Annotated in this window: 50 protein-coding genes and 1 pseudogene (1 of these 51 running past the window's edge); 35 read left to right on the top strand and 16 right to left on the bottom strand. The window is 62.2% G+C overall.

All coding sequences use genetic code 11. From position 1 onward, the window contains the following. The 6 genes from GGR40_RS18960 to GGR40_RS18935 form a co-directional block, all read left to right on the top strand. Positions 1-500 carry the 3' portion of a gluconate 2-dehydrogenase subunit 3 family protein gene (locus GGR40_RS18960; protein WP_429277855.1) on the top strand. It extends 70 nt beyond the left edge of the window, so 500 of the gene's 570 nt are visible here — the last part of the coding sequence; the start codon falls outside the window, past its left edge; its stop codon occupies positions 498-500. Continuing rightward, the gene (locus GGR40_RS18955) at positions 497-1,342 is read left to right on the top strand and encodes a sugar phosphate isomerase/epimerase family protein (RefSeq protein WP_429277814.1); all 846 of its coding nucleotides are present in this window, start codon (positions 497-499) and stop codon (positions 1,340-1,342) included. The genes GGR40_RS18960 and GGR40_RS18955 overlap by 4 nt, the downstream gene beginning before the upstream one ends. A gap of 36 nt (positions 1,343-1,378) precedes the next feature. Continuing rightward, the gene (locus GGR40_RS18950; RefSeq protein ID WP_429277813.1) at positions 1,379-3,061 is read left to right on the top strand and encodes a GMC oxidoreductase; all 1,683 of its coding nucleotides are present in this window, start codon (positions 1,379-1,381) and stop codon (positions 3,059-3,061) included. A gap of 81 nt (positions 3,062-3,142) precedes the next feature. Beyond that, positions 3,143-4,180 (top strand): LacI family DNA-binding transcriptional regulator, encoded by a 1,038-nt coding sequence (locus GGR40_RS18945; protein WP_429277812.1) that lies wholly within the window; start codon positions 3,143-3,145, stop codon positions 4,178-4,180. Between the two features lie 44 nt (positions 4,181-4,224). After that, positions 4,225-4,641 (top strand): Dabb family protein, encoded by a 417-nt coding sequence (locus tag GGR40_RS18940; RefSeq protein ID WP_429277811.1) that lies wholly within the window; start codon positions 4,225-4,227, stop codon positions 4,639-4,641. Between the two features lie 181 nt (positions 4,642-4,822). Beyond that, positions 4,823-5,239: a peptidase M16 family protein gene (locus GGR40_RS18935; RefSeq protein WP_429277810.1), complete on the top strand. Its 417-nt coding sequence runs from the start codon at positions 4,823-4,825 to the stop codon at positions 5,237-5,239. A gap of 290 nt (positions 5,240-5,529) precedes the next feature. On the opposite strand, the gene GGR40_RS18930 is transcribed toward GGR40_RS18935, so the two are convergent. Further along, positions 5,530-5,910 carry a winged helix-turn-helix transcriptional regulator gene (locus tag GGR40_RS18930; protein WP_429277809.1) on the bottom strand — a complete coding sequence of 127 codons (381 nt, stop codon included), beginning with the start codon at positions 5,908-5,910 and terminating at the stop codon, positions 5,530-5,532. 104 nt (positions 5,911-6,014) lie between these two features. Here GGR40_RS18930 and GGR40_RS18925 point away from each other — a divergent pair, with 104 nt between their 5' ends. The 6 genes from GGR40_RS18925 to GGR40_RS18900 all read left to right on the top strand — a co-directional run bounded on the left by GGR40_RS18925 (position 6,015) and on the right by GGR40_RS18900 (position 13,920). Continuing rightward, positions 6,015-7,076, top strand: coding sequence for an SDR family oxidoreductase (locus tag GGR40_RS18925; RefSeq protein WP_429277854.1), 1,062 nt, complete (start codon positions 6,015-6,017; stop codon positions 7,074-7,076). A 1,154-nt stretch (positions 7,077-8,230) separates the two neighbouring features. Beyond that, the gene (locus tag GGR40_RS18920) at positions 8,231-8,731 is read left to right on the top strand and encodes a sigma-70 family RNA polymerase sigma factor (RefSeq protein WP_429277808.1); all 501 of its coding nucleotides are present in this window, start codon (positions 8,231-8,233) and stop codon (positions 8,729-8,731) included. A gap of 35 nt (positions 8,732-8,766) precedes the next feature. After that, a complete protein-coding gene (locus tag GGR40_RS18915) occupies positions 8,767-9,702 on the top strand; it encodes a FecR family protein (protein WP_429277807.1) in 936 nt (311 codons plus the stop codon). A gap of 78 nt (positions 9,703-9,780) precedes the next feature. Then, positions 9,781-12,156 carry a TonB-dependent receptor gene (locus tag GGR40_RS18910; protein WP_429277806.1) on the top strand — a complete coding sequence of 792 codons (2,376 nt, stop codon included), beginning with the start codon at positions 9,781-9,783 and terminating at the stop codon, positions 12,154-12,156. Positions 12,157-12,395: 239 nt separating this feature from the next. Further along, a complete protein-coding gene (locus GGR40_RS18905; RefSeq protein WP_429277805.1) occupies positions 12,396-12,815 on the top strand; it encodes a hypothetical protein in 420 nt (139 codons plus the stop codon). Between the two features lie 352 nt (positions 12,816-13,167). Beyond that, positions 13,168-13,920, top strand: coding sequence for a DJ-1/PfpI family protein (locus tag GGR40_RS18900; RefSeq protein ID WP_429277804.1), 753 nt, complete (start codon positions 13,168-13,170; stop codon positions 13,918-13,920). Between the two features lie 55 nt (positions 13,921-13,975). Here the strand turns inward: GGR40_RS18900 and hmpA are convergent, their stop codons facing one another. Together hmpA and GGR40_RS18890 are read right to left on the bottom strand one after the other, a co-directional pair. After that, entirely contained in the window at positions 13,976-15,190 is a 1,215-nt protein-coding gene (gene hmpA, locus GGR40_RS18895) for an NO-inducible flavohemoprotein (protein ID WP_429277803.1), read from the bottom strand. Beyond that, positions 15,187-15,582 carry a group III truncated hemoglobin gene (locus GGR40_RS18890; RefSeq protein ID WP_429277802.1) on the bottom strand — a complete coding sequence of 132 codons (396 nt, stop codon included), beginning with the start codon at positions 15,580-15,582 and terminating at the stop codon, positions 15,187-15,189. Before GGR40_RS18890 ends, hmpA begins: the two co-directional genes overlap by 4 nt. 157 nt (positions 15,583-15,739) lie before the next feature. On the opposite strand from GGR40_RS18890, the gene GGR40_RS18885 reads away from it, so the two are divergent. Next, a complete protein-coding gene (locus tag GGR40_RS18885) occupies positions 15,740-16,222 on the top strand; it encodes an Rrf2 family transcriptional regulator (protein WP_429277801.1) in 483 nt (160 codons plus the stop codon). Between the two features lie 21 nt (positions 16,223-16,243). Here GGR40_RS18885 and GGR40_RS18880 read toward each other — a convergent pair whose 3' ends face one another. The 3 genes from GGR40_RS18880 to GGR40_RS18870 form a co-directional block, all read right to left on the bottom strand. Further along, positions 16,244-17,272, bottom strand: a complete 1,029-nt coding sequence (locus GGR40_RS18880; protein WP_429277800.1) for a hypothetical protein — start codon at positions 17,270-17,272, stop codon at positions 16,244-16,246. A gap of 70 nt (positions 17,273-17,342) precedes the next feature. Beyond that, positions 17,343-17,792 (bottom strand): DoxX family protein, encoded by a 450-nt coding sequence (locus tag GGR40_RS18875; protein ID WP_429277799.1) that lies wholly within the window; start codon positions 17,790-17,792, stop codon positions 17,343-17,345. Positions 17,793-17,986: 194 nt separating this feature from the next. Continuing rightward, complete coding sequence (locus GGR40_RS18870) at positions 17,987-18,436, bottom strand: carboxymuconolactone decarboxylase family protein (protein WP_429277798.1); 450 nt, start codon at positions 18,434-18,436, stop codon at positions 17,987-17,989. 98 nt (positions 18,437-18,534) lie between these two features. Between GGR40_RS18870 and pdxR the strand changes: the two genes are divergently transcribed. The 5 genes from pdxR (at position 18,535) to GGR40_RS18845 (ending at position 23,358) form a co-directional block, all read left to right on the top strand. Beyond that, positions 18,535-19,938, top strand: coding sequence for a MocR-like pyridoxine biosynthesis transcription factor PdxR (pdxR, locus tag GGR40_RS18865; RefSeq protein ID WP_429277797.1), 1,404 nt, complete (start codon positions 18,535-18,537; stop codon positions 19,936-19,938). 28 nt (positions 19,939-19,966) lie between these two features. After that, a complete protein-coding gene (locus tag GGR40_RS18860; RefSeq protein WP_429277796.1) occupies positions 19,967-20,689 on the top strand; it encodes an RrF2 family transcriptional regulator in 723 nt (240 codons plus the stop codon). An 85-nt stretch (positions 20,690-20,774) separates the two neighbouring features. Then, on the top strand, positions 20,775-21,983 hold the full coding sequence (locus tag GGR40_RS18855) for an NAD(P)/FAD-dependent oxidoreductase (protein WP_429277795.1): 1,209 nt from the start codon (positions 20,775-20,777) through the stop codon (positions 21,981-21,983). 69 nt (positions 21,984-22,052) lie between these two features. Continuing rightward, on the top strand, positions 22,053-22,484 hold the full coding sequence (locus tag GGR40_RS18850) for a hypothetical protein (protein ID WP_429277794.1): 432 nt from the start codon (positions 22,053-22,055) through the stop codon (positions 22,482-22,484). A 169-nt stretch (positions 22,485-22,653) separates the two neighbouring features. Next, entirely contained in the window at positions 22,654-23,358 is a 705-nt protein-coding gene (locus tag GGR40_RS18845; RefSeq protein WP_429277793.1) for an FMN-dependent NADH-azoreductase, read from the top strand. A 564-nt stretch (positions 23,359-23,922) separates the two neighbouring features. On the opposite strand, the gene GGR40_RS18840 is transcribed toward GGR40_RS18845, so the two are convergent. Further along, entirely contained in the window at positions 23,923-24,669 is a 747-nt protein-coding gene (locus tag GGR40_RS18840; protein ID WP_429277792.1) for an SDR family oxidoreductase, read from the bottom strand. A 136-nt stretch (positions 24,670-24,805) separates the two neighbouring features. Between GGR40_RS18840 and GGR40_RS18835 the strand changes: the two genes are divergently transcribed. The 3 genes and pseudogenes from GGR40_RS18835 to GGR40_RS18825 form a co-directional block, all read left to right on the top strand. Further along, on the top strand, positions 24,806-27,010 hold the full coding sequence (locus GGR40_RS18835; protein WP_429277791.1) for a hypothetical protein: 2,205 nt from the start codon (positions 24,806-24,808) through the stop codon (positions 27,008-27,010). After that, positions 27,007-28,059 (top strand): zinc-dependent alcohol dehydrogenase, encoded by a 1,053-nt coding sequence (locus GGR40_RS18830; protein ID WP_429277790.1) that lies wholly within the window; start codon positions 27,007-27,009, stop codon positions 28,057-28,059. Before GGR40_RS18835 ends, GGR40_RS18830 begins: the two co-directional genes overlap by 4 nt. A gap of 46 nt (positions 28,060-28,105) precedes the next feature. Beyond that, positions 28,106-28,235, top strand: a pseudogene (locus tag GGR40_RS18825) (IS630 family transposase); the annotation flags it as partial. Between the two features lie 65 nt (positions 28,236-28,300). Here GGR40_RS18825 and GGR40_RS18820 read toward each other — a convergent pair. Continuing rightward, positions 28,301-31,099, bottom strand: coding sequence for a glycosyl hydrolase 115 family protein (locus GGR40_RS18820; protein ID WP_429277789.1), 2,799 nt, complete (start codon positions 31,097-31,099; stop codon positions 28,301-28,303). Positions 31,100-31,418: 319 nt separating this feature from the next. Next, positions 31,419-32,150: an SDR family oxidoreductase gene (locus GGR40_RS18815; RefSeq protein ID WP_429277788.1), complete on the bottom strand. Its 732-nt coding sequence runs from the start codon at positions 32,148-32,150 to the stop codon at positions 31,419-31,421. A gap of 190 nt (positions 32,151-32,340) precedes the next feature. Between GGR40_RS18815 and GGR40_RS18810 the strand changes: the two genes are divergently transcribed. Continuing rightward, a complete protein-coding gene (locus GGR40_RS18810; RefSeq protein ID WP_429277787.1) occupies positions 32,341-33,237 on the top strand; it encodes an AraC family transcriptional regulator in 897 nt (298 codons plus the stop codon). Positions 33,238-33,617: 380 nt separating this feature from the next. Here GGR40_RS18810 and GGR40_RS18805 read toward each other — a convergent pair whose 3' ends face one another. Together GGR40_RS18805 and GGR40_RS18800 are read right to left on the bottom strand one after the other, a co-directional pair. Next, positions 33,618-33,815, bottom strand: a complete 198-nt coding sequence (locus tag GGR40_RS18805) for a hypothetical protein (RefSeq protein WP_429277786.1) — start codon at positions 33,813-33,815, stop codon at positions 33,618-33,620. 177 nt (positions 33,816-33,992) lie between these two features. Beyond that, positions 33,993-34,187 (bottom strand): ComEA family DNA-binding protein, encoded by a 195-nt coding sequence (locus GGR40_RS18800; RefSeq protein WP_429277785.1) that lies wholly within the window; start codon positions 34,185-34,187, stop codon positions 33,993-33,995. Positions 34,188-34,564: 377 nt separating this feature from the next. Here GGR40_RS18800 and GGR40_RS18795 point away from each other — a divergent pair, with 377 nt between their 5' ends. Then, positions 34,565-35,302 (top strand): dienelactone hydrolase family protein, encoded by a 738-nt coding sequence (locus GGR40_RS18795; protein ID WP_429277784.1) that lies wholly within the window; start codon positions 34,565-34,567, stop codon positions 35,300-35,302. A gap of 70 nt (positions 35,303-35,372) precedes the next feature. Here the strand turns inward: GGR40_RS18795 and GGR40_RS18790 are convergent, their stop codons facing one another. Further along, positions 35,373-36,506: a glycoside hydrolase family 130 protein gene (locus GGR40_RS18790; RefSeq protein ID WP_429277783.1), complete on the bottom strand. Its 1,134-nt coding sequence runs from the start codon at positions 36,504-36,506 to the stop codon at positions 35,373-35,375. Next, a complete protein-coding gene (locus GGR40_RS18785) occupies positions 36,503-37,261 on the bottom strand; it encodes an SDR family oxidoreductase (protein ID WP_429277782.1) in 759 nt (252 codons plus the stop codon). Before GGR40_RS18785 ends, GGR40_RS18790 begins: the two co-directional genes overlap by 4 nt. 172 nt (positions 37,262-37,433) lie before the next feature. Here GGR40_RS18785 and GGR40_RS18780 point away from each other — a divergent pair, with 172 nt between their 5' ends. The 8 genes from GGR40_RS18780 (at position 37,434) to GGR40_RS18745 (ending at position 50,140) form a co-directional block, all read left to right on the top strand. Next, positions 37,434-38,720, top strand: a complete 1,287-nt coding sequence (locus GGR40_RS18780) for a sulfotransferase family protein (RefSeq protein ID WP_429277781.1) — start codon at positions 37,434-37,436, stop codon at positions 38,718-38,720. Positions 38,721-39,931: 1,211 nt separating this feature from the next. Next, positions 39,932-40,381: a lytic transglycosylase domain-containing protein gene (locus tag GGR40_RS18775; RefSeq protein WP_429277780.1), complete on the top strand. Its 450-nt coding sequence runs from the start codon at positions 39,932-39,934 to the stop codon at positions 40,379-40,381. Between the two features lie 401 nt (positions 40,382-40,782). Then, the gene (locus tag GGR40_RS18770) at positions 40,783-41,721 is read left to right on the top strand and encodes a DUF7146 domain-containing protein (protein WP_429277779.1); all 939 of its coding nucleotides are present in this window, start codon (positions 40,783-40,785) and stop codon (positions 41,719-41,721) included. Next, positions 41,669-45,886 (top strand): strawberry notch-like NTP hydrolase domain-containing protein, encoded by a 4,218-nt coding sequence (locus GGR40_RS18765; protein WP_429277778.1) that lies wholly within the window; start codon positions 41,669-41,671, stop codon positions 45,884-45,886. The genes GGR40_RS18770 and GGR40_RS18765 overlap by 53 nt, the downstream gene beginning before the upstream one ends. 67 nt (positions 45,887-45,953) lie before the next feature. Continuing rightward, a complete protein-coding gene (locus GGR40_RS18760) occupies positions 45,954-48,170 on the top strand; it encodes a ParB/RepB/Spo0J family partition protein (protein WP_429277777.1) in 2,217 nt (738 codons plus the stop codon). Positions 48,171-48,213: 43 nt separating this feature from the next. After that, positions 48,214-49,185 carry an ArdC family protein gene (locus tag GGR40_RS18755; protein WP_429277776.1) on the top strand — a complete coding sequence of 324 codons (972 nt, stop codon included), beginning with the start codon at positions 48,214-48,216 and terminating at the stop codon, positions 49,183-49,185. Positions 49,186-49,306: 121 nt separating this feature from the next. Then, positions 49,307-49,924: a DUF6927 domain-containing protein gene (locus tag GGR40_RS18750; RefSeq protein ID WP_429277775.1), complete on the top strand. Its 618-nt coding sequence runs from the start codon at positions 49,307-49,309 to the stop codon at positions 49,922-49,924. A gap of 3 nt (positions 49,925-49,927) precedes the next feature. Further along, a complete protein-coding gene (locus GGR40_RS18745; RefSeq protein WP_429277774.1) occupies positions 49,928-50,140 on the top strand; it encodes a hypothetical protein in 213 nt (70 codons plus the stop codon). A gap of 17 nt (positions 50,141-50,157) precedes the next feature. On the opposite strand, the gene GGR40_RS18740 is transcribed toward GGR40_RS18745, so the two are convergent. After that, positions 50,158-50,655 (bottom strand): hypothetical protein, encoded by a 498-nt coding sequence (locus GGR40_RS18740; RefSeq protein WP_429277773.1) that lies wholly within the window; start codon positions 50,653-50,655, stop codon positions 50,158-50,160. A gap of 64 nt (positions 50,656-50,719) precedes the next feature. Here GGR40_RS18740 and GGR40_RS18735 point away from each other — a divergent pair, with 64 nt between their 5' ends. Further along, positions 50,720-52,012 carry a hypothetical protein gene (locus tag GGR40_RS18735; protein ID WP_429277772.1) on the top strand — a complete coding sequence of 431 codons (1,293 nt, stop codon included), beginning with the start codon at positions 50,720-50,722 and terminating at the stop codon, positions 52,010-52,012. 1,121 nt (positions 52,013-53,133) lie between these two features. Here GGR40_RS18735 and GGR40_RS18730 read toward each other — a convergent pair. After that, complete coding sequence (locus tag GGR40_RS18730) at positions 53,134-53,388, bottom strand: thermonuclease family protein (protein ID WP_429277853.1); 255 nt, start codon at positions 53,386-53,388, stop codon at positions 53,134-53,136. Further along, entirely contained in the window at positions 53,298-53,663 is a 366-nt protein-coding gene (locus tag GGR40_RS18725) for a hypothetical protein (protein WP_429277856.1), read from the bottom strand. The genes GGR40_RS18730 and GGR40_RS18725 overlap by 91 nt, the downstream gene beginning before the upstream one ends. A 374-nt stretch (positions 53,664-54,037) precedes the next feature. Here GGR40_RS18725 and GGR40_RS18720 point away from each other — a divergent pair, with 374 nt between their 5' ends. From GGR40_RS18720 to GGR40_RS18710, 3 genes are read left to right on the top strand one after another with little or no spacing between them, the layout of a single operon-like run. Further along, positions 54,038-55,747, top strand: coding sequence for a thiamine pyrophosphate-dependent enzyme (locus tag GGR40_RS18720; RefSeq protein ID WP_429277771.1), 1,710 nt, complete (start codon positions 54,038-54,040; stop codon positions 55,745-55,747). After that, entirely contained in the window at positions 55,744-57,384 is a 1,641-nt protein-coding gene (locus tag GGR40_RS18715) for an FMN-binding glutamate synthase family protein (RefSeq protein WP_429277770.1), read from the top strand. Before GGR40_RS18720 ends, GGR40_RS18715 begins: the two co-directional genes overlap by 4 nt. A gap of 2 nt (positions 57,385-57,386) precedes the next feature. After that, positions 57,387-57,563 carry a hypothetical protein gene (locus GGR40_RS18710; RefSeq protein WP_429277769.1) on the top strand — a complete coding sequence of 59 codons (177 nt, stop codon included), beginning with the start codon at positions 57,387-57,389 and terminating at the stop codon, positions 57,561-57,563. The last annotated feature ends 108 nt before the right edge of the window (positions 57,564-57,671 follow it).

Here is a 57,671-nt window from a genome sequence, read left to right as displayed (position 1 = left end):
CCCGTGCCGCGGGGCTCGCACCCGCAGCCGCCATCCCGGTGATCGACCAGGGCGTTCCCAGCCTCCAGGTCTTCACGCCCTACCAACGCGCGCTGATGACGGTGCTGTGCGAGAGGATCATCCCGACCACCGAGACCCCCGGCGCGATCGCGGCGGGCGTGCCGATGTATATCGAAAAGCTGCTTGCCGACTGGGCCGTGGCCGAAGATCGCGAGCCGATCCTGTCCGGTCTGGCGGAAATCGATGCGCGCAGCTGGCAGGACTATCGACTTCCGGCTGTAAAGGCCAAGCCCGAGCAGCAGGACGCCCTGCTGACCCTGGCGATGAACGACGAACTTCCTGATGGAGAGGAGTTCTTCAAGGCGTTCCGGCAGATGGTCGTGGTGGGGTACTACACCTCGGAGATCGGCATCACGCAGGAGCGCGAATACTTGCCCGTCCCAGGCGAATACAACGGCGCCTTTCCCTATTCCCAAGTCAACAAGGTTTATTCGGCATGATCGTAAATCGTCGTTCCCTGATGTTGGGCGCTGGCGGCGTCGCAGCGCTGGCGTCGCAGCCTTTCCTCGCCGGTATCGCCCGTGCCGCGCAGATCCGCAGCATCGGCCTGCAACTCTATACGGTGCGTGAACTGTTCTCGGCCGATCCGGTAGCGACGCTCGAAAAGGTCGCGAAAGTCGGCTACCGGGAAGTCGAATTCGGCGGCGGCGGCTACGATACCATGGACCATGCCCTGCTGCGCAAGACGATGGACCGGTTGGGCCTGAAGGCGCCATCCATCCATGTCGGCTACGACGCGCTGCTGGACAAGTTCGACGCCAGCGTCGCCATGGCCAAGACGCTGGGCGCGGAGACGGTCGTGCTGCCCTATATGGTGGACAAGTATCGCAGCGCGGCGGCATGGGATGCCGCACTCGTCAATATCAACCGCGTCGCAGGGCAGTTGAAGACAGCGGGACTGGGCTTCGCCTACCATAACCACGACTTCGAATTCACGGTTAAGCCGGACGGCGTCAGCCTGTTCGACAGCCTGGTGAAGGCCTGCAACCCTGCGCTCGTGAAGATCGAACTCGATCTCTACTGGGCGATCCATGCCGGGCAGGATCCCCAGGCCCTGATCCGCAGCCTGGCCGGGCGCATCTACGCCTATCACGTCAAGGACATGAAAGCCGATCGCAGTATGACGTCCGTGGGCGCCGGGACGATCGATTTCGCCTCCATCTTCAAGCTCAACGGTCTGGCCGGGGCGCGGCACTTCTATGTCGAGAACGACCAGTCGCCCGCACCATACCTGCCCGACATCACCAAGAGCTTCGAAACGCTCAGCGCCCTCAGGTTCTGAGCGCACTTCAGACCATAGATCGGGGAGAGGATCACGATGGCTACTACGGACAGGTTCGATGCGATCGTCATCGGCTCGGGCATCAGCGGAGGCTGGGCCGCCAAGGAACTGACCGAAAAGGGTCTGCGCGTGCTGATGCTCGATCGCGGGCACATGGTCGAGCATGGCGAGGGATACACCTATGACGGCAAGCCCGCCTACGAAGTGCCCGCCCGCAACATAATGCCGGACGGCCTGAAGGAAAGCGACTACTTCATCGCCCAGCACGGCTATGTCGCGCCAAGCAACCAGGCCTTTTACAACAACGACCGGTTGAACCCCTACGATTACGAGGGTGGCAGCAAGTTCTACTGGATCCGTCCGGCGGCTGTCGGCGGCAAGTCGCTGATCTGGGGACGGTGGAGCTTCCGCTGGAGCGCGGCGGATTTCGAAGCGAACAAGCGCGAGGGCATCGGCGGCGAGTGGCCTATCGGCTATGACGATCTGGTACCCTGGTACAGCTATGTAGAGAAGTATATCGGCGTATCGGGATCGCGCGAAAACCTCGACTATCTGCCGGACAGCGAATTCCAGCCGCCGATGCCGATGAACATCGCCGAGGAATGGATGAAGGGGAAGCTGGAAACCGCGTTCCCCGGTCGCAAGATGATCAATGCCCGCCTGTCCAACATGACCGAGGACAAGCCCGAGCAGAACCGCTCGAAGTGCCAGGTGCGCAACCAGTGCGGCAATGGGTGCTCGTTCGGGGCCTATTTCTCGACCCAGGCGGTCACTTTGCCGGCAGCCCGCGCGACGGGACGCCTGGTGCTGCGGAGCGACGCCGTCGTCACCAACCTCGAATACGATCCGGCTACGAAGAAGGTGACCGGCGTCCGCTTCATCGATGCCAGGACCGGGCAGGCGGAAGTCGTACACGCCCGGGTCGTCTTCCTGAATGCCTCCACGCTTGGCTCGGTGCAGATCCTGATGAACTCGCGTGCCGAGGGCAGCGAGCGAAGCCACTTCGATACCAGCGGCACGCTGGGCCGTTATGTGATGGACCATATCTTCCGCGTCGGCGTGAAGGGCGATATTCCCGGCATGGAGGAATTCATCGAATATGGCCGACGCCCCGGCGGTATCTACGTTCCGCGCTTTCGCAACAACGGCAAGGACGAAGATCTCGGTTTCCGGCGCGGCTATGGGTATCAGGGCGGCGCCTATCGCGAGCCTTCGAAGCCGGTTGGCTTTGGCGCATCGATGAAGGAGGGCATGCGTCGTTACAGTGGCTGGAAATTCCAGATGGGCGCGTTCGGCGAATGCCTGCCTTACGAGGATAATCGCGTTTCCCTGAACCCGGACAAGGCGGACCGTTTCGGCCTTCCGCTGATGCGGTTCGATGTCACCTTCCGCGACAACGAACTGCGCATGATGGCGGATGCCCGTGAGCAGGGTGAAAAGATGCTGCGCGCGGCCGGGCTCACGAACGTCGAGAGCAAGGTGAGGGAGCATGTGCCGGGCGACGCCATCCACGAGATGGGCGGCGCGCGGATGGGCGACGATCCCCGCGCGTCCGTGCTCAACAAATGGAGCCAGGCCCATGACGCCTCCAACCTTTTCGTCACCGACGGTGCCCAGATGGCATCGATTTCCTGCGTCAATCCGTCGCTGACATTCATGGCGCTGACGGCGCGCGCCGTCGATCACGCCGTGAAAGGGCTCAAGGCTGGAACCATCTGACGAGGACACAGGCCAGCCGGGATTTCAGCGCTGCGAAGGGGCTGAAAACACGCTATCGGAGGATATGGAGACAAGGATCTGATGGCGAGGCGAAGCGAAGCAGGGGTGACGATCCGAGCCGTGGCACAGCGCGCGGGCGTATCCGCGATGACCGTGTCGAACGTGATCAACGGTGCCGGACGTGCCAGCGCCGCTACGGTGGCAACTGTCCGCGCCGCTATTGCGGAGCTGGGCTATGTACCCAATCTGGCCGCCCGGCAGTTGTCGAAGGCGCGGGCGACCACGGTCGGACTGCTCTATAGCGACCGGCGGACGCCCTTCCTCGATGCCGTACTCGTGGGAGCCTTGCGCGCCACCAATGCCCACGGGCTGCAACTGATCCTGCGCGAGGGCGAGGGCGTCAGCCGCGACGAGGCTGAGCGCATGGCGGGAGAACTCGTGCGCTCGGGTGCCGACGCCTTGTTGGTCATCCCGCCTTTCGCCGAGCAGCTCAGTGGATCGCGCAGAATAACAGAGTTGGGCGTTCCCATGGCGGCAATCGCCACCGGCACTGCCATGCCCGGTGTCACGACGGTGCGGATCGACAATCGCGCCGCGATGCTCTCGATCACGCAGCAGGTCATCGCCAGTGGCCACCGGCGCATTGCCTATGTCGCGGGGCCAGATCGTTACAGCGTGGTCGCTGCCCGGCTCGACGGCTTCAGGGCCGCACTGCACGAGGCGGGAATTCCCGAGGATGCGGAGCTGGTCGTGCGGCATGGCGAGTTCGATTACGATGCGGGCAAGCTCGCCGCGCAGACGCTGTTTCGCCAACCGAACCGGCCGACGGCGGTCCTGTGCAGCAGCGACGATCTTGCGGCGGGAGTCGTGGCCCAGGCGCATCATGCCGGGCTGCAATTGCCCCAGGATCTGACCGTCACCGGCTTCGACGACACCATTCTGGCATCACGCATCTGGCCGCCGCTGACGGTCGTGCGGCAACCTGTCGAGGAGATGGCGTTCCGCGCGGCGCAATGCCTGATAACGGCACTGGCCAGATCGCAGCCCGAGATCAGCGACGAAGTTTTTGATCACGCAATCATCAAGCGCAATTCCATCGCCTTTCCCACCGCGAGATAACGTTTTTGCAGGTGGGCGAGCGGTCAACTACGGAGAATCGCATCATGGAAACGAGCAGAAGGGAACTTGCGGCGATGATCGCTTTGGGAAGTACGGGGATCGCCCTTTCATCCACGTCTTCGCCGGCGCAGACGGGCACGACGCTGGCGTCACCCGCACTTGTGCATCACGTGTTCTTCTGGCTGAAGCGCCCCGGATCGCAAAAGGATCGCGAACAACTTATCGCAGGCCTGCGGACCTTGCGGAATATTCCGGTTATTCGAAGGCTGGAAATTGGCGTTCCCGCCGGTACCGAAAGCCGTGATGTCGTGGATGCCAGTTACGATGTTTCGGAGCTGATGTTTTTTGATAACGTGCAAGACCAGAAGACCTACCAGGAGCATCCGGTCCATCAACAGTTCGTCAAGTCCTGCGAACACCTTTGGGCCAAAGTCGTGGTCTATGACATGGCGACCGTGTGAGTGGCGCGTGCATTCGTCATTCGAGCGCGCTAGGTCGGCCTGGGCGCCCTTTGGGTACCATCGTCGCTGCTCTGGTCGACGGTCTAGAAGACCGAGCGGCCATCCTCCGCAGCCCCGCAGAGCGTGGATGTGATTGCGTGGGCGCTCGCTGTCGGCAGATCGGTGGTACTGCCGATCGTGATTGACGCTTTCCAGGGTCTGCCATGTCTGGAAGGACTACGGGTATTTTCAGGTCAACGCGTTGATCGAGGCCACTGACATTTCGGAAACCCGCCATGCGATCGAAGCCGTGGTGGCGCGTCTGCGTGCAGACGCGGTCAATCCAGATGTCCTTCAGCGCGCCCGTGAGCCGATGCTGCAGCGGCTCGCCAATGCACTCAAGAGCAATGGCGCATGGCTGAGCCTGGTGTCGCGGTCACAATCGCAGCGTGACCGCGTCGCCCGGTTCACGGTGGCGGCGGATCGCCTGCGCGCGGTCACCGCTGTCGATCTGCAGGTCGTTATCTTCGCGCCGGTCATTGCATGGAGGTATTGTCGATTGCAGAGGGTTCTGACGCATCAGCCGCAGGCGTGTAAGGCTAGTCGCGTCGCGGTATGATCTGCGGCCATCAGAGGCGTACGGCTTCACTAACAGGATTCCGCGAAGAAAGTTCAGCGCATCGCGGGGCACGCAAGAATGCGCACAAGCATGAGCGAACTTTGTTCCGAGAGGGCCCGGTCTTGCACCTGAGGATCAGATTCTGGCCGCCGTGGGTCCTGAAAGGGTCGCAGCGATGGCCACGGGTTCGCACAGCAAAGGTGGTGGCGCGAAACTCGACCATCCGTACCGCGATGATTTCCGATTTGTGGCCATGATTAGCGACCTTGCTCAATCTGCGACTGAAGGTGTCAGTTTCGTCTGCTCGTTGGTCTGGTGCCGAGCTGATCGAGGGCATCGGGATTGTCGCGCCCCCATTCATAGAGCAGTTCCACCGGTTCCACGAACCGTGTCCCCAAGGCCGTTAGGCGGTATTCGACCGCCGGCGGGATTTCGCTTAGGACATGACGGCTGATCAAGCCGACATCTTCCATGTCGCGTAGCGTCTGCGTCAGCATTTTCTTCGAAATGCCGGGAAGGCTGCGCTGCAAGGCACCAGTGCGGCAAGCGCCACCATGCCGCGCATGCAAAGTGTGCAGCACCATGCTGGTCCATTTGGTCGCGAAGAGTGACAGCACCCGGCGTGGAGCGCAGTCTTCGCGCCATTCTTCTTCAGGGGTTCCGGGTAGCATGACTGGTTACCTTTTGGTGCCTAGTGACCTATTTGGTGCCGTCTAGAACGAAATGCGCATCGTGCCTAGTTGAGTTGCTCTTGAACGAGACGAAGGTGATGATCATGGCGAAGGTCGCGTTGGTAGTTGGCGCTAGCGGCATAGTGGGAAGTGCGACGGCTGCATTGCTGGTCGAGCAGGGCTGGGCTGTTTACGGTCTGTCCCGGCGCCCGGTCGAGCAGCACGGTGTACTTCCCATCCCCACCGACCTGCAGGATGCGCAGGCTACCTCTGCGGCACTCGCGCAGATCGACCCTGAGGCGGTTTTCATCACCACGTGGTTGCGTCAGGACAGCGAGGCGGAAAACATCCGGGTGAATGCTGCCATGGTTCGAAACCTGCTCGCCGGCTTGCCGAAAGCATCAAGCTCCCGCCACGTCGCGCTGGTCACCGGGCTCAAACATTACCTGGGCCCGTTTGAGGCATACGGGAAGGGGACCTTGCCTCAAACACCCTTCCGCGAGGAGCAAGGTCGGCTCGATGTCGAGAACTTCTACTATGCTCAGGAAGATGAACTGTTCGCAGCGGCGCAGCGCGATGGTTTTACCTGGAGCGTACATCGTCCCCATACAGTCATCGGCAAGGCGGTGGGCAACGCCATGAACATGGGAACCACCCTGGCGGTCTATGCTTCCCTGTGCCGAGATACGGGTCGGCCGTTCGTCTTCCCCGGGTCTACCGCACAGTGGAACGGCCTGACCGACATGACCGACGCCGGGCAACTGGCGCGGCATCTGCTATGGGCAACGGAGACCAAAGCTGCCCACAACGAGGACTTCAACGTGGTCAACGGCGATGTATTTCGCTGGCAGTGGATGTGGAGCCGGATAGCAGACTGGTTCGGCCTCGAGGCAGAGCCTTTTGATGGAGCCGTCCGACCACTGGAAGAGCAGATGGCAGATGACGCTGATATCTGGCGGGCGATGGCGGAGCGTGCTGGTCTGGCCGAACCGAATTTGTGGCGTCTAGCATCTCCCTGGCACACCGATGCCGATCTTGGCCGCCCTATTGAAGTGGTTACGGATATGTCAAAGAGCCGGCGGCTCGGCTTTACGGCATATCAGTCGACCGACGAGGCCTTTTACGCGTTATTCGAGCAGCTTCGCGCGGATCGTCTTATACCGTGACGCTGTACACGCGGGAAAGATGAGCGGACGATCCGCACCTCAGGAACCAAAATCACTGGCTGAGCGGCTACAGAGGGTCGGTTTACAGCTATCGCGAATGTCGTATTATCCAGAGGCACGGCCTGTTTAACCCTGCCACTTGGATGACAATTACGGAACAATCGCTTTGACCGGTTCCGTCATATCCTGGGGGAGCCGTGAATGACTATCGCTACCCGGCTTGAGCACAGCGCCAATGACGGGCATTGGTGGGTCATGGCAACGCAAACGACCGGAGCTGACATCTCGACCAGTCACTTTGAACCCGAGGACAGAAAACGTAACGTGCGTGACGCGCTTCTCAACGCGACCTTGCAACTTGCGTCTGCCGAGGGATTAGAGGCAATCAGTCTTCGGTCGGTCTCCGCGGGGATCGGCAAGAGCACCAACTGTCGTAAAAGCCATAGGTGCTGCTGCGGGAAGCGCCCGCGAACGAGAACAGCACGTCTGGCAGGCGGGTGACACCGCGCAGTTTGAGTGATTAGCGGTGACGATCGAAATGGCCTGCGGCAGTTCGATCAGTGGAATGCCAGCCCTCCCGCTATTTACGTCTTCACGCAAATGCTTCCCTGTGACCAGGATGCGCGCCTCCGGCTGTTCGTTGGCCGGGGCGCCAGTTTCCTCAGCGCGGGATGCGCTTGATAATCCGGCCAAGGCGATTGTGGCGCAACCTGACGCCATTCTCAAAAAATGCCCCATGTCCGCTCCCTCCAATTTCCGGCTAATTAAACCTATTGCGACGCGTTAGCAATGATTCACAAGCAAGTTGTTATTGAAGCTCTTAAGATCGCAGCCAAATGCCAGCCTATAGGAACCCGCTTCGAGGTTTGTGGAAATCGAGATGTCGCGGGCGGCCCCCGTGCTGGGGCCAGTGCTCCGCAGCAATCGGGCCGCCATTATCAGCTTTATCCCCCAGCCTGTAAAGTCTCAGCCGACCGGACGATCACGGGCTTGAGGCGCCGCCTGCGAGCAAGGCCAAGCACTGTCCCATTCCTATTGGCAGACCTTGCGAAACCGAATGCGGAGCGTCCATCCTGCCAATCAATTGCTATTCAGTCGCATTTGCGGCAATACGGAATCATGAACTGTGTCCCGCCTCTTTTTCCGTGACTTCAATGATCGCGAGATCCGCGATCGGCAGCGTTTACGCCGACCACGGATCGTGGTTGCAGCGTTGGCTGTCTAGTCGCACCCGCTGCCCGCACAGTGCCGCGGATCTGGCGCAGGACACGTTCTGCCGCTTGCTGGAAACAGGTTTGCCCACGCCGTTGCGCGATGTGCGCAATTACCTGTCAGTAGTTGCGCGGCGCCTTTTGATCGACGACATACGTCGCCGCGATATCGAACGGGCGTATCTCCAGGCAGTTTCCGTAACAACCGGCCATTGTGACGAACTGACGCCTGAGCGGATCGTGGCCGCAGTCGCGCTGCTCGATGGGCTGGTACAGTTGCTTGACGGATTGACCGGGCCGGTACGTGAAGCGTTCCTGCTGCGCCGCATCGATGGGCTTACGCACGAGCAGATCGCCGATCGGCTCAGTGTTTCCGACCGCACGGTCAAGCGTTACATCGCGCAGGCTTATGCTGTCTGCTACGACTTCGCCTACCCCGACTGATGCTTGACCCTGCCTCGCCCCGCCCGACCCGCGATATGGTTCGCCGCGCAGCGCAGTGGGCGGCGGAAATCGACGGCGGGATCACGCCCGAGCGTGCATTTGCCTGCGAAGCATGGTGCGATGCGGACGCTCGCCACCGTCTCGCCCTAGAGCGCATGCGTGGGGTCGAGACGCACCTCGCCCAGCTTGATGCGGCCGGGCAACACGTTCTTTCCCGTTCGTCTAGGCGGGCAAGCAGTGCCGCGCGTGCTTCCGTTCTTGGAAGCGGGGTGCTCGCGATTACCTTTGCTGGTTGGTTGGGCATGTCGAGCCTGACACTGCGTCAGTACTGGCCCGAACAGCGAAGCGGAACAGGCATGATCCGAAGCCTGAACCTTGAAGACGGCTCGGTGCTTGATCTCGATACCGCCACGAGCATCGACACGCGCACGACCACCTCGCAGCGCCGCATCGGCCTGTTTCACGGACAGGTCATGGCGCATGTCGCCAAGGATCCGGACAGGCCTTTCGTAGTGGAGACGCGCGAGGGCAGGGTGATTGCGCTGGGTACTGTATTCTCTGTACGACGCGACCAAGCGGGAACCGTGGTTACCGTAATTGAATCGCGCGTGCGGGTCTGCGCCCGCCGGTTAATCTTCAAGGAACAGTGCTTGCAATTGCGACCGGGGCAACGCGCACGTATCGCAAGCGGGACCATCACCCGGCTTGACCCTGTCAGTCCCGATCAGGCGGCGGCATGGACAAAGGGCTGGCTGGAAGCCGACGACATGCCTGTCGGCGAGGTTCTTCTCGAACTGAACCGTTACCGCGTCGACCCAGTCAGATTCGATTCCCGCGCGCTCGCAGGTTTGCGTATAACCGGCAGCTTCCCGCTCGCTGATCCCGATCGCGCGCTATCCGCATTGGCGGCCGCTTCCGGACTCACCCTTGGACAGACGGGGGCCAGCCCGCGCGTTTCAAGGTTTCGCTGATTTTTCCTGAGCCTGCTGTCCCATTTCGCTGCGCTCATCCGTCCCCTGCGTTGAAACCTGATTTCAGAAGGGGGAACCATGAAGACTTTTTACGCGGCAACATCCGCCGTTGCGTTGGGGCTGACCGCAGCCGGTGCTTGCATTCCTGCCGTCTCGCAGGCTCAGACGGCGACCAGTGTCCATAGCTTCAACATCCCGTCCGGCCCTCTCGGAGCAGCGCTGGCCCGCCTCGGGAGGCAGGCCAGGACGGTGGTGACGGTCGATCCGGCGCTTGTCCAGGACAAGCGCACCGCCGGTCTGTCAGGCCGCCATTCTGTTGCTGACGCGTTGGCCCGGCTCCTCGCACCCGCCGGCCTGCAAGCCATGCCGGACGGTCGTGGCGGCTATCACGTGGGGCGCAGGACTGGCACTGGGCCGGTCTCTTCACGTCCCGTCGTGCCGCCGCGCCCACTTGCCTCGCCCGCCAGTCTGGCCGCCCAGCGCCAGGATGATGCCGGGCAGGCACAGGACCAGATCGTCGTAGTGGGCGCACTCACCGATCATGAGATCACCGAGGACCAGATCGAGTTCCGACAGTCCAACAGCCTGGGCGATCTGTTCCGTTCCACGCCTTCGGTCACGGTTGGCGGTTCGATCGGGATCGCCCAAAAAATCTACGTACGCGGGCTCGAGGACAGCATGCTCAACGTCACCGTGGATGGTGCCCCCCAGCGGGGCACGCTGTTCCATCATATCGGCCGTGTGTCGATAGAGCCTGAACTGCTCAAGACGGTGGATGTGAAGGCCGGCGCCGGCGAGGCCACGTCCGGTTTCGGCGCGATCGGCGGTTCCATCCGCTTCCGTACGCGCGATGCGGACGACCTTCTGGCACCTGGCCAGATGATCGGTGCAATGGCCAAGGCAGGCTGGTTCTCCAACGATGGCTACAAGCTGAGCGGAACCGTCTACGGCAGGCTCTACGGCGATATCGGCGTCGTCGGTTCCTACACCCATGTCGAGCGCGAGAACATGAGGGACGGCGGCGGTGAGGAGTTGCTGGGAACCTCCGCTAAGCAGAAGCTCGCCTTCTTCAAAGTGGGCGGTGCTCTTGGCGGTGGGCACCGGCTGTCCGCCAGCTACGAACAGCGCGATGAGGAAGCGGCGTTCGGCCAGCGCCCCAACTGGCCGGTGCTGACCGGCGATCCGCTATTCCCCGCCAAGGGCAAACGTCAGACAGTGACTTTGAATTACGGTCTGTCCGCCAGCGACCAGGTGGATATCGAGGCCACCGGGTACTGGACCCGCTCGCGCTTCACTCAGGATCGCTACGATCGCTGGGGGCTTTACGATGCGGCGATCCGGTCGATGGGGTTCGACCTGCGCGGGCGTTTCCGCGGCGCAGGACATGACCTTGTGGTGGGCGGCGAGTATCGCGATGACCGCGTCTCCAGCGAATACCTTGCAGATGTCAGCGTGTGGGGACCCTGGGCCTGGGATGCCACGATCGGCCGTTTCGAGGAGAAAGGGACCGTGTTCGGGCTCTACGCTCAGGATCACTGGACGATCGCAGATCCTCTGACGCTCAGCTTCGGCCTGCGCTACGACGCCTATGACATGACCCAGATCACGTATCGCGACGGCACGGACAGCGACGGGGTGAGCTGGAACGCGGGCGCGCGCTATGAGCCTTTCAACGGATTCAGCCTGAATGCCAGCTTCGCTCAGGCATTTCGCGGCAAGGAGATCGGCGATGCGTTCACGCTGGAGAGGCGCCCGGGGCGCATCTCGCTCGCACCTGACCTTCGCCCGGAAACGGTCGACAACTCTGAAGTGGGCGCCACATTCCAACGCGGTGGGTTGCGGCTCTCAGCGGTCTATTACGATATGCGGATCGATGACGTGATCCTCGACCAGATTGGCAACGGCCCGGCCCCGCAGGCGCCGAATTATTACGAGAATGTCGGCCGTTTCAAAGCGGACGGGGTGGAACTGCGCGCGGGTTACAGCGCCGGCGCTTTCTCCATCGACGGATATTTCAACCATTACCGTTCGCGTATCAACGGCGCGCCGGTGGAGGGGTACGAGCACATCGGGCTGGGCACGTCCGTCGGTGACAACTGGAACGTCACCGCCGGCTACCAGCCCACACCCGCGCTGGGCGTTCAGATCAGCGTGACGCGTTACAACGATCTCAACGACATCGAAGTCCTGCAACGCAATGTGGAGATCGGCTGGGCGGAAACTACGCAGTTTGTCGATAAGCCGGGTTACACCGTGGTCGACGTCTTCGGTCGCTGGCAGCCGTTTGACACCGAACGCTTTACCCTGCTCGCGGGCGTCTACAATTTGTTCGACAAGCGGTATCGCGCACATGCCAGCGTGGCCGACTATACCGCAATCCCCGATTTCGAAGGGGTTGTCGGCGTGCGCGAACCGGGGCGCGACATCAGGCTTACAGCCGCCGTGCGGTTCTGATACGCCATCGTTGGCAGCGGCCTTTGTGGCTCTGGCACCATTGCTTCTGCACCGGTGCCAGAGCTGTGACTGCGCGGCGCGGGCATGAAGGAGCGGCGCCAGACGGTGTTGGGGTTGTACTTTGCCGCCGCTTCGTTAAGCGTTCCGGGCAAAGACCAGAATAGGGATAACTGATTGTACCACGCCTTGGGACGGAATGCCCAAGTGACAATCCCGATCGGTCCGCATAGGGCAATGATGTGCAAGCCGTCCGGCGCCTTATCCTGGCCCGCAGCCAGCTCGCCGCGCTGATCTGCATCGCGGCTCTCGCACTGCGTGTGCTGATCCCCGCCGGCTACATGATTTCCGATGACGCCCGAAAGTCGCAGATTACACTGTGCTCCGGGATCGTCCAACAACAGCAGGAAATGGCGACGGGGGAGCCCGACACGGATCACACCATGCCGGAGCATGATAAGTCCAAGGAGCACGGCAAAGCAGAGATGCCATGCGCCTTCTCCAGCCTCGCAACGCAAGCACTTGGCGGGGCCGGTGCGATCCTGTTGGACGCAGCCCTCGCCGTTGTTGCGGGGAGGGCACTGCACGCTTCGCCGCCCACCGCCATTTTCCCGGCACCTTACCTGCGCCCGCCCTTGCGCGGACCGCCGCTGCTCCGCTGATCCGGGTACGATGACTGTTCGACGGCGTCGGGCAGCGCATTGCTGACGATCTGCGCCCATTCCACCGGTGCAGCTTCCGCTCCAGTCGTGCGAGCCGTCCAGTCCATCTTTTGAAACCTCAACCTGCGGGCGCGGCTGGAAGATCGGAACTTTGATCGAGGAATGGTGTCGTCTCGCTCCAGAAGCACGGATGAACTACCCTATCTTTCGGTGCTTGTCGCCGTACTTGTCGGGCCTGCAACATTGCAGGATCCTTCGAAGCGCCGTCGCAAAAAGGTTCGCCGTCCAATCCTGAACACGCCCCACCAACCGTCGGCACTTACCTTGCCGGTATCGATGAAGGGACTTTCTCATGTACAGATTCAAGTTCAGCCTGGCGATTGCCGCCTTGATTGTTGGCACAGCAAGTGCCAGCGAGCACCCTGCCTTCGGCCAGCAAGCCGCACCCATCGCCGCCAAGGGCGGGGCATCTTCCGGGCAGATGACGCGTCCTGTGCGCAACCCCACAAAACGCATCGGTATAGTCATTTTCGACCGGTACGAGACGCTCGATGTCTTCGGTCCGGTCCAGATGTGGGGACGGCTCCCGGACTACCAGATCGTCATGATTTCACAGACTGGCGCGCCCGTCACATCGTCGCAAGGGGTGTCGACCAACGTCGCCTACTCGTTCGCAAACGCGCCCCAGATGGAGATCATCATGGTACCCGGCGGCGGCGGCACCCGCAGCGAAGTGAATAATCCGGCGATGCTCGACTTTCTCCGGCGGCAGGACCGTTGGACCGAGTGGACCACTTCTGTTTGCACCGGAGCCGCCGTGCTGGCCAAGGCCGGCGTCCTCGACGCACGGCGCGCAACCACCAACAAGCGGGCTTATCCGTGGGCGACGAGCCAATCGGCCAAGGTTCAATGGCAGGGCCGCGCAAGGTGGGTCGTCGACGGCAAATACGTGACGTCGTCGGGTGTTTCCGCCGGCACCGACATGGCTTTGGCGCTGGTCGAAAAGCTCTACGACCGTAAGATGGCCGAGCGGATCGCCGATGGTGCGGAATATACGTGGAACCACGATCCGCAGAATGATCCGTTCGCGATCGCCGGGCAGTAATGATAAAGTCGCGCGTGGCATCCCTCGCCCGATCAGCGAGGGATGCCACGCCGGCTCAGGCCGCAATCACCTCGTCTGCCGGACCGAAGAGTTCGTAGTGAATGCGATCGGATCGGACACCTGCCAGGCCGAGCCCGCCGATCAGTGACCGGAGGAACGGCTTGGGGCCGCAGAGGAACACATCGGCATCGTGGAGCGGGGTGTTCGCCGCAAGCCAATCGACGGGGATAAACCCTTCGGCATCATGGGAGCTTCCGAGAACATCCGAGGGCGCGGGTTCGCTGTAAAAGGTCGTGACCCGCATGTTCGGGTGAGAACTCGCCACGGATCTGACATGCCGGTCCATGGCGTGCGTTTCGCCGCAGATGGTGCCGTGCACGTAATGCGCGGCAAGCCCCGGGTGATCGCGCGCGATCGTCTCCGCCATGCTCACCATTGGTGTCAGCCCCACGCCGCCCGACAACAGGATGACGGGTCGCTGCGGGCTTTCAGACAGGTAGAAGTCACCTGCCGGAGGGGTGCTTTCTAGAACGTCGCCGACATGGACGTGATCGTGTAGGAAGCGCGATCCGCCTTGCCCGGAATCTTCGCGCTTGACCGAAATGCGGTAGAATTCACCGTTGGCAGCGCACGAAATCGAATAGTTGCGCTTGAGCTCGGGAGAGCCAGCCGGCTTCAACCGGAAGGTCAGGTACTGGCCAGGCTTGTGCCGAAGGACCGGACCGCCGTCCTGCGGCCGCAGGACGAACGATGTGATATGGTGGCTTTCGCGGATTTTCTCGGCGACGACGAACGAACGCCATCCTTCCCAGCCGCCTTCTGCCGCAAGGATCTCGCTGCGGAGCACCGCCTCGCGCGCCTTGAGGATATTGGCTAGGAACCAGTAAGCCTCACCCCAGGCGGCAAGCACCTCGTCCGACGCCGCCGCCCCCAGCACCTCGCGGATCGCGGCGAGCAAGGCATTCGCCACGAAGGGATAATGCTCGGGCAGGATGTGATAGCCGACATGCTTGTAGGCGATCCGCTCAACGACGGGGACAAGCCCCGATAGGTTCTCGATATTTTGTGCATAGGCCAGGATCGCGGCGGCGAGGGCATGGACCTGTGCGCCGCTCTCGCCCTGGTTGGCGTGATTGAACAGCGCCCGGATGTGATCGTCCTCGAAAAGGCGGGCGTACATCGCCGTCGTGATCGCGGTGCCGTGCTCGGCTATCGCGGGCACCGTCGCCTTGACGATCGCGATAGTCGCCGGGGTGAGTGGCTGGGTCATTCGTGTCCTCCCTTGGTTGAAAACGGGTCCGCCGCACCGCGACGGAAGCGTATGGCGAGTTGCAGGCTCTCTGCGATCCGCGCGGCCTTGGCCTGCACGGCTGCAGCAGCCTGCGGTGACAACATCTCCTCGCTGGTCTCGCGCCAGATAGTGAGCCAGCGATCGAAGCGTTCGGGCGTCAGGCCCTGTGCGTGCATCATGTGGAGTGCGACCGGATTTCCCTTGTAGCGCCCACTGCCGAGCATCACGGACGACCAGAAATCCGTCAGGCGTCGGTGGTGATCCGGCCAGTCGTGCACGATCGCATCGAACACGGGTCCAAGATCGGCGTCGGCGCGTACGCGAGCATAGAAGCGCTCCACGAGCGGTCGGATGTCGGCTTCGACAATCATATCCGAAAACCATCCTTCTAAAGGTGCGATTCGTATGCACCTTTATCTGTGCAATAAAGGTGCGTGTCAAGCGCACCTTATTGTTGCGTGTACAGGGCCAGAAGCTGTAGGATCGACTGCTGCAGTCTGGGGCTCGCCCGGGCTTTGGAGCAATGCGATGCAGCTGACCCGTTATACCGACTATGCTATTCGCGTGCTGCTGCACGTCGGAGCGCGCGACGAGCATACGCGGTCGTCGGTTACGCAGATCGCGCAGGTCTACGGTATTTCGAAGGATCATCTGAAGAAGGTCGTACAGAATCTCAGCCAGGCCGGTCTGCTGGAGGCCGTGCGCGGACGGGGCGGCGGCCTGCAGCTCGGCCGTCCGGCCGACGAGATTACCATCGGCGAGATTGTCAGGCAGACCGAGTCCGGCTTCGATCTGGTCGATTGCAGCTCCTGCATCGTAGCCCCCGCCTGCACGCTGCCCCGCATCCTGCGCGAAGCATTGCAGGCATTCATGGCGGTGCTGGATCGTTACACGCTCGCCGACATCCTCAGCCGGAAAGTCGATATGCAAAGCCTGTTTGGGGGCGCGCAAACTTTGGGAACGACGATCAAGCGGGTCACACAGACCCAATGCGCCGATCCGGGTCGGTAGGACGGGTCGCGGTCGCGGTTCTCAGAGTCTCAAACCGTACATTCCCGCTATGATTGCCGCCGCAATTCCAGCGCAGAGGACGGTTGACAGCCACCAGACCCGGTTAGCAAGCCGTACGCTGCAGCCATGAGCGATTGCTACCACTCGGGCTCCGGAGGCCAAGTGGCTCAGGACGAAGAAGACACCCAGTAGGTAGTGCGGCACCAACCTGATATTCCACGGATCAAGCAACAGCCCGGTCGGCGCGCCGGTGGCGAACGCCCAATCGGTAGGGATGCCCAGTACGGTCCGCGCGTAAACAAAAACCGAGTTCATGTGGCCGAGGATGAAAACCGACAGATAGGCACCCGATGCAATCTGGAACGTTTTGTAGAAGTGATGCCGCGTCCCGCTCCAGCGCCAGGCGAGGTATAGGCCGCTCGTCACCTGACAAAGCATCAGGCCCAACAGCATGGGTTCCACCACGCTGCTGCGATAGATGACCCTGCCTGCATCCATAACGGCGGCATGGGCCGCTGGGCCGCGCAGGCCGGCAAGGTGATTGCCGACGTGGAACAGCACAAAAAGACACAGAACCGCAGCGCTGATCCCGTGCAGGACCCGCCAACGCCCTGTTCGTGGACGAACAGGATATCGATCCTGATCCGGCTGCGATGCGTATGCGACCGCAGAAAGCGTCAGCCACAGCAGGCACCAGACAATCGTGTCCGGCACGGTGATACCCAGAAGCGCCTGGCCGACGCCTATCAGACCATAAAGCGTGGGGGCGATTACCGTCGCGTAGGCGAGACGGCGGGTAGCCGGATACAGCCCGGGCCCCATGGCAGCCCAGAAACCCACTACAGGCACGAGCATGGCGCACGTAATGACAATGCCCGCGACAATGACCGACATCGTGTCGGACGCAGCCCCGTTTCCTGCTACCCGGTGATGAAACAGCTGGAGGAGGAACGGGTAGGCCATTGCGGCCCCGACTGCAGCGAGCGGCATCGCGCTGGCTGCCTTCAACCGCCTGGCTGACGTTCCGTAAACCGCCGCAGCATCGTTCATGTTTGGGACTTTCCTGTCCATAGTCGTGGCCCGGGCGAGGGAAGGCCGCAGAAGACCTATGACGACGCCGTCAGTTCGTAGCAGGCTGGCGCCGCCCGAGCGGCCGTGGAGCGAGGATGGCGACCACCATCAGGCCGCCGATAAGCGATATGTGCTCCAGCACCGTGAAGAACGATATTGATCGCTGAGGTTCCTGAAGCGCCCAGAACGGGTGGGCGATCGGAATGGTGAGGGCGAGAAATACCCCGAGCGCGCCTGCGCCGAGCCACACGTACCGATTGAGGATGATGAGCAGCGATCCTCCAAGCTGCACTGCCGTGACGGCAACAGCGAAAGCTTCCGCTGGCACCAGCCCGAACGACCGCATCTCACCGACTTTCAGCGGAAAGTCGAATATGCCGACCAGACCTGCTATCCAGAGGACCGAAGTCAACACGACGCGGCTGAAGATCTGGAACCAGACGCTCGCCAGCAATCGAGACAGTATCCTTGGTTCAGCTTGAAAAGCGCTATGGTCCATCGTCTGTCCACCCAACTTCACAAATCGAAGAGCTAAGCTGGCGTCTTTAGCGCAACAGCTTCATTGCCATGCAAGGCCCAGGTCTGCTCGATCTGAGTGCACCACGCACGAACTTCGCAGGCGACGCTTTTTCCGCAGGGATGTCCCCATCTGGCGCCACCCCACCTTTTTTGCAGATGCCTTCGCCCCCTGCATCAGTGTGCGCTGGGTGCGTCGGGCGGCCGGCGCATTGCGATCGCGACACGATTGAAAGTGTTCATCAGCCCGATAGCAATTGTCAGGTCTGCAACCTCCTTTTCCGAGAACACTGCCGACACGGCGGCGAAGTCCTCGTCCGGGATGCCGGTCTCGGCGACGCGCGTGACGCTCTCTGCCCATTGCAACGCTGCACGCTCGACATCGTCGAACAGGTTTCCGGCCTCTCGCCATGCCTGTACCAGCGCCAGCTTGCTGTATGGCACACCCCTGCGGGTAAGGTCGCAGGTGTGCAGATTGATGCAATAGGCACAACCATTGATCTGGGACACCCGCAGATAGGCAAGCTCGACCAGGACCTCGTCCAGACCGGATTGCATGACGTAGCCGTAGACGCCGCCCAGCGCCTTCACTCCGACCGGAGCCACCTTGGTATAGTCGATTCGCATAGTGATTAGCGGTCCTTGCTCTGTGTGCCTCGTTCCTGCGGCGTCGCAAGGTCAAACAAAAGTACCAGTACTGATGGTTTATAGTGTACCACGGGTGCATGCCTTCGATACTTGAGCTTCATGTCGATCGATCGACAGCGACACCACTGGCCGAGCAAATCCGATCAGGGATCGCCCAGGCCATAGTCACCGGCGTTCTCCTGCCGGGCGCGCGCCTGCCTTCCTGGCGGGACTTGTCCGCACAGCTGGGCGTCGCGCGTGGTACCGTGCGTTCGGCCTATGAGCGCCTGCTGGACGCACAGATGATCGTGTCCTCCCGCTCGGGCGGCACCCGCGTTGCGGAGCGCCCGATGACCGTACAAACGCCTGTGGCGATCGAAGCGCCGGGAAGCCAGTTCGCGCAGATGTATCGGCAATTTTCGTCCGGCAACGGCATCTTCCAGATGGGCGTACCGTCGCAGGATTGCTTTCCGGCCAAGTTGTTCGCCCAGATTCGGACGAGGACGGCACGTGCCGAGCTTTCCTCGTTGAGCTATCCCGACCCTTGTGGCGAGCCGGAACTGCGCCGCGAGATTGCCGCGCATCTCGCTATTTCCCGATCGATAGAGTGTTCCCCCTCACAGGTCATCATCACTGCCGGGTTCAATGCGGGTCTCGGGCTGGTCCTGCGTGCCCTTGGGCTCGAAGGATGCTCGGCGTGGATCGAGAACCCCGGTTTTCCGCTTACCCGCAATGCACTGCGATTGGCCGGCATGCAGACAGTACCTGTCCCCGTCGATGCTAGCGGCATCGATGTCCCATTTGGCCGGGAACATGCGCCGGATGCCGCCTTGGCGGTGGTGACTCCAGGGCAGCAGGCGCCTATGGGGCCTACGCTTTCCCTCCAGCGAAGGCTTGCCTTGCTGGAATGGGCAGCGCAGGCGGATGCGTGGATCATCGAGGACGACTATCTCGGTGAACTGCAGCTATCGGGGCGGGCGGCGCCTGCGCTCGCCTCGCTGGATCGCGCGGGCAAGGTGATCCACATCGGCTCTTTCAGCAAGACGATCAGCCCAACCCTGCGGCTCGGGTTCGTCGTTGCGCCGCTACGGTTGGTGCCGCGCATCGTTGACGTCGCCACATGTCTGGCACCAGCCCCGGGGCCCGCCGTGCAACTCGCGACAGCCGAGTTCATGCGCGATGGGCACTTCCTGCGGCATCTGCGTCGCTCCAAGCGCGCCTACACGGCGCGGCGGGATGCGCTCGTGGCGGAGCTTGAACGGTTGGGGCTCACAGGTGAAACCGCAGGGCTCGCCATCCTGCTAGGGCTTCCTGAAGACAGTGATGATGTGGCGATCGCGCGCCAGGCAATGGCTTTCGGGCTTGCGCCCGCGCCGCTGTCCTTGTGGTTCGACGAACAGGGTTCTGCCCCGCCTGGCCTTTTGCTGGGCGTGACCACTACGCCCGACCGCCGGCTTGAAGACGCTGTCTCCCGCTTGAAGGGTCTTATCGAACGCAAGTGAGGTTTCCCTTGAGCGACTTCGACCTGGTTTGAATGATCGCTCCCACCGCCGTGGTCCACTCGCTTCCTCAAGTTCTGGTCCTTACCGGCATTTAACACGGGACGATATTGGTCGGGTTATGAACTCGACCGTAAACACCTTCACGTCGAAGCGCCCCGATCCTGTGACGGGAGAGGCTGGCGAGCAAAATCAGAGAGGCGTGAGCCTCTACGGCGTGCAGGTTGAGTATGGCCTGCACTGCGTGCTGTGGCTGACGGCGCACGATGTCGAGCGCGCAAGCAGTCGTGATCTGGCAGACCTGCAGGGCGTTCCTCCCGCAACGATGGCCAAGATCATGCCGAAACTGGAAAAGGCAGGCATCGTCGATTCAAGGGACGGCATTGCCGGCGGCTATGCACTTGCAAGGCCAGCATCCGACATCACCGTTCTCGACGTTGTCGACGCGATCGAGGGCGGCAAGCGGCTGTTCGACTGCAAGGAGGTCCGACGCGGCTGCGTCCTGTTCGGCGGCCAGCCGCCGGCATGGTCGGCGAAAGGTGTCTGCGGGATCCATGCAGTAATGCGTCGCGCGGAGAACCGGACGCGGGCGGAGCTCGTCCGCACCTCGCTTGCCGATCTGGCCGAAGGCGTTCGCTGGCCACCGCAGTTCGAAGCGCTTTTCGCATCCTGGATCAAGGACCGGGCCGCATCGAGAAATGCCTCTCGCGTCGCAGCAGTGACGAAAGCGCGCACGCGCCCGCGCGAGACATAGTTCGACAACGAGGCGAGCGCTCCTGCGCGGCTGTCATTCTGCGGCCGAAGTTCTTCGCCCCCTTCAGCATGAAAAGGAGAATAGCGTGCAAAAGAAGATCGTGATCGTCGGTGCCGGCTTTTCCGGTACAATGTCCGCACTCAGTGCTGCCCGAGTGCGTGCAGAGGCTGGCGCAGAGGCAGAGCTCGATATCGTCGTGGTCGCTCCAGAACCGGTTCTTACCATCCGTCCGCGGCTCTACGAGGACAATCCCGCGCTGATGGGTGCACCGCTGGAGGAGTTGTTCGAGGTGACCGGCATCCGTTTCATCGACGGTTTCGTCCGGGCAATCGGCACCGAGTTCCCGGAGCTCACAATCGAACGTCGGAGCGGTGAGTTCGAAACGCTTATCTATGACCGGCTGGTCCTCGCAGCGGGGAGCCGCGTCGTACATCCACCGATACCTGGGCTGGCGGACTACGCCTTCAGCGTCGATCAGCGCCGCGAGGCCGAGGTGCTCTGGGAGCATGTGCACGCGCTGGCCCGGTTGCCGCAGTCCCTCGAACGCGACACCGTGGTGATCGCCGGCGGTGGCTTTACCGGTATCGAGACTGCGGCCGAGATGCCTGCGCGGCTCCGCTCCATCCTAGGCGATGATGCTGCTGTTCGGGTGGTCATCGTGGAACGGGCTCCGGAGATCGGACCCGACCTGGGCGTCGGGCCCCGTCCGGTGATCGAGGAGGCGCTTGGCGCGATGGGCGTCGAGCTTGTGCTGGGCAAGGCGGTGACCTGCGTCGATCCTTCAGGCGTGACGCTGGAAGACGGAACCCGCATTCCAAGCAACACCGTGGTCTGGACGGGCGGACTGCGCGCCTCCCCCCTTGCCGACATGATAGACGCGCCGAAAGACGCGCTGGGTCGGCTGGTGGTGGACCGTCACCTTCGCGTTGCCAGGAACCCTGTCATCTTCGCAAGTGGCGATATGGCCTGCGCCCAGACCGACGATCTCGGACACCAGACGCTGATGGCCTGTCAGCACGCAATGCCTTTGGGCCGTTTCTCCGGCCACAATGCTGCAGCCGACCTCCTTGGTCGACCTACGCTGCCCTATTCGCAGGAGCGCTACGTAACCTGCCTGGATCTCGGCCCATGGGGCGCGATCTTCTGCGAAGGCTGGGACCGCAAAGTCGTGTTCAGCGGCGCGGAAGCGAAGAAGATCAAGAGCGAGATCAATTCCGTCTTCATCTACCCACCGAAAGCGGACCGGGAAAAGGCGCTCGCCGCAGCAACCCCCGGCATCACCGCAGACGTGTGAGCCCGTGCACGGTCGCAGACTCCGCAGACCTGCGGCCGTGGCCCACGAAGCAAGAGAAAGGGACGAACCATGAAAACGATCGTGCCCTGGTTCGCTGCGATCCTGGGACTGGGCGCCATCGCGAACGGCATCACCATGCTTGTCGTGCCGCCAGAATGGTACTTCGCAGTTCCGGGGGTGACAACTACAGGACCATTCAACCAGCACTTCATCCGGGATATCGGCATGACCTACGGGTTTGTGGGAGGTGCGCTCGTCATGGGTGCCAGAGCGCCTGCTCTGCGCCTGGTCCTCTGGGCCGCCGCCTCGGCCTGGCTGTCAGCGCACGCGCTCTTCCATTTCTGGGAAGTCGCAGTCGGAATTTGCGACCCCTCCCAGCTTGTCACCGACTTCCCCGCGGTATTCACGCCCGCCTTGATTACAGTGGCCATGACCGCATGGGCTGCCGCGACGGGCAGGCGAGGACCGGGCGCAGCCGCTGTAGCCCAACCGGCGGGCTGAGGACGCACGAAATGCCATTTCGGGATCTGCGTCTTTTTGTTGATACCCCGGTCCCCGCAATGATCAGGACTGGATGGAACCTGCCGCGCACATGGATGCACACCGCTACTGCGTACGAAGACCTGCAGTACATAATTGCCAAATTTGTCAAAAATCCAGGAGCATTATCGTGATCGTACTTCACATCGACTGTAGCTCACGTGCGTCTTCCCACAGCCGCCAGCTTTCAGCATCGGTCGTCGAGCGCCTCAAAGCCATGAGCGAAGATGCCACCATATTGCGGCGCGACCTCGGCTGTGACCCTATTCCCCATATCGGTGCCGGACATGCGGACAGTCTTTCGTCGGCCGCAGCCATGGCGGCTGCGGACAGCGCCGTTTACAAGAACCTTTCCGATCCCCTGATTGACGAACTCGAACGTGCGGACGTGGTCGTGATCGGAACCCCCATGCATAACTTCACCATCCCGTCGGTGTTGAAAGCCTGGGTCGATCAGGTGCTACGTGCTGGTCGGACGATCGTCGCCACTGCGGAAGGCAAGACAGGAAGTCTTTCCGACCGGCCTGTCTTCATCGCGGTGGCATCGGGAGGCGTATTCACCGGCGAGCGAGCAAACCAGCCCGACTTCCTGACGCCCTACCTCGACGCGGCCCTGGACTGCATAGGACTGACATCCGTGCATTACCTGGCGCTACAGGGTACCGCCTTCACCGATGACCAGTTCTTGGCCGAACGCAAGAATGCGCTGGTCGCCGAGGCCGATACGATCATCTGCTCTGATGTTCGGCTCACCGAGAAGGCTTCACGAGGCTTCGTGCAGGGCGGGGAGATCCTCGTGGCGCGGTTGCCCGATCGGGCCGCTACAGTCCCGTGATTCCGAGGCCATCAGGGCTACCGGTTGCGCCTCGTTACAGGCGCCGGTCACGGTGAGGCACCCCGAGCCGAAACCGGCCTTCGACCATCGCAAAGCCGGGTCGCCGGTGTTGGACAAGTTGACCGAGAGAGCCATGTATCGCCAGCCTGTCGGCCGCTCTGCGCCCTTTTCTAGTCGTTCGACTTCGGACCTTCAGCGCCAAAAAGCAGACGTTCAGATTTGGGGCCAATCCGGGCAATTCCTCGCAGGCTCTGGCATGGCCGCGACCACGCGCGCGCTGATCAGGCCCGCCACACAGCCCACCACGAACATAGCCGCAAAGGCGATGCTGCGCGCGGACGATCCGACAGATATTTTTTCTAGGATCAACGCCGCTGCCAGCCCTGCCAGAAGGCTGGTCCCGGCGGTCCAGGCGGTTCGGCGCGCGAATATGGTGCCGAACCGGCTGCGGCAAGGCTACTCGCCTATATCCAGGATGAACACTGGTGATGGAATGTCGAGTTGCATGACCTCCACGTGGCCCCCGCCGCTCCTCGCGTAAGTTCCAACCCAACAGACCATCGTTTAGCCGGTCTTCTGATTGATGGGTTCGATGCGTAACGTGGGAATGTCGCAGCGGCCCGAACGCGTCAGCACGAAGGCAATCGCCTCAGCTACCTCCTCTGCAAAAAGCATCTCGCCCCTGGCGATCGCCTCACGCTGCTCCCGGTCCGTGCAAGGCTGCATGTCGCTGCCGACCGAACCCGGCTGGATTACGCAGATCCTCACGCCTTTCTCGCTCACTTCCTTGCGCAAAGTCAGGGCAAAAGCATCAATCCCCGCTTTGGTGGCCGCGTAAACGCTCTCTCCTGGAGCCTTGATCTCGGGGCTGATGGAACTGACAAGCAAGATCTGCCCCGACCCCTGTGCCACCATGCGCTCCAGCGCGCCGCGCGTGCAGGCCATGGTGCCGACAAGGTTCGTTTCAACGACATAGCGCCAATCGGCATCGCTCATCTCGTGGATTGGCTGGGCGCCGAGCGCCGCGCAGGCCACCAGCACGTCGATCCCGCCTAGCCGGTCATCCACGGCGGCAAAGATTTTCTCGATATCCGCCGCGCTGCTGGCATCGGCGTTGAGGCCGCTGTCGTCGGACAGGCCCGCAAGGCTCAGAGCATGGCGCAGCGCTTCCTCCTCACGCCCAAACGTCAGGATGCGGGCATCCTGTGCTGCGAGGGCCAGAAGCGTGGCTCTGCCTATGCCGGTCGTGCCGCCGGTAATCAGCACTCTGCGGCCGGCAAGCGCTTCGTGCGGTGTCTTTTGCTGTTCCATGCCTCGCCAAAGGCCAAGTGTCGCGCCCGGTTCCGACTGATGAACCTGCATCGAGTTGTCGCAACTCAATTCGTTCAACCGCATTCCCAGTTCGCCGCACTCTCAAAAGGGGGCCAATCGAAGGGAGACGACGAATATGTCCGAAGCCGAAACGCTTCCTGCCATCGACCCGGTGACGGCGCTGGCAACCAAAATTCTGCAGGCGGATAACGATCCGGTCGCCAAGGCCAGGCAGGGCAGGCTCGACGTGGAGATACATCTCCACCGCGACACGCTGTGGGTGAAGATGCGGCGCGACCGAGAAGGCGGGCTTTCGCTACGTATGCCTGTGTTCAGCCCGGACGCCGAGTGCCGCCCCATCAAGGTGGCCGGTGCGCTAGCCGCTGTCGAGTGCAAGGGCAGTCTCGGAGTCGCTCGGCTGGTGCTGCGCGGCGAAACCTTCGGCCTGGAGCAACTGCGTGCCACGCTTTCGTTCAAGCCATCGCGCGACTTGTCTTTCGAATGGTTGCCGCGTGATCTTGTGCCGTTCGATGCCGAAGGCGACGTGCTGGCCACGCAAGGACGGGTAGAGGCGCAGCAGCGCAAGATGAACACTGGCCTGCTTTACTTTACGCTGGATCGGCCTGCTTTCGGCAAAGTGCTGTATCTGCAGAACCTGACGGCGTTGAACGACTACTTCGACATCACCGGCAGCAAGCCCGAAAACGCCGTGGTGGGCGAATGGCCCGACTTGGGCTATCGCCCGCCCTGCGATCCCGAAACAGGCAAGGCCGTGCTGCCAGCACAGCGCGAAATGGTGCTGTACGACACCATTCTGGTCATTCGTGGCTATTTCCAGAACGAGGAAGCGGATTCCGCCTGGCAGTTCCTCGATATGCTGGGCGCCGTATATCACTGGTTGAACCCGCCCGAGCCGGCTCTGCGCGACTGGAACGCACGCGCCGAGGCGACGATCCGGGATCTGGAAAGCTCGGCCGATGCCCGCGTCCGACACTACGGGCACACCTATTTCCATCCGTATACCGCGAGCGAATATCCCGACGTCATGGTCCAGTTGTCGATCGCCTCAGCGTTGAACGACTGGGGCCGCTGGCGAGGCGAGAAGCCCGCATTGCTCGACGAGATCATGGCCGGGATCGACAAGTTCTACGATGAGGGGCTGGGCACCTTGCGCCGTTATCTGCCCAACGTCGGCAAGGACAAGGATGCCGATGCGGTGGACAGCTGGTATCTTTACCACCCGTTGCTCAACCTCTCCAACCTGGCGCTTGATGGAGACGAAAAGGCCCGCGAGCTGTTCCTGGAGTCCATAGACTTCGGCATCAAGGCGGCGCACCATTTCGATTACAAATGGCCGATCATGTACAAGGTGACCGACTTCAGCGTGATTACCGACATTGCTGAAGCCGACAATCGCGGTCAAACCGATGTCGGCGGCATCTATGCATGGGTTATGCTGCAAGCTTTCGAACTGACGCACGACGACCGTTTTCTCGCCGAAGCGGAGAAGGCGATCAGCGCGGCTGAGGGGATGCGCTTCGACCTCAACTACCAGGCGAACCTAACCGCGTGGGGCGCGGCTGCATGCATCCGCTTGTGGCGCATCACCAACCGCAAGCAGCACCTGAACCAGAGCTACGTCTACCTCGCGAGCTTCTTCCACAACTCACAGATCTGGAAAAGCGACATCGGCCTTTCGCGTCACTGGACAAACTTCATGGGTGTCACCTGCCTTCAGGATGCGCCCTACATGGCGGCCTACGAGTGCTTCGACAGCTACGCTGCGTTCGAACGGTATCTCGACTATGGCGGCCCGGACCTGATCTCTGGCGCCAGGCTGCTCGTCAACGAATTCTGCCGCCATGCTCTGGACCGTGCGTGGTTCTACTACGTCGATGCCTTGCCCAAGGAAGGTGTGGCGACCGAGATCCGCAACGGACACATCGATCCCGGGCTGAATTTCCCGCTAGAAGACCTTTACCCCGATGGCCAGAAGGCGGGGCAGGTGGGTCAGGAAATCTATGGGGCGGGCGCGGCGATGGTCTATGCCACGCGCGCGCTGCATCGGATTGACGATGCGCCGTTCCTGCTGTTCTGCGACAGCTTCGTACGCGCGATCCACAGACTGGACAAGCGCACCCTCAACCTGCGGATCGATGGTCACGAAACCACCCGGGTCCGCCTGGCGCTGCTGCCGACGACCGCCAAAGGCAAGGGCCTGGCGCCGCGGCTCTGGACCTCAGAACAGCAGGCGCTCGACCTTGAATGGACCGGCAGTCACTACGAAACCTGGGCTCCGGCAAATGTCGCCATGGTTCTGGTATGGGAAGAAGGGAAGTGAAAGCCGCGCTCAAGACCGCCGAAGGCACGTTCGAGGTCTGCGAAGTCGAACAGCCCGAACTTCCCGGAGATGACTGGGTGCTCATCCGCGTCCGCGCCGCCGGCATCTGCGGCACCGACCTGCGGCACTGGCGTAAGCATGAACATGATCTGGAAGGCCATATCATGGGGCACGAGCTTGCCGGCGATGTCGTCGTAGTGGGAGAAAGCGTGCGCAACGTGGCCGTAGGCGACCGTGTGGTCGTTGAAACCGTGCTGGGTTGCGGTCGCTGTGATTATTGCCGTGGCGGACGGTACAATATCTGCCCGGACCTTTACGCCACGCGGACCAAGACCGTTTCGCGCGCTTACGGCCAGTTTCTAGTTGCGCCTGCAAGCCACGTCTACACGCTGCCCGACCACATCAGTTTTGAGGAAGCAGCGCTGATCGATACACTGTCGGTCTGTCTTCATGCGCAGCACCTGTCTGGCCTCACCATCAACCATCGGGTGGCGGTAATCGGCGCTGGGCCCATCGGACTTGGTACGCTGATTCTGGCGAAGGCCAGCGGCGCGGATGTGATGATCGTTGATCCCGTACAGACGTCCCTGCGACTGGCTCAGGAGCTTGGAGCCGACGTAACGATCAATCCTGACACAGATGATCCCGAAAGCGCTGTCCTGGCCATGACGGGCGGGCGCGGCGCCGACATTGTCTTCGAATGCGCAGGGGGCGCGGCCATGCCCACCACCTTGCCCCTCGCGACACGTCTCGTCCGGCGAGGCGGAAAAGTCGTGCTTATCGGCGGCTTCGATCCCGGCACCATCCAGATCGGACTGGAATGGCAGCGCATCCAGATGAGCGAAATCCAGATCATCCCCAGCGCCAGCTTCGCCTGGCACGGCCTCGACAAGGAACAGGGCGAAGTCCTGGAACTGATCGGCAAGGGTCGCCTGAACGTCGCCAGGCTGATCACCCATCGCTTTCCCCTCGACCGCATCAACGAAGCATTTAACTGCGGCGAGGACAAGGCTCAGACCGGCGCGGTGTTCATCGCCATCGAGATGTAGCGCAAATGATCGTCGTCACTTGGCCTTCGTTGCCGGGCGGCCGCGGCGCGACAGGATCAAAGCAGCAGGCGCGACACTGCACCTACTTCCGCCTCAAGGCCTTGCTCAGGACAATCGGCGAGCGCGCGATCAGCGGTCTTTGGAGCCTCGTCGGCAAGCTAGTCGACATCTTCTAACCCGCCGAATGCGCTCATCACTTCAGCGTTTGCGGATATGATCCAGACTGATCGGAGTTCCCGGTTCATCGGTCAGGGCGCGCGCCATATAGCATGGGGGCACCATCCAGTCGGACATCGATACGGTCCAGCAGGAAACCCGGATCGAGAGCCCACACTTGCAACGTGTGCTTACCCGCCGAAAGTTGCGGCACCTGCACATGCCTGACCGCGGTGTTCGAGAGCACGTTGCGCTTCCACTCGTCGCTGCGACCGTGGGTCTCGAAATCAAGGGTGTGCACGTCACCTCCGTCGAGAGCGACGGCGATCCTGAGGCCGTTTCTGCTCGTAAGCGGGTGAACAGGCACCGCTACGATTTGCATGTCGGCATCGGACTGGTCTGCGATCGAGAATGTGTAAGTCAGAGGAACGGCGCGGTCATGCGCGTTGCGGCTCGGAATCGACAGGCGCGCGCGTAAGGAGGCGCCGCGCGATCCCAGCCCCTCTATCCTCTCCCACTCTTCGCTGATCGAGGAAGGGGTGGCGGCTGCGATCGACACGACATTGCCAATATTCACCGGTGTTTCAGCATCCAGGGCTTCAAGGATACCTGGCGCCACCGGGAGGTTCTGTGCACCACAACGGACTGTCCCGCTCATCTTGCGCCCCGGTGCCGACCCATCATACGTCAAGGCGACATCCTGCTGATGCCCGTTGGCGGCGTTAAGCGTACCCGAGAGCCGGCTGGCGGATAAGCCGCCAAAACCGTCCAGCGACCACTGTGCGTCAGCCCCGAAAGAATAGATCGACAGATTGTGCCGGGCAGGGCGCCCCTGCACGAAGGTCAGGGCGGACGTATCGACGCCACACCCTGCCTTCGCCGTCAAATCCGCGGTGGGGTAGGGCGGTTCGGCGAACACCGGCAACGCGCGCGGCGCCATGCTCATGATCCCATCCCACTTGCCGTGATTTTGCCGGTTGTAGGCCAGCGTGTCGGTCACGATCTGCTGGTGCGCTTCGCGGGCGTCCGCAACGAGCCGATTAGCGACCGGGCGGCCCTGCCGTGTGCGAAGGGCTGCAAGATCAAGGCTGAGGTTGCGGGTATTGATCGCGGCAGAAGCGCGGATAGGGTAGAGTACCAACTGGAAGAAGGCGTCGCGCCGGTTGGCCGGAACCTGATCGGCCAGCGCTTCCGCTTCGACGCGCAGTCGGGCGTATCGCTCGATGCGGTCGACAGCTTCCTGCCCGCCAGAAGCGATATAGGGGCTGATCTGGACCTGCGTGATCGGTTCGACCTGATTGAACCCCATGAATTCAGGGCGCCGCTCGAAGGCGAGGTCGTAATACTCGGTCATCACGCGAGCCATGCCGGGTGCGAGCTTTCCGCCGAACTGTGTAGCCAGCCATGCCTCGAGATGCGCTTTCGCCGGAAGGTTCAGGACCTGGTTGTCGAAGGCCAGATCCAGGAAATACTGCGTCAGATACTCCGCCGGCTTGATGTCACCGACATTCACCACCCATAGCTGACGTGCGCCCGTATTCCGGACCCGGTCCATCTGTTCCCGAATTAGCGCGGGATGCGTGGTCCCCAGCCACAGATAATCGTGCGGTCTGCCCCAATAGGAAAGGTGGTAGTATATTCCGCCACCGCCGATGCGCGCACGCTCTGCAGCGTCGGGAAGCTGGCTCATGTACCCATAGTTGTCGTCGGGCCAGACCAGGGTGATATCGTCCGGAATCTTCAGCCCCTGCCGGTAGAGGTCCAGCACTTCCTTGTAGAGCGTCAACGCCTGCGGGATCTCGTTGGCGGGTTTGTGCTGCGTCTGTGTCAGCAACTGTCGCTGGACGTCTATGGCCTCGGTCGTCGCTTCGCGGGCCATCCGGGGAGAGGTCGCGCCTTCCATCTCACTGTCGTGCTTGCCGCGCAGGCCGACCGAATAGATGTTGTCGTAACCGGCGACTTCGAGCGCGCGCTGGCGCCAGTATTCCACCAGTGCAGGACGATTGGAAAAGAAGTTGAACGGACCCTGCGTGCCCTCATCCCATTCGCGCACATTGTTGCGCATCATCGGTTCGGCATGGGACGTGCCCACCACGATGGCATAATCGCGCGCGACGTCGGCATTGCCGGGGATCTGATAGAAAGGGCGGGTGCTTTCGTGCATCGCGGGCCAGATCAGGTTTGCCTTGAGCCGCCACAGGAGTTCGAAGATGCGGCCATAGGTCTTGGGACCGATATCGCCCACTTCCGGCTCGAATGTTTTGGCTGCCCATGGCTGTAGGCCCCAGTCTTCGTCGTTGAGGAAGATGCCGCGATAGCGAACCGAAGGGCTGGCCGATTGCCGACGCGCTCCATCGACAACAAGGAGCCTGGATGGACGTGGCGCCACGTCGGCCCACCATTCCCATGCGGAGACGCCCAGTTCACGGGTAAGGTCGACGACACCCCACACAGCACCGCGCGGATCGGAACCGGCGACGAGCAGATAGCGCCGTGAAGGATGGGTGCGGGACGACGCCTCAACGCGCACATACTGCTCCCATTTCCCGGAAAGATCGGAAAGATTGACGCCGCTGTCGCGCGCAGCAGCCTCTATTAGCGGGGAACCGATCGGGCCGATGACAATGCAGATGTTCCCGCAATCGTCGAGCGTACTTCCCAGGACGGGGGCTCTGCCACTGATCGCGGTGACATCCCGGGCGAGCATCTCGGCTGCAAGGGTCATCGTGCGGCCACCATCCCGTACGATAGGGACGACCGATTGGCCGTCGAACAGCTTGAACGGTGCCGCCTGAGCGATACCCGTCATTGGGCCAACGACCAGTAGCAAGGCGATGATCAAGAAGCGGATGATCAAGCGAAAAGCTGCGCCATCGCGCGACATCCGAGGGTCGTCCCCCCTCACGCGCGCAAATACGCGAAGCTCTCGGCCGGCTGTCGTTCCTGCAAGATAGCGCCAGCAACCCGCCATAAAACATCCTGTCCTTATGGAAGGTCCGCCTGCCTCCCAGACTGGGTGCGATCGCGACGCTTGTTGTCGGTGAGCGGCCTCCGTTATCCACTTACTTACACATAATGGACTAAGTGCGCAACATATGGAACAGTACGGTGAGCGCTTCAATCCGAAGGAGAGGATCCTATCTTGAGACTTCGCTCCACATTGCAGGTAATGAAGGGGGCACATGCGATTGCCCCCTTGCTCATCAGATCGTTGAGCGGACTGGTCGGACGATCAGCGTGTTGACGTCCACATCTTCCGGCTGCTCGACCGCATAAGCGATCGCGCGTGCGATCGCGTCCGGGGTGAGCGCGATGGAGCGGAAATCGACCATCGCCTGCGCCGCGACCGGATCGGTGATGGTGTGGGCCAGCTCCGATTCCACCACGCCCGGCGCTATGATGGTGACGCGAATGTCGTCATGCTCCATGCGCAATGCTTCCGAAATGGCACGCACCGCGTATTTGGTTGCGCTGTAGACGCCGCAGGTCGGCCATACGGCATAGCCGCCGATCGAAGCAATGTTGACGAACTGGCCGCTGCCCTGGGCCTTGAAGCGAGGGAGGGCGGCGGCAATGCCGTGCAGGACGCCCCGGACGTTGACGTCGATCATCCGGTCCCATTCATCCACCTTCAGGCTGTCGAAGCGCGACAACGGCATCAGGCCTGCATTGTTGACCAGCACATCAACCCGGCCATGTTCGGCCTCAGTGGCGGCGATGAACGCTTCGAAATCGGCACGGTCAGTAACGTCGAGCGACCGGAAGGAGACCACCCCGCCCGCCGCGCTCAGGTCCTCCGCCAGTGCGGCAAGCCGGTCGGTGCGGCGTGCGCCAAACATCAGCTTCGCACCGCGGGCCGCAAGCAGCCGCGCCGTGCCTTCGCCGATGCCGCTGCTGGCGCCGGTGATCGCGATGACCTTATCCTCGATAGCCATGTCAGTCACTCCTGTTCATGCGGATCGAACCATCGACCCGACGTTGTCTAGATGACGCTATCTGCTTGCAAGGTGGTAGAATGGTCATCCGGAATGATTGCACGATATTCCAGATCGCTGACGTCGGGGTGGATTGATCGCCATCGGCGTCGTAGGCAGATCATACCCCATCGCGATGAAAGAACCTCTGATGGCGCATGAAGAACTGGCCCGTCAAATTGCCCGATATGCCGAGCGGGACGGCATCCTCGACACACCCATTGCGCGATTGACGCTGGTCCGCGCCGGGCAGGGCGGCGAGCCGGTGCATATGGTGCAGCGGCCGGCGCTGTGCATCATCGCACAAGGGAGCAAGCGCGTGCTGCTTGGCGATGCGGTGATCGATTATGGCCCCGCCCACTATCTCGTTGCCTCGCTCGACCTGCCTATCACCGGAGCGGTCACGCAGGCCACCCCGGACGCGCCTTATCTCTGCTTCTGCCTTTATCTCGACCCCGCCCTGCTATCAGAGATCGCGCTGGCGGTGCCGCCCCTTTCGACCGGCGCCGAGGAAAGCGGCGGGATGACGCTGCACCCGATGAGGCCTGAACTCATCGACGCGGCGACACGGCTGACGGCACTGCTCGGAGATCCCAAGAACGCATCGCTGCTCGCACCGCTGATCGAGCGGGAATTGCTGGTGCGGCTTATGACCGGGCCGAGCGGCGGTGTTCTGCGGGCGATCGCTAACGGCGAAAGCCGTACCGGCCAGATCGCCCGCGCGCTCGCATGGCTAAAGACCCATTTCCGCGAGCCGTTCAGCGGGGTGCACCTTGCCGCTCTTTCGGGCATGAGCCTGTCCAGCTTCCACGACCATTTCCGACGCGCCACTGCCATGACACCGCTGCAATATCAAAAGCAGCTGCGGTTGCAGGAAGCACGGGCGCTGATGCTGGCCGACCGGCTCGATGCCGCAGAGGCGGGGTTCCGTGTCGGATATGACAGCCCCTCCCAATTCAGTCGTGAATATCGGCGCCTGTTCGGCGCCCCACCTCTCCGCGACATCAGCCGATTAAGAACGACGCCGCACATGGTGATGGCAATCTGAGAGGGGAGCAGATTTCATCCCTATGCGGGGTATGAGACTTGTCTGGTTTTCATCCACTTCGTCGGCCGGGGGCGGTGGGCCGTTTGCAAAAGCGATACAGACCGGATTAGCGACGCTTGCTGATGGTCATCGCTGCAGCATACGCCTGATTGCCGGCGTTTTGCGTAACGTCCGACCGGGGCCGTTTCTCTCAGGTAAGGCAGTCGGCCCACTTCCAGAATCAAGGTCCGCCCTAGGGTCCAGTGTTGGCATGTAAGCTACATGTAAGCGGACCCGATTGGTTCGTCCTTGATACGGCAAGGGTTAACTTTGCGGCACACCACAAGCCGAGGTCCAAAGCTGGACCTCGGCCCGATCATGCGGGTTATCGACTTTCGCGATTACTTGTCGCCGATCACTGCACCAGCGGTCCCGCCAACTACCGCGCCCTCGGCAGTTCCCAGTCCGGTCGCGCTGCCAACAACGGCGCCCCCGGCGCCGCCGATAAGTCCTCCGCGCGTAGCGCCGTGCGAACAGCCCGCCAGAGCCGCACCGGCTGCCAGCACGAGAGCCAGACCACTTGCAATTTTGATATTCATGAAATTCGCTCCTGTTGCATTCGCAAGTGCAGCGACTGATCCGCCTGGAAGTTCCGATAGAAACGATTTGAACTTCTGCAATCACGATTGTGCAAAAAGACATAAAAGCAGAAGGATGCAACCGCTAACTCCCCTCTGGTGCCGTGCCGCGTCGGCGGGGGACGAGCAGGAGAGTCATCAGTCGAATTTCAGGATCTCTTCCAGACCCTGCTTATGACCGGCCATTCCAGGAACTTCCTCAAGCTGGCGAATTTCGTGAAATCGGCCACGCTCACCACGATAGCGCACGATCTCGAACCCGTGGCCTTTCAGGGCCGGAATGGCGTCCAGTTCATCGGCTGTGGCTGTATTGATATCGATGCGCTGCGCCATCTTCATTATCCCTCTTGTCAATCTGGCCATGCTGGCCGGGCTTATGCCATCGCTCGAAATGCGGGTTCACTGCCGAATCCTGCGAAAGCGCGCGTGTTTGCAAAAACACCCAGCGTTTACCTGCGGTTCCTGCCACGGCAAGGAAGGGTTGGGAGGCACAAGCGGTCGGAGCCCTTGTGCGTGCCGACACGATCCTGCAGCCGTGAACCAAGTTATGCGCGGGAGCGAGGTGTTCTGAGGGAACGCCGGTCGCCTCCCATGGGTTAGCGACAGGAGCCGGTTTGTACCGTGCTGGAGAGTTCGTTTTCTTCCCCGCCCCACCCTGAACGAGCGCCGCTTCCAAGAGCGCTCTGGCAGAATTGCAAAAGGATTGAGCAGTGAGCGACCCCATAGTCGATGCGCCCGGGCCCCTGCACGTATACAAGGACGGGAACGCGACCTTGCACGGCGAAGTGTTCAGGCCGGCGCAGGCAGCCAATGGACGGGCAGCCCTGGTTCTGCATGAGGCTGACGGGATAGGCGCGAATGTGCGGCGCCATTCCCGCATGCTCGCGGATCTGGGCTACTTCGTGCTTGCGGCAGACATGCATGGCGATGGTCGAGTGCTGCAAGGTGAGGCCATGCAGGAGGCGCTGAAGCGGTTCAGAAGCGAGCCAGACCTGCTTCGTGGGCGAGCTCAGGCCGCGCTGGCCGAACTCTCCAGAATTTCAGGAATACCGCCCGAGCTTACGGTGGGGCTCGGGTATTGCTTCGGCGGGTTCGCCATTCTCGAACTGGCGCGCAGCGGTGTACCGGTGGCAGCCGTCGCCAGTTTCCACGGCCTCCTGTGCACGTCCCGACCTGCCTTGCGGGAGACCCTCAAGAGCAGGATCGCCGTCTTCACAGGGGCACTCGACCCGCTGGTACCCCCCGAGCATGTCGCCGCCATCCAGGCCGAGATGACGCTCGCGGGTGCCGACTGGCAGATGACCGTCTACGGCCGCGCGCTGCACAGCTTCACGAATGTTGGCGTAGCAGCGCTCGGCGATCCGCGAATGGGCTACGACGCGCAGGCTGACGAAGCCTCATGGGCAGCGATGCTGCAATTCTTCGACGGCTCTTTCGCTGATCGATGACTAGGCGGCAGGTCCGCCAAGCCGGCCCTACTTGGCTGGATCACAGGTCCGCTACGGGCGGCGACTGCGTTCAGCCGGGCTGGAACCTTGTCTTGGGAATATGCGTGATCCGGCAGGCCAGGTCTGCCTCGCCCGATGCGACGATGTAACGATCGCCATCATCCACGATGCCGGTGGTGAAGACGACATCGCGCAGATAGACGAGATCCTCCAGCGGGCGGGTCAATTCGGCGTTGGCCTCCAGAAGCGGGCGGTGCTCTGTTCGCAGCACCTTGCTGGGATCGTCTTTGTCCAGAAGCGACCAGTACGTGCGATAGATGCCGACGAGTTCGTGCGGCTCGACGCCATGCCACAAGCTGAGCCAACCTTCCTCGGTCAAGATTGGCGGTGTACCGCCCCCGATGCGAACGGTGGCTAATGTGCTGGCATGTGGCCGGATACCGGGCTTGTGCCACGGCTTCCAGAACAGCGCATCGGGCGAATGCGCCAGATTGATCGACGGGCCGGCGCGCCATTCGCTACCCGGGGGATAGGCGAAGTAGAGGTCGCCCAGCGGCCGGGTCTGAGCCCAGTACAAGCCATCGATCAGCCCTTCGAAGATGAGCATGTCCTTGTTCTGATGATCGAGGATGATGGCCTCGAATGTCCAGTCCAGGGCATTTTCGGAGCTGTACAGCGTTGTCGAATGGCGCTCCGGGCTGACCGAACAGGTGGTCATCAAGTAGCGATCGCCGACGCGGCTGATCCGCGCATCCTCTATCCCGTAGCACTGGAAATCGAAGCCGGGCGCGATTACACGGTCGTAGTGCATCGTCACGACGTCCAGGCCGTCCGGGGACAGTTCGACCGGGAGCAGCCAGGACAGCGAGGTGAGCGCCATCACTCGCCAGTTGGCGCCATGCAGCATGAACTTGCGTGGATCGGAGGTGTCCGCCTGCTCCAGCGGCCATGCATCCAGAACGTAACGACCGCCAGCACCGTCATCCGTCCAGCGGATCGCACGGACCTTCCCATCGCGAATGGGGTGGCGCAAGGCCTGGGCAATGCGCACCATCGCCAGAAGATTGCCGTTGGCGAGCCGCGTTAGCCCCGGATTGAACGCCCCGAGCACATAGGTTTCGGCATCCAACTGGCCCGCAAGCGGCGATCGGGCAAGATCGACGTCATGAGGAGTAATGACCAGTCGATCGGTATGGTACGTCATTCTCCCTCCTGAGCACGGGGAACGATCGTCAGCTGCTGGACTACGGCCCGTCGCGGCTGCGTGAGCAGATAGTGAACGCCCACGGCGATGTCCTCTGCCCGCAACATGGTTTCCGCCTTGATCATTTCGCGCTGCTTTTCAGCGGGAATGTCGGGATACTGGAAATCGGCCCCGGTCTTCCCGGGTTCCACCAGCGAGACCTTGATCCCCCTGGAGCCCAGTTCTCTTCGCAGCGCCTCGCCGAACCCGGCAATGCCTGCCTTCATGCCCGCGTAGACCGTCGAGCCGGGGCCCAGCACATGGGCGCTCATGGATCCGATCAGAACGATGTCTCCCTTGTCCCGGAGCATGTCCTGAGCAGCGTGAGCGGTCATGACATAGGCTGTAAAATCGGTTGCGAGGGCATAGCGCGCATCTTGCGCGCTCATCTCGGAAAGCGCGCCAGCCGGCACTGCGGCATTGATCACGACAATATCCGCTTCCGGGACGTGATCGCCGGCGGCCGTGAAGAGCCGGGCGACTCCGTCAGGCTCTGCGAGATCGAGGACAATCCCATCTCCCTCGCCCACCTCGCGAATACGGTGCAACGCATCATCCAGGTGTTCGGGCGTCCGCCCGCAGATGAAGACCTTCACGCCTTCACTGGCAAGAAGCACCGCGATCGCTCGTCCGATGCCGGTAGTACCGCCCGAAATGATCGCCTGCCGCCCGGAAAGTGCGGGTCGCTGTGTGTGCGCGTCGGTTGCCTCTGTCACAAATCCTCCTGCGTGTACGGTCAGCTTCCGAACGGCGCGAACTGGCCACCCGTTCCGCGCGAGCCTGCAGAAATTGATAAGCAGCAGGGACTACGCCCCCAAATTGGCGGCGATAACTTAATATATTTTGTTGCTGACGGCACATTGGCACGCATGGGCGCTTTTTGCTGCGATGGATGCACAAGCTGTAAAGATGCCAATACCAGGGCGGGACAATATCCCGGCAACCAGCTTCTGGGTGAAGAAGGCCAATGCATTACTGGAGGCAAGTTGGCGCAAGGGATGGCTGGCCTACCCGGTCCTCGATCCGGCCCAGTTGATGGCAACAGCGACGCGCACCACTGGCCTGAGCGACTTTGGCGAGGAAAACGGATGGCGCGAACGGCTGACCTTGCTTTGCGAGGCCCTGCTTGGCGAAGCCGAGCTTTCCGCTCTTGGAAACACTGTAGCTTACGGGCAGCTTCTCGCTGCCCTGGCCAACCGGCTGCGCGCCGCAGAACTCTGGCGGCGCCAACCGGACATCGAAAAGATCGAAATGCGCGCTCCAGTCATAATCGTGGGGCAGATGCGTTCGGGCAGCACCCGGATGCAACGCATGTTGGGATGTGACGACCGGCTGACCTGCACCCGATTCTTCGAAAGCTGGAACCCGGTTCCTCGCTGGTCGCAGGCAGGTATCGACGATCGCGCGGTGCGCGCGTGGATCGCGCTTTATGTGGCGCGCCGCCTCAATCCCGGCTTCGACGTGGTTCACCCCACATCGGCCAGGTCAGTCGATGAAGAGATTGGCATTCAGAATATTGCTCTGTTCGGCGCGGCGTTCGAGGCGCAATGGCGCATACCGTCATTCGCGCGGGCAGGGGAGGTATCGGAGACCATCCCGGTTTATCTTGAATTTTGCCGGTTCCTCCAGACAATCCGCTGGCTGCGGGGCCGCCCCTGCAACAAGCCGTGGGTTCTCAAGCTTCCGCAGTTCGGACAGGACCTGAGTTCGGTCCTCTCCGTTTTCCCTGACGCCCGGCTCATCGTTCTGGACCGCGACCCGGTTAGCGTGGTCGGCTCGTCATCGTCACTGGTCCACAATCAGATGATAGTACAAAGCCATGCGGTTGATCGCCAGTGGATCGGCAAGGAATGGCTCGCCAAGACCCTCTTGCGCGATCGACGCATCCAGGAGGGGCTGGCGCGTCACGCACCAGCCCATGTTCACGTGCACTACGATGCCATGCAGGAAGATTGGCGCGGTGAAATGCGCCGGGTCTATAGCTGCCTCGGCCTTCCTTTCACCACCGATTTGGAGCAACGGATGAGATCATCGCATCGGCGGCCGACGCCGAAAGGCCGGGGCGATCACCTGTACACCATCGATCAATACGGGCTGAGCGAAGTGCAAGTCAGGCGCGCTTTTGCGTCGGCCAGCGGACAATCTGATGAGCCTCCATCGGCAGCGGCGGCCTGACCCAGGCTTCCAGGAGCCACATCATGGCGTTGTTGCAGCCGCGGTCGATCACCCAAACACGGTCCAGCCAATGCAATAACTTTACGTAAAGGTGCTCTCCGCAGGTCCTCCCCGAACGCTCACATAAACGACCGATCTCGAAGCCAGCGGACACAGGGCAGTCGCAATTTCCCCCGCGTTCTCCCATGAACAATCCCACAAGGCCCTAATTTCTGGGCGTTTTAGAGGGGTCCCCCGAACACTCATGTAAAGCGAACCAGGCAGCGGCAGGCTACCCCCAAAACTCATACAAAGGATGACCAGCCTCCCTGACAGCCCCCGTCCTCTGACATAAAGAACACCCTGAGACGCCATAAAACCCGTACCGATCCCCGATTCGAGGAAACGCCGGAGCAGGTTCCCCGCGGAGGGCAATCCGCCAGCCCCCGACGCCTCATACAAACACCCAGGACACATCGAATAGCCCCCACAGGCTCACACAGAAGCCCCCGAAGCCTCATGCTAACCCCCCGCGAACTCACAGAAAGGGGGCATAGCCTCATGATTCCAAAGGCTAATATGCGCCCGAATCTTAGAATCTGTGAATCAGGAAACTCCCGCGCTTCGCTTGGGCGTCTTTTTAAATGGATTCGAAGGGGAAAAGAGCCCTTGCGGCACTGCGCCCCAATCAGACCCCCCGAACACTATCGGGATCTTGGGTTCCCGTGAAAACTGCTGGCCGCCGCCTTCATTACCCAACGGGTCGCGATTGATCACAGCGACATTCCCAGCTACAACGGCAGCGCGATACCCGAACCATGCCTCACGATGCGAGGTCATGGGTGAAACTGTTTCTCCTACCGGCGGCGTTGAGCGCTGCAATGATCGCCTCCGCCTCCGCCGCTGGTGCTTGCGAGGCAATCGTTCAGCACTTCGATGGGCCGAAAAGTTCAGGGTTTATCCTGGTCCAGCCGGGGAAGCAGGCGACATCTTCCGGACCCGGTGGCCCGACCGAAAACGCCTCACCGACGGCGCTGGTTTCGGCCTTTCGCAGTCTTTCGGATCAGATCGCTCCCACGAATCCCGGTTTGGTTTCCCAAACGAGCGCATTGCCACGCCCTCCTGGCATAGCGAACGAAGGCATCCCATCCGTGTGCCCAGCCCGGGACTATCGCCCCCGCAACGGCTTGCGCCCACGCGAAGAACTCAATCGCGCTCGATACTTCGCGCAGATGACAAAGGCAGCCTGCAAGGCCGGGCTTCCTGTCGATCTGTTCGACGCGCTGATCGTCCAGGAGAGCCGATACAACCCTGCGGCGCGCAGCAGCAAAGGCGCTTCGGGTCTTACTCAGCTCATGCCCGGGACCGCCACCCAACTCGGCGTGTGGGACAGATGGGATATCCAGGAGAACCTCGATGGGGGTGCGCGCTATCTGCGCCAGCAACTGGACAGCTTTGGAAACTGGGCTCTCGCGCTAAGCGCCTACAATGCCGGTCCCGGCAACGTGCGCAAGCACAAGGGTATTCCGCCGTTCAAGGAGACGCGCCAGTATGTCCAGAAAATCCTTGCCAGTATCGCGGTGGATCAAAGGTCATCGTCTCGCGTGCTGCTGCCAGGGCGTGACCCTGTTACGCCGCCGGCCGCCAGCCCGGGCATCCAGCTCATAGCGTTCAGCCCGTAAGCTCGATGTGCCACAGGACATAGAAACGCAAATGCCGGCCAAAGGCCAACGCTATCGCGAGTATTGCCGGGGGCTCCGAGCAGATAGTTCGCTTCCAGCGAAGGCAGACCCTTGGCACGATGAGCGCGGCGTGGATGCGCCAGCCCCGGCCGGGCGGCATGTCCGGTCCAAGAGCTCGTGCAACGTCAGCGTCCCCGCGAGCGCGGCGCAGATGAGGGAGAGCAAACCTGCAGCGATGTGAAGCGCACTCCAAGCCTGGAGAGCATCGGGATGCATGGCGCGATCCTTTGTGCTCAGTTCACGTCGAACCCCTCGCACAAGGGCCGATTACGCGGGGTTCCACATGGCCGTCACGGTTCAGGCAAAGGAAAGCGGGTGGGGTGGGGCCGAGGAGACGTGCAATGACGTTCAAAGCCAATCGACCCTCGCAGGAATTGATAGATATCGTGGCCGGTCTGCGTGGAACCTGGCATGGCGCTTACGCCATGGCGCGCTGCCCGGCCCATGCCGACAGCCAGCCAAGCCTGTCTCTGCGGCAGGGCGATCGCCGGATTCTCGTTCATTGCTTCGCCGGGTGCACCAACGAGGAGGTTCTTCGCGAACTGAGACGCGTATCTCCGATCCGGGGAAGTCCGACACCGCGATATCGACCGGGAGGCGGGGGCGGCAATGTCGAACGGTTGTGGGAGCAGGGGATTGCCGTGCCGGGCACGCTTGCCGAGCGCTACCTTCGCGCACGTAATCTGCCGATCGATCTGGACGACCTTCGTTTCCATCCCCGTTGCCCTCACAAGCCGCGGCCGCACACCGAGTACAAGCCCGCGCTCTTGGTCGCAGTGCGCGAAGGCATGCGCCTGCGAGCCCTCCAGCGGATTTTTCTCGACCCGCGCACTGGATACCGGACGGAGAAATTGATGCTGGGCCGCCCGGGGCAAGGGGCGTGGCAGCCGATCCTGAAAGGCGCAACCACCCTCGCCATTGGCGAAGGCATGGAGGATGCAGCCGCCTTCTCCAAGCTCCATGGGGTCGTGACCTGGGCGGCGCTTGGCGCGAGTCGCCTGCACCTTTTGTCCATCCCTCCCCAGATCAGCAGGATCATTATCGCGCAGGATAACAATGCGCCCGGCCGGCTTGCAGCGCGGCGGGCGTGGGAGGTGTATCGCGGTCAGGGCCGCACGGTGACCCGCATGTCGCCCCATCCATGCCAGGATTGGGCCGAGGTCAACGAGCGAGGTAAAGGGGAGAGGGAGGTCTGGTGCCGGACACGTTCAGCATCAGGAGCCTCGAATGACCGACTTATTCACGCATGCGGCCGAATTTCCCGAAACCGATCTTCATAGCGATGCCTATCGCCGCATCGCGGACCACATTGCGGGCGGTACACTGGATCGCACGATCCTCAACGCCGAAGCGGCGAAGGTGTATCAGGGCACCAATGCCGATGGCGCCTGGACACAACGTGACAGCTTCGAGCTGATGGAACGTGGCCTCGTCCGGAACGCGAGGCGTAGCAGGCCGATTGCCGGTCTGGAGGCGCTCGCACCCCTGACCGCTTTGCTGGACACCCTGCCGACGCAGACGGTGCGCAGCGAAAACCAGATCCGCTACCAGCAGTTCTCGACGCCGCTCGATCTGGCGGCGCTCGTCGTTCTGCTGGCGCAACCGAGCAGTGCGGACATTGTCCTGGAGCCCAGCGCCGGCAACGGTAATCTGGCCGCATTTCTGCCCCCCGTCGCCGCCCTGCATCTCAACGAACTGGCCGAAGCGCGCCACCAGGCGCTTGCGAGGCTCTTTCCAGAGGCGCGCGTGACCCACTTCGACGCGGCGATGTTGGCGGCCCACCTCGATCCCCAGGTTCGCCCGAGCCTTATCGTGATGAACCCGCCTTTCGCGCGCTCCGAGGGCCGGGGGAAGGATTGCCATGCGGCCGTTCGCCACTTGCGCGCCGCTCTCCAGCGCCTGGCCCCCGGTGGCCGCCTGGTTGCTGTCATGCCCGACTGGTTCGAGCCCAGGCCCGCCATGGACACGATCTACGATGCGACCTTCGCAGGATGCACCGTGCTCGATGCCTACCGCGTGGGACGCTGCTACCGTAAACAGGGCACCGGCGTTGCCGTCCGACTTTACGTGGTCGACAAGCGCCCGGGGCGGATTCGGCCACCTGTTGAGGATTGCGAAACCGTCGCCGAGCTTGCGAGACTGGTGCGGATCCGGCCCCGGGGGGCGGCATCGAAGGCCCCGCATGGGCCGGTTGCCAAACCCTCGCTGTTCAAGGCCATACGCTCGAGCAGGACAACTCCGGTTCGGCAAAGCCTCACCCCCATACGCAACGACGTCCTTCCCGTGCGCTACACGCCGCTCGAGGTGCCGCGTCCTCTGGGAGAGCAAGCAGGGGTCTACATCCCCTATCGGCCGAGCCGCATCGACCTCCACGATGCCGGCACGCATCCCAGCGCGCTTGTGGAATCCGTCGCGATGGCCTCGATCGCAGCGCCGATCCCCACCTACCAGCCCCGCCTTCACGAGCGCATCGTCAGCGAACGTCGACTTTCCGAAGCGCAACTCGAGACCATCGTCTACGCCGGCAACGCATGGACCCAGTTCCTGCCGGGGCGGTTCGTGCCGGACAAGGAGGGCGTGGGACTTTGCGTCCACGAGGACGGCCGAGCCTATCGCATGGGCTATTTCCTGGGTGACGGGACCGGTGCTGGCAAGGGCCGCCAGATTTCCGGCTGCATCCTCGATAACTGGGTCAGCGGCCGGCGACGCAGTATCTGGGTGTCCAAGAACGAGCAACTGCTCGAAGACGCGCGCCGCGACTGGCAGGCGATCGGCGGGATGTCCGCCGACGTCCAGCCCCTGTCGAACTGGAAGATCGATGAAGCGGTCACCATGACACAAGGGATCCTGTTCGTGACGTATCCCACGCTTCGCAGCCAGCGGCAGAACGCCTCGCGGTTGCGGCAGATCCTGGAATGGGCAGGCGAGGATTTCGAGGGCGTGATCGCGTTCGACGAGTCCCACGAGATGGGCGGAGTTGCCGGCGGAGAAGGCGCGCTCGGGAAGACCAGCGGATCGCAGCAAGGCGTGGCCGGGGTACTCCTCCAGAACCACCTGCCCGACGCGCGCGTGCTCTACGCCTCCGCGACCGGTGCCTCCGACGTCAACAACCTCGCTTATGCCGTGCGCCTCCCGCTTTGGGGTCCCGGCACCTCGTTTGCGACGCGGGAAAACTTCATCAGCGAAATCCGATCGGGTGGCATTGCGGCGATGGAACTGGTGTCGCGCGATCTGAAGGCACTGGGGCTCTACCAGTCGCGTGCGCTCAGCTTCGCCGGGGTCGAATATGACGTTCTCAAGCATGAGCTGCGGCCCGACCAGATCGAAATCTACGATGCCTATGCAGATGCATGGGCGGTGATCCACCGCAACGTGGAGGCGGCACTCGCCAGCACCGGCGTCGTCGACGATGTCGACGGCTCCACGCTCAACAGCGGGGCCAAGGCCGCGGCGCGTTCGCGTCTGGAATCCTGCAAGCAGCGCTTCTTCAACCAGCTGCTGCTTTCGATGAAGCTGCCCACGATCATTGCCGCGACCGATCGGCACCTGGCAGAGGGGCTATCGGTGGTGATCCAGCTTGTCACTACTGGCGAGAGTATCCTCGATCGTCGCCTGACCGGGCTGAGCCCGGACGAACGCGCACGACTGGAAATCGATCTGTCGCCGCGCGAGTACGTTATCGATTATCTCGATCGGGCCTTTCCGACCCAGCAGATGACCGTGTTCACCGATGAAACCGGAAAGGCCTATTCCCGCCCGCTCTTCACCGATGAGGGAGCGCCTGTTCACAACCAGGCGGCACGCGCAGCCAAACAGAGCCTGATCGAGACGCTGTGCGCGATGCCGCCCATCAAGTCCGCCCTCGATGCGCTCATCGAGCACTATGGAACCGACGCTCTGGCCGAGGTGACCGGACGCACGAAGCGCCTGATTGCGCTTCGCGACGGCTCCCAGAAACTGGAAAGCCGCTCGGCTCGAACGAACCAGTCCGAAGCCGCCGCCTTCATGGCGAAACAGAAGCGGATTCTCGCTTTCAGCGATGCAGGGGGCACAGGCCGATCCTATCATGCCAGCCTCGACGCGCTCAACCAGGAGCAGCGTGCTCACCTGCTCGTCGAACCGGGGTGGCGCGCCGATCGCGCGATCCAGGGGCTGGGGCGAACCCATCGCACCCATCAGGCGGCAACGCCGCTGTTTCGGCCCTGCACGACCGACTGCAAAGGAGAGCTGCGTTTCACCAGCACCATCGCACGGCGCCTCGATGCCCTGGGCGCTCTCACGCGCGGCCAGCGGCAAACCGGGGGCCAGAACCTGTTCGACCCGGCCGACAATCTTGAAAGCGAATACGCCAGAGCCGCGCTCGTATCGTGGTTTGGACTTCTTCACGGTGGCAAGCTGAAGAGCACCACCATGTCCGATTTCCAGGAGCGCTCAGGGCTCACGCTTATCTGTGAGGACGGCTGCCTCGTCGAAGATCTGCCTCCCATCACGCGGTGGTTGAACCGCATTCTTGCATTGCCGATCGGACTCCAGAACAGCATCTTCGAGGAGTTCCTTGGACTCGTGGAAGCCCGGGTGTCGGCAGCAAGGGATGCAGGAACGCTCGATGTCGGCGTCGAGACGATCGCTGTCGACAAGGCGAGCGTCAGCGAAGACGTGATCCTGCGCACCGATGAGCGGACGGGCGCGACCACACACCTGCTCTCGATTGCCGTGGAAACGGCGGTGCGACCGATCCCCCTGCCGCGTATTCTCGGGATCGCCGACGCCATCGAGGCACCGCGGTTCATGCGCAATGCCAAGTCGGGCAAGGTTGCCTTCGTCGAGGATGCCCGGTCCCTGATGGAGGAGACAGGTGAACTCCTCCGCCGGGTGACGCTGACCCGGCCGACCCGGACGCAATACAAGATCCTGGAGGAACTCGCCCAAAGCGCCTGGGAGCCCATCGACCGCGACGCCTTTTGCACGTTGTGGGAAGCTGAAGCGGCAGAGGCGGGCGCCCAGAGAGTGAAGGAGACGGTTCATCTTGCAGCCGGGCTGCTGCTCCCGATCTGGTCTTCGCTTCCGCGCGACTACCTGTCGGTGAGACGTGTCGTGGATACAGATGGCAACAGCTGGCTGGGGCGCATCGTCCACGAAAGCGATGTGCCGATGCTGCTCAAGACATTCGGCGTTTCCTCGACGTTCCAGGTTACGCCCGAGGGGGTGCTGGACGCGCTCGATCACAAGGGGAGTACGCTCGTCGATCGACCCTGGCCGATGACGCTGCGCAAGAGCCTGGTTAATGCAGAAACGCGCATCGAGCTGGTCGGATGCCCTTACGAGCAGCTCGCCTGGCTCAAGTCTGTGGGCTGCTTCACCGAAGTGATCTCCTACAAGACGAGGACCTTCGTGCCGGTGGCCCGCGCGGCTGAGATCGTCGCGCGGATCCTCCAGGCAGCGTGAAGAAAGGAGAGGGGGAAGGGGAGGGCTGTCCCGGCAGAAGAGCGGGGCATCGACAAGGAGACGACAGGTGCAAGAACTCATCCCCCTCAACAAACTCCAGCTCTCGTCCAGCAACGTGCGCAAGACCCACAACCCAGCGAGAGACGAGCAGCTTTCGCACGACATCGAGGCACGTGGGCTGCTGCAGAACCTCGTGGTCACCAGGGCCAGAAAGCGCGGCCATTTCGACGTGATCTGCGGCGGTCGCCGGCTCCGCGCCATGACGCTCATCGTCGCGCGCGGCGCCTGGAAGCCCGATCAGGAGGTGGCGTGCAAACTCCTCGTCGCCGACGAAGCGCAAACCGCAGAGACCTCGCTCGCCGAAAACTTCCAGCGCGATGAGATGACCCCGGCCGAGGAGGTGCAGGCCTTCCAGCATTTCATCGGCGTCGATGGGGACACCGCCGCTGTCGCCAGGCGGTTCGGCGTCGAGCGCCGGTTCGTCGAGGGGCGCCTGCGCCTTGCCGCATTGGCCGAGCCGATCTTCGAGCAGTTCGCTGCAGGCAAGATGTCCATCGAACTCGCCAAGGCCTATGCCTCGACCGATCAGCATGATGTTCAGAGCCGCGTGTTCGAGCGGATGAACGGCATCTATGGCGGCGCCAACCCGGACGCCGTTCGGCGGCTCATCGCTGACGGCTCGATGCGCGGAAACGACTCTCTGGCCCTGCTCATCGGCGAGGACGCCTATACCGCGGCCGGCGGCCGGATCGAACGCGACCTGTTCAGCGAAACGGCCCAGGACCGCTGGCTCGATCGCGACATCATCGAAGGCCTGGCGAATACCAGGCTGCAGGCCGAAGCCGAGCGGCTCCTTGCTGAAACGGGTCTCGGTGCCATCTGGCCCGTCGCCGGTTCCTCGAGCTGGAACGCCAGGCAGGAGTTGAAGCTCAAGCCCGTGGTGTTGCCGCCCGCGCCGCTGTCCGAAGACGCGCAGGCCCGCATCGAGGCGATCCAGGCCCGCATGGGTGCAATCTGCGAGGAAATCGAGGCCTTGGACGAGGGATCCTGCGAAGCGGCCGCCCTCGACACCGAATACGACCGGCTGCAGGAGGAAATGGAGGACCTCGCGACGTCGAGCATGGAGCTACCCGAAGAATGGAACGCCGAGGTGGGCAGGTTCCTGCTCGTCACCCCTACCGGCCAGATGGAACTCGAGGCGGACTATTACAGCGAGAAGCTGCTGCGCATGGAGCGTGATGAGGACGGAAACGTGTCGGGCGGCACGTTTGAGGTAACGCAAACCTCGCGCGAAACGGCGAGGCCGTCGCTGCCGGAAGCGACCGGGCCGGGGGGCAAGGCGTACAGCGCCCGACTGTTCGACGAACTCGCCCTTCAGCGCCGCAACATCCTTGCCGCCAGTCTCCTGAACGATCCTGCCCTTGCGCTCGATTACGCGATCTTCGCGATGGCGGAAGGTCTCACCCGAACCGGCACCAGCCATACCGGAACGACGATCAGGGCGCCGCATCCGCAGGACGCGATCCTCTCCAGCAACCTTCCGACCGGCATGGCCGAAGAGATCATGGCCGGGGCATGGGATGCGCTCGACAAGACCTGGTGCGACCACGACAAGGAGGTCGACCGTTTCACGGCGTTCCGCGAGCTGGATGACGATGGGAAGGGCACCTGGATCGCCTATGTGATGGCGCATTCGCTTGAGGCCAGGAAGGGGTACGCTGCAGGCTACAACCCGATCCATGCGCAGCTCGGAGCGCTTCTTGACATCGAGCCCGCGGCCATGTGGCGTCCGAGCGCAGCAAACTACTTCGATCGCGTCAGCAAGGGTACGATCCTTTCCGTGCTGCAGGAGATCGGCGGCGTTGACCTGTCGAACCGCTACGCCGGTTCGAAGAAGGCCGAGATCGCCGAGTCCTGCGAGAAGCTCTTTGCCGGCGAGGTCATCGTCGAAGAGGATATCAAGCAGCGCGCTCTTGCCTGGGTGCCGGCGGCCATGCGGTTTGACGTGGACGCTGAGCCTGACACCGACGTGAGTGCCGATCCGGGCGCCGACCCTGAAGACGATGGCCAATCCGATTTCCCCGATGAGGAGAAGGATGGGGATCTCACGACCGATGATCTCGGTGCCCAAGATCGCCGCGCGGAAGATTTCGGCAGCGACGGGACCGGATGCGCGGGCGGCCGTGTTCGTGATGGGCAGCACGACGACGTGGTTCGCGAGGACGACCATGCGCACGCGGGCGAGGGCGCGCATGACGACGTCGAAGGCTACGCGCCGGTCTGAGCGAGAAAGCGAGCGTTCCTCAAATGACCTTGGACCCGGGACGATGCCCCGGGTCCATTTTTTTCGCACGAAGGATGCGACCATGGTCCCACGAAGCCAGCGCGACATCGCGCAGGACATCACCGATATCATCATCGAGCGTCTCGAGCGGGGGGTTGCGCCATGGAAGCGACCATGGCGAACCTTTTGCGGCGGGCGTCCCCGGCGCGCGCACGGAAAGCCCTATACCGGGATAAACAGCCTCCTTCTGTGGGCGATCGCGGACAGCCAGGGCTACACCTCGCAATACTGGATGACCCGCAAGCAAGCTGGTGACCTGGGGGGCGCGGTGCGTCGGGGCGAGCCCTCCTCCCCCAGCATCTACTTCAATACCTTCACCAAGGCTGCACAGCCGACATTTCCGGGCGAGGGCGGGAACATCACCATCCGCTTCATGCGCTCGTACGCCGTGTACAATTGCGATCAGATCGACGGCCTTCCCCCGCACTACTACCCCCAGTTCATGCTGCACGAGGCGGTCGGCCCGTCGCAGCATCAGGCCGCGATCGATGCGTTCTTCTCTCCTATTCCCATCGAGGTCCGGCACGGCGGGAATCGCGCTTTCTACGCGCCCGGCGGCGATTATGTGCAGATGCCGCCCAGAGCCAGTTTTCTGACGAGCGATCATCACGCAACGACGCTCGGCCACGAGCTGGCCCATGCAACCGGCGCGGCTCATCGTCTCGGGCGGGAATTTGGCCGCCGGTTCGGCGATCAGGCGTATGCCTTCGAAGAGCTGGTAGCCGACATCACGGCAGGGATTGTCGCGTGCGAGCTTGGGCTGCCAACCGAATTGCATGACAACCACGCCAGTTACGTATCGGGATGGCTTGCTATTCTGAAGGGCGACAAGAGCGCCATCATCACTGCTGCGGCCAAGGCGGAGCAAGCCTTTCGCTGGCTTAGTGCCTGGTCGGCGGTGCAACCGGAACCGAAGCGCGGGGCAGGCGGCTGCCCAGTCGCCAACAGCGCCTGATGCACACCACGCGAGCGCGCCTGCGCTGGCTGACATTGCCTTGCCGGCGCGGCAGATCGCCCGGCACCTCGAGCAGCCTGCCGCGCCTTGCGCAAACCAAACCTTTACAGGAGATACAGTCATGGGATGGCTTTCGATGACGCGTTCAGGAATGGGCGACACGCCAACGCCTAAAGCGTACCTCGACAAACAATTCACCTGGGTGCGAGAGACCGTGGAAGGCGCTCCGCTTCATGGATGCCGGGTACTCGCCAGCGCCTGCAGCAAGCACTACTATGCGGCGGTACAGAGCTATGATGAGCGCGGGGCGGGAGAAGTCTTCGGGGTGGTTTGCCTGGTGCGGTGGAACCTGCGAGCAGCGGACGGATACGTGTTCTCATATAAGGACATGATCGAAACCGCCGGACCATACGAGGCGGATTGTCCGCTCAAGATCCTGGCGCTGCTTTCACCGTCCGACAACCCTGTAGCGCTGGATTGGCGCCGCCGCTGCCATGAGGCGCTGCTGCGCCGCAAACGGCCCGTTCCCGACGGCGCATTGATCCGCTTTGCCACCGCGATCACGTTCACCGACGGTTCGTCCCATCAGATCATGCGTGTGCGGCGCGAGAAGAACAGAATCGTCCTTTCACCCAGGGACGGGTATGGTTGTTACACGGTTTCACGTCTGTTCGACCGAGCCTTCGAGATTGTCAGGGAGCCCAAGGTCATGCCTACCATCTTTCCAAAAGGGGTCTGAACCATGGATCCCGACCGCACGCCTTCGTTGGACCGGCGTCGCGCACTGTTGTGCAGCCGCAGCAATGCCGATCGCCTGGCTGAGCGCATGTGCGTACAGACGGCCATCGCCCATGCCGTCGTGCGCACAACCTGTGCGCTGCAGCCATACCGGGTCGTTCGTGCGCAGGAGGCGGGGTCAGGCGAGGCGATCGAACATCATTTCATCGCCCTTTGATGCTTCAGCCCTTGCTTTCACTCTTCGACCAGGCCGCCAAGGTCGGGATCGAGATACCACGATGCGCCTTCCTGGAAGTTGGGTGATGCACTGACCAACAGGCCGTCGGGCTCTGCCGACACGTAAGGGTTCACGAGGGGCGCCGGGATGTTTCTGGCGCGGCGCATGTCGGCCGAGATCACGGCCCGCGACGCGAGGATCTCGACAAGCCAGTCCAAGGTTTCAAGCATCTGGACGATTCCCCGCCCGGCGAGTGCGTAGTACAGGCACCGCTGATAGTCGTCGCACTGTGTCGAAAGGATGCCCGCGAGCCTTTTCTTCGCCCCGGGCGCACCCTCGAAGACCTCGCTGAGCGCTTCACGAAGCTCCCGGGCCGAGTAGTAGCCATCGAGAGGGTCGACGCCGATGGAGGCATTTGCCACCATGCGCCTTGCTGGAATATTCTGCTCGTTCAGCGCTTCATCGCGAAGCTGGATGTCGAGATCAAACCGGCCGAAGAAAAAGGACTTATCCATCGCTCAGACTCCTTCAACTAGAACGTAACATGAACAAAATTCCCTGACGAGGATCTTTCGCATTATGTGGCTTGTACCGCGCGATACGAATGGGGCCTTCTCCCGACGCGCCATTCCCGGCCCTTTGCGAGATGCACTCGCCCGATGGTACACCGGCTCCGGCAGTGAGGCGGACCATCGTGCTTCGGTTTCGCTGGTCACGACCGCGCGGGAAAATCACCAGTGGATCGCGTGTGATTGTCTTGGCGCGACGAAGTTGCCCCCGCTTACAAGTCCGGCCTACCTTTCCGAAGCGGAAACGTACTACTTGCGTCGCCTTACGAGCCGGCCGCGCCACCTTCGGCGCTGCCCCTTCTATCTGCCGCAGGCGCCCGATCGCATTCGCGAACGGGCCGGTAACAGTCTTTTCGAAATCGAGTTCCCCAAGGGGCTGTTCAATGCGCACAAGAAGGCGCCGGAGAAACTGGCCCAGCAGCCGGGCGACCAGGAGCCCGATGATCGCTCGCGCGGGGTTACGATCCCGCGTCTTGGCAGGCTCATGTGGATGTTACTGGAGGCGGCCCATACCAATGTGCTTGCCTCCTTGCCGCCCGAAGGCACGCCCGATCATGGAATTCGCGACGAGTTCGCGCGGATCCGCCATGCAGCGTCGCGCTTCAGCATCGCCCCGGGCGTTCGGCTCAGCGATCACCTCTACTTCAATGTGAAGGACTGGGATGCCCGGCGCGTGCACGCCCGGCTACGGGCAAGCGAGGCAGACTGGCCACAGGACTACGCGCCGCAAGCCTTTCTTCTGCTGGAAGCGGGGGGGATATCAGGAACCACCATTCACACAGGGCTGGGTGACGTCGAGATCCGAAACCGCATCCAGCACACCGGGATCATTCAGGCGAAAGTGGAGCCGCCTTTCCTGATTCTGGCGGTGGTCGGCGAGCATAACAGGCGCGAAGGGTATCTCCCGCTTCGGGCTTACGCCCAACCGATCTACAAGGGCAATCGCTTCATTCCCGTCGATCGAGGCGAAGATCGCGCATTGCTCGAAGAGCTGAGCCGTTTTCAGTTCCGGATGCGGCGCAAGAACGTGCAGGTTGCAATCAAGCGGCCGCTGTTCGATCTTGTGACTCATGCGGGCCGGGTACGACCCGATGCGATCGTCGCGTTCCTTGATCATCGCACCGGTCTGGAGGCCGACTTTGCGATACAACTCTTACGGGAAAGCGACCCCCATTATCTTGCCGTCAAGGCTGAGGAGCGGCACCAGTCTGAGGAATTTCACCGCACGCTTGCGATTGCGCGACATGATTTCGGTGCTGGCGTTTTGCAGGTGAGGTTGGAGCGGATGATCGACGAGGCGTAGTCGATGCCAGCGCCTAAGCGCGGCTCCGCGCACCTTCCGGCATCGGAGCTGTGTTCGCCTTTCTTGCCATCAATGCGCAAGATTGCTCATCGACCTGTAATCAGGCCGCTATGCCTCCTTGCGCCTGATCTGCGTAAGGCCGTCTTCTGTCGCACGTGTACGGGAAGATGGATTACTCCTTTGCAAGCCTGCGGCCCGCAACCAGGTCGGCTACTGGCGGTAATGGCGGATCTCCTGTGAACGCCGCACAAGGGCAGGCTTGCAGATTGAGACGGCCGAGGCCGCAGGATCGCGCCGTTGAGGTCTCAAATCGGAGGCATCCCGCCGATCGATGGTCGGCATCCTCGAAAGGTAACGGACCCCGCGAAGAACGACGAGGTCCGATACGCCTTACTGGTAACCGCCTTCCTCCTCGCGTTCGTGCGCGGCGTCTTCCTGCGCTTCTTCCAGTTCGTTCTCGTCCTGCTCGTCCTGTTCGTCGCGGGCGTCCTTGGGGTCGTTGATCATCGAAGCTCTCCATCGAAGTTCAGTCTTCACCCAACCTGACCCGAGGGCGCGTAGTTCCTGGCCAGCGACCAACCGGTGCATGGCGAAGACCGGCATCGCAGCTCCACGTACTCAGTATCGATCATCTCTTGAGCGCGCGACCGAGGATATCTGCTGCGCCAGGCTAATGGTGCGCGGATGAGACGCGCTGATCATCGTCTCCTGGGAGCCGCATTCCGGTCCTCGCAGCCACATTACGCGGTGTCGGCTCACGGATGTGCGGAAAGAACGAAGTCCGTCTCAAGGCAGGCGGATGCTTGAGAAAAGCAACCTGCGCACTCAGTCGATCTCTGCTCACGGTCGCGATCAGATCGAGCAATTGCGACCCGATCTGGGGCCGCGCCCTCATCGGCGAAGACAAGCAGACAGCTGCCTGTCAGCTTGCAGGACGGGCGCTGCAGTAGCCCACGGTGCCCCCGTTCTCGAAACGGCAAACAGGCCAATTTTCCAAGTTTGGGGGCCGGCAGCGGATGACGCGCCCTTTGCCGCCGTACATCCGGGCCGCCGCGCTGCTTGAAGCCGGCCCTTCGTTCAAGATGGCCCCATGCCTCTGCCACACGGCAGTCGGCCCCGCTCTAATAGGTCCATCGACGCGCGAAGCCCCACCGCATGAGGTATTCGCCCGCATCCCGACCATTCACGAAAATCTTTGCGAGTGTGCGACCGTAGGCGTCTTTGCCGAGGCGTTCGATCGTTACGTGACCCTGATCAACGAAACTCTTGAGGGCGTCCCGGCTCTCTACGGCCAACCGGAAATCGCACCAGGGAGGATTTCCGCTCCCGGCCGCCGCTTTTCGCTGTTTTTTCGTGCAGTGCGGCGAAGTCTCCAGTTCAGGCGCATCGATACCATGATGCGCACCCGCTCGCCATTGCACAATCGCAGCGTATCTCCATCGTTCACGTAAGAAACGCATAGCCCTGAGGCAGAGGCCGCTACGCCGCTGATTGCGAGGAAAACAGACATAGCGAAGATGTAGGTCGATCTCCTTTGATTCGGCGACAGGATAATCCTGAAAGCTCCGATGCGGTTCTTGTTAGAAATCTCAGGCTCGATGGAGTGCAGTGCAGGCGCTTTGGCGGCGATGACCGCGTCGCCATAACCCAAGGTGCTTCCCGGAAAGCTGAACGACTGCCTTGGAAGAGTTCAAACCGTAAACCCGACGGGCGGCAGGCATCTCGTAGAGGGCGCCGCCCTTTCGTACTGGCTCCACCCTGCGCGAACGGCAGCTGAAGGCGCTTCGGCGCTTCATAGCTGACAGCTTGGGAAATTTATGGGCCGGCGTTCACCTGCAGACCCCCGACGCGTTTCGATGATAGCGGTCGGTTTACCGGTCTGCCGGGGGTCACCGGAATTCTCGATCGCATCGCTCAGGGCCGCCCCCTGATAAGCATGCGCGAGCGTGAAGCGCCTTTGCTTGGAACAGGCTGAAGCCCTGTCGCTTTCTCCAGTGCCCTTCCAGAAACGCACGAGAAACAATTATGACCACCGTTGCGCAAGTGATTGTCGAAACCCTGGCGGCCGCGGGAGCTTCCCGCTGCTACGGAGTGCCCGGCGATACCTTAAATCACGTAACCGATGCGATCCGGCGAAGCGGCATGCGTTGGGTGCATGTACGGCACGAGGAAGCTGGCGGGTTTGCTGCGGGGGCCGATGCGCTGCTGACAGGCGAACTGGCGCTCTGCGCTGGATCATGCGGGCCGGGCAGCCTCCATTTCATCAACGGCCTTTTCGAATCCCATCGCAACCGCGCTCCGGTGGTGCTGATCGCGAGCCAGATCGTGCGTGACGAGCTCGGTTTCGATTTCCCGCAGGAAGTCGATTTTCGATCGATCTATCAAAGCTGCTCGGTCTTCTGCGAAGAGATCCGCACACCGGAACAGGCGCGCCGAAAGACCGCTATGGCGGCGCAGGCGGCATTGTCGAAGCGCGGGGTTGCCGTGCTGATCGTGCCGGCCGATGTTTCGAGCGCCAAGGCTCCTGATGAGCCGCCGTTTGCGGTTCACCGCGCCGATCCCGTGGTAGTGCCCTGCGACGCGGAACTGGACAGGATTGCCCATGTGCTGAGCGAAGGCCGCAAGATCGCCATTTACGGTGGCTCGGGTTGCGAGAACGCGCACGACGAAGTGGTAGCGCTGGCAAAGGCGCTTCAGGCTCCTATCGCGCATACGTCGCGGGCGAAGGACTTCCTCGAATACGACAACCCCTACGACGTCGGCATGACCGGGATATTCGGCGGGGAGGCGGGTTATCACGCTCTCATGGACTGCGACACGCTGCTGCTTCTGGGGTGCGATTTCGCCTGGCGGCAGTTCTATCCGGACAAGGCGAAGATCATCCAGGTCGATCTGGATGGAACGCATCTGGGACGCAGGCATCCGGTGGATCTGGGCGTAGTGGGCGATGTCCGGTCCACTTTGCGTGCGCTGCTCCCGCGCGTGACGGTCCGCTCGGACCGGAGCTTCCTCGACGACTGCCTGGAACGACGCACGAAGATGCAGCACAAGCAGGCCAGGCATGCCACCGTCGGCAAGGGCGGGGCGATCCATCCGCAGTACCTGACAGAGGTGATATCGCGCGCTGCGCCAGACAACACGATCTACACAGCGGACGGCGGATCGCCGATGGTATGGTCGCTGCGCCACGTGGCGGCAACCGGTCGCAACCGGACGGTGGTCAGCCTCAGTCATGGCACGATGGCCAATGCAATGCCGCAGGCGCTGGGCGCGAAAGCCGCTTTTCCCGACCGGACCGTGATCTCGCTTTCTGGGGACGGCGGCCTTGCCATGATGCTGGGCGATTTGCTGACGGCAGTGCAGGAAAAGCTGCCGATCAAGGTTGCCGTGTTCAACAACAGCGCGCTAGATTTCGTCGAGATCGAACAGAAGGTCGAGGGTCTGCTGGACACCTACACTGACCTGCTGAACCCCGATTTTAGCCGAGTGGCCGAAGCGATCGGCTTCTGGGGGCGCCGGGTGGAAAAGGCCGAAGATCTCGAAGGCGCTGTGCATGACTGGCTGGCCACCCCCGGCCCAGCCTTGCTGGATGTCGTGACCGACCGGTTCGAGCTGGTCATGCCGCCCAAGATCGAAGCGGGGCAAGTGGCCGGCATGGCGCTCTATTCCGCCAAGGCGGTGCTTGGTGGCCGTGCCTCGGATGTGGCGGGGCTGATCCGCAATCTTCTGCCATGAGCGCGCGTACCGGTCTGGTTGCCGCGCTCACCCGCGACCATGCGCTATCACGCAATCTGATCCTGCTGGCAGGGTTGGCTGGCACGGTCGCGGCGCTGGCGGCGGCTGGGCATCATCCTGCTGCCTTGTGGGCGTTGATGGTCACGTTGCCGGTTCTGGTGTTGTCGCTGATCGATCTGTTCCAGACGCAGCATTCGCTGCGTCGCAACTACCCCGCGTCCGCTCGATTTCGCTGGTTCTTCGAATGGCTGCGCCCGTTCTTGCGAGCCTATATTGTCGAAAGCGATCTGGATGGTCGGCCTTTCAGCCATGACGAGCGGGCGCTGGTCTATGCCCGCGCCAAGGGCGATGTCTCTGCCCATCCGTTTGGAACGGAACTGGACGTCTATTCGGACGAATACGAGTGGCTGGCGCACAGCATCGCTCCGTCGCGCCATGCCCCCAGGGAGACGCGTGTTCATGTGGGAACCGAGCAGTGCGCCAGGCCTTACGAGGCGGCCCGTCTCAATATCTCCGCGATGAGCTTTGGTGCGCTCGGTGCCAACGCGATCGAGGCTTTGAACCTTGGTGCCAAGATAGGCAGGTTTTATCATGATACCGGGGAAGGGGGCCTTTCACCCTACCACCTGCAACATGGCGGCGACATCGTCTGGGAGATCGGCTCGGGCTACTTTGGTTGCCGTGACAAGGAAGGCCGCTTCGATGTCGCCCGCTTTGCCGAGCGGGCGGCTCACGACGCTGTGAAGATGACGGAGATCAAGCTGAGCCAGGGTGCAAAGCCCGGTCACGGCGGGCTCCTGCCCGGTCCCAAGGTCACGCGGGAAATCGCGCAGACCCGCGATGTACCGGAAGGAGAAGATTGTCTTTCGCCAGCCTGGCATACCGCGTTTTCCACCCCCATCGAACTTGTCGAATTCGCTGCAGGGATGCGCGATGCGTCCGGCGGAAAACCGGTGGGCATCAAGCTATGCGTTGGATACCCGCACGAACTCTTCGCGGTGGTGAAAGCCATGCTGGAAACGGGCATCCTCCTCGACTTCATCGTCATCGACGGTGCCGAAGGCGGCACCGGTGCCGCTCCGACCGAGCTGTCCGATCGTGTCGGCATGCCGCTGCGCGAAGGATTGATCCTGGCGCGCAACGCGCTCGTCGGTGCGAATCTGAAAGGGCAAGTGAAGCTTGCCGCTTCCGGCAAAATCAGTTCGGGTGCGGGCATCGCTATGAATGCCGCTCTCGGTGCGGACTGGTGCAATGCCGCGCGCTCCTTCATGTTCTCGCTGGGCTGTGTGCAGTCCATGCGCTGCCATACCGACACCTGCCCGACCGGGGTCGCAACACAATCCCCGGCGCGCCAGCGTGCGCTTGTCGTCCCGGAAAAGGCGCAGCGCGTAGCCAGGTTCCAACAGGCGACGCTGGACGCGTTGCATGACATTGTGGTCGCCTGTGGCCTGCAATCTCCGGACGAGTTCACTCCGGATGGCTTGCGGCAGCGGATCAGCGCGGTGGAAATGCGCTCGATCGACGAACTCTACTCTTTCGTCGAGCCGGGTGAACTGCTGTCCGGCGTGCGCGATCCGCGCATGGCGCGATGGTGGGCGCAGGCAGATGCGACCACCTTCCAGCGGCGTGCCGTGTGATCATGAAGACGATCACCAGCGAAGGAATAATCGCTTACACTAACTACACCGAGGCCGACATGCGCGAGGTTCCCAAACAGGAGCGCAGGCAGCGGGCGGTCCCGACCAGAGGTCCGATGTCCGGTTTCAGGCGGATGATCTTCACTCAGGAAAGGCTGACGTGGGTGGAGGCTGTGTGAAAACGCGTTGATCTGCTATGTTTCGGGCCTGCTTGGGAGGCGTGAGATGGGGCGTTTCATCGAGGGTTGTGATCGGCGGGAGGTTCAGCTTTTGCCGGACTGCATTGA

It is taken from the genome of Novosphingobium gossypii (assembly GCF_050433305.1).
Taxonomy (GTDB): Bacteria; Pseudomonadota; Alphaproteobacteria; order Sphingomonadales; family Sphingomonadaceae; genus Novosphingobium; species Novosphingobium gossypii.
The sequence above is the reverse complement of the archived record's forward strand: the minus strand, read 5'-3'. Positions and strand labels throughout refer to the sequence as shown.

Excerpts from the sequence above, each read along its gene's own strand:
- GGR40_RS18955 (WP_429277814.1), top strand. The coding sequence starts at position 497 with ATGATCGTAAATCGTCGTTCCCTGATGTTGGGCGCTGGCGGCGTCGCA.
- GGR40_RS18950 (WP_429277813.1), top strand. The coding sequence starts at position 1,379 with ATGGCTACTACGGACAGGTTCGATGCGATCGTCATCGGCTCGGGCATC.
- GGR40_RS18945 (WP_429277812.1), top strand. The coding sequence starts at position 3,143 with ATGGCGAGGCGAAGCGAAGCAGGGGTGACGATCCGAGCCGTGGCACAG.
- GGR40_RS18940 (WP_429277811.1), top strand. The coding sequence starts at position 4,225 with ATGGAAACGAGCAGAAGGGAACTTGCGGCGATGATCGCTTTGGGAAGT.
- GGR40_RS18930 (WP_429277809.1), bottom strand. The coding sequence starts at position 5,910 with ATGCTACCCGGAACCCCTGAAGAAGAATGGCGCGAAGACTGCGCTCCA.
- GGR40_RS18925 (WP_429277854.1), top strand. The coding sequence starts at position 6,015 with ATGGCGAAGGTCGCGTTGGTAGTTGGCGCTAGCGGCATAGTGGGAAGT.
- GGR40_RS18920 (WP_429277808.1), top strand. The coding sequence starts at position 8,231 with ATGATCGCGAGATCCGCGATCGGCAGCGTTTACGCCGACCACGGATCG.
- GGR40_RS18915 (WP_429277807.1), top strand. The coding sequence starts at position 8,767 with ATGGTTCGCCGCGCAGCGCAGTGGGCGGCGGAAATCGACGGCGGGATC.
- GGR40_RS18910 (WP_429277806.1), top strand. The coding sequence starts at position 9,781 with ATGAAGACTTTTTACGCGGCAACATCCGCCGTTGCGTTGGGGCTGACC.
- GGR40_RS18900 (WP_429277804.1), top strand. The coding sequence starts at position 13,168 with ATGTACAGATTCAAGTTCAGCCTGGCGATTGCCGCCTTGATTGTTGGC.
- hmpA (WP_429277803.1), bottom strand. The coding sequence starts at position 15,190 with ATGACCCAGCCACTCACCCCGGCGACTATCGCGATCGTCAAGGCGACG.
- GGR40_RS18890 (WP_429277802.1), bottom strand. The coding sequence starts at position 15,582 with ATGATTGTCGAAGCCGACATCCGACCGCTCGTGGAGCGCTTCTATGCT.
- GGR40_RS18885 (WP_429277801.1), top strand. The coding sequence starts at position 15,740 with ATGCAGCTGACCCGTTATACCGACTATGCTATTCGCGTGCTGCTGCAC.
- GGR40_RS18880 (WP_429277800.1), bottom strand. The coding sequence starts at position 17,272 with ATGAACGATGCTGCGGCGGTTTACGGAACGTCAGCCAGGCGGTTGAAG.
- GGR40_RS18875 (WP_429277799.1), bottom strand. The coding sequence starts at position 17,792 with ATGGACCATAGCGCTTTTCAAGCTGAACCAAGGATACTGTCTCGATTG.
- GGR40_RS18870 (WP_429277798.1), bottom strand. The coding sequence starts at position 18,436 with ATGCGAATCGACTATACCAAGGTGGCTCCGGTCGGAGTGAAGGCGCTG.
- pdxR (WP_429277797.1), top strand. The coding sequence starts at position 18,535 with ATGCCTTCGATACTTGAGCTTCATGTCGATCGATCGACAGCGACACCA.
- GGR40_RS18850 (WP_429277794.1), top strand. The coding sequence starts at position 22,053 with ATGAAAACGATCGTGCCCTGGTTCGCTGCGATCCTGGGACTGGGCGCC.
- GGR40_RS18840 (WP_429277792.1), bottom strand. The coding sequence starts at position 24,669 with ATGGAACAGCAAAAGACACCGCACGAAGCGCTTGCCGGCCGCAGAGTG.
- GGR40_RS18835 (WP_429277791.1), top strand. The coding sequence starts at position 24,806 with ATGTCCGAAGCCGAAACGCTTCCTGCCATCGACCCGGTGACGGCGCTG.
- GGR40_RS18820 (WP_429277789.1), bottom strand. The coding sequence starts at position 31,099 with ATGTCGCGCGATGGCGCAGCTTTTCGCTTGATCATCCGCTTCTTGATC.
- GGR40_RS18815 (WP_429277788.1), bottom strand. The coding sequence starts at position 32,150 with ATGGCTATCGAGGATAAGGTCATCGCGATCACCGGCGCCAGCAGCGGC.
- GGR40_RS18810 (WP_429277787.1), top strand. The coding sequence starts at position 32,341 with ATGGCGCATGAAGAACTGGCCCGTCAAATTGCCCGATATGCCGAGCGG.
- GGR40_RS18805 (WP_429277786.1), bottom strand. The coding sequence starts at position 33,815 with ATGAATATCAAAATTGCAAGTGGTCTGGCTCTCGTGCTGGCAGCCGGT.
- GGR40_RS18800 (WP_429277785.1), bottom strand. The coding sequence starts at position 34,187 with ATGGCGCAGCGCATCGATATCAATACAGCCACAGCCGATGAACTGGAC.
- GGR40_RS18790 (WP_429277783.1), bottom strand. The coding sequence starts at position 36,506 with ATGACGTACCATACCGATCGACTGGTCATTACTCCTCATGACGTCGAT.
- GGR40_RS18780 (WP_429277781.1), top strand. The coding sequence starts at position 37,434 with ATGGATGCACAAGCTGTAAAGATGCCAATACCAGGGCGGGACAATATC.
- GGR40_RS18775 (WP_429277780.1), top strand. The coding sequence starts at position 39,932 with ATGACAAAGGCAGCCTGCAAGGCCGGGCTTCCTGTCGATCTGTTCGAC.
- GGR40_RS18770 (WP_429277779.1), top strand. The coding sequence starts at position 40,783 with ATGACGTTCAAAGCCAATCGACCCTCGCAGGAATTGATAGATATCGTG.
- GGR40_RS18765 (WP_429277778.1), top strand. The coding sequence starts at position 41,669 with ATGACCGACTTATTCACGCATGCGGCCGAATTTCCCGAAACCGATCTT.
- GGR40_RS18755 (WP_429277776.1), top strand. The coding sequence starts at position 48,214 with ATGCCCCGGGTCCATTTTTTTCGCACGAAGGATGCGACCATGGTCCCA.
- GGR40_RS18750 (WP_429277775.1), top strand. The coding sequence starts at position 49,307 with ATGGGATGGCTTTCGATGACGCGTTCAGGAATGGGCGACACGCCAACG.
- GGR40_RS18745 (WP_429277774.1), top strand. The coding sequence starts at position 49,928 with ATGGATCCCGACCGCACGCCTTCGTTGGACCGGCGTCGCGCACTGTTG.
- GGR40_RS18740 (WP_429277773.1), bottom strand. The coding sequence starts at position 50,655 with ATGGATAAGTCCTTTTTCTTCGGCCGGTTTGATCTCGACATCCAGCTT.
- GGR40_RS18735 (WP_429277772.1), top strand. The coding sequence starts at position 50,720 with ATGTGGCTTGTACCGCGCGATACGAATGGGGCCTTCTCCCGACGCGCC.
- GGR40_RS18720 (WP_429277771.1), top strand. The coding sequence starts at position 54,038 with ATGACCACCGTTGCGCAAGTGATTGTCGAAACCCTGGCGGCCGCGGGA.
- GGR40_RS18715 (WP_429277770.1), top strand. The coding sequence starts at position 55,744 with ATGAGCGCGCGTACCGGTCTGGTTGCCGCGCTCACCCGCGACCATGCG.
- GGR40_RS18710 (WP_429277769.1), top strand. The coding sequence starts at position 57,387 with ATGAAGACGATCACCAGCGAAGGAATAATCGCTTACACTAACTACACC.